The organism is Cellvibrio sp. ATLC23, assembly GCF_057196725.1.
Map to the genome: position 1 here is coordinate 1 of NZ_JBXUOS010000006.1, position 57671 is coordinate 57671.

Sequence of the window (57671 nt, forward strand, 5' to 3'; positions counted from 1 at the left end):
CCGTTACGCTTCGCTCCACTGGACAGAATTTAAGTTGCGGCTTTGTGGTTTTGCTACGCAAAAGTATTCCACAAAGCCGCAACTTAAATTCTGCCGTTTACCACGGCGTTATACAAGGAATAAATAATGGCCAATGAAGAAATGATTGAGTTCGTTGAAAAAGAACGGAAAAAGCGAAATGAATATACTTTAATGTTCACGGAGTTGGCCGAAAGAGAGAAGGATCTGCAGGAGCAACTGGCCAAACAGCAAGCAATAATAAGCCAGCAAGAGTCACAACTTAATGAAAATAGAAACCGCCTAAAAAAGGAATACCTTAATCGTGAAAAGGAATTTCAAGCGGTTCTAGAAGAAAGAGAAAAGCTTTTCGAAAAAAGACAGGAAAGCATGTTTCAACGTCAAAAGCAGATGGAAGAACATTTCCAGGAAAGGCTTTTAGAGACTGAAGAATTAAGAAATAGACTTGAGCGAGAGCTTTCTGAAAGGGAGTCAGCATTAAAAAAAGCTCAAGACGAACTGGAAAAAGAAAAGCTAAAATATACCGAGGAAAGTCGCAAACAAATTGAAACAAAATCAGAAACATATGTGAATACTGCGCTTCTCGGGCTGGAAGAAAAAGAAAAACAATTTCATACAATTTCAAAATATTGGTCAGTATTCGGAGCACTGTCAATTGTAATAGGAATAGGTTTTATAATTTTCGCTAGCCTTAATGGAGCTGCGTCATTTCATAATGGAAAAGGTTTCAGCTGGACGTACTTCCTGTTTATTACATTCAGGGGTCTAATTGTTATAGGTTTGTTTGCTGCATTGGCAAGGTATTCATTTATTTTTGCAAATTCATATATGCATGAATCCTTGAAAAATGGAGAAAGAAGGCATGCAATAAATTTCGGGAAATTTTACCTTGAGGCTTTCGGAGCTAACGCAAGCTGGCTTCAAATTAAAGAGGCGTTTCAGCATTGGAATATTGGTAATGTTAGCGCTTTTTCAAAGCAGGAGGAAAAGTCTCGCGAGGCTGAAAAGCCAATTGAAGAAGTCGAACAGCCAATCACTAAAAGGTAAATGTATAACAAAGCAATCAAACGGATGGTTTTTAAGTAGCACTTTTGCCATTCCGCTTCGCTCCATTTTATGGCAAAAGTGCTACTTAAAAACCACCGTTTATCGCGGCGTTATGAACTAATAAGCGAGGCACCATCATGGAATTGAAAGAATTTGTAAAAGCTACGATAGAGCAAATAGTTGAAGGTGCCGCCGCTGCTCAAGAAGCTGTATCGGCAAGAGGAGCAATAATTAATCCTGCGGGAGTTCAGTTTCAAAAAGACGGCACATGGAATACATACAAAGATTCAATGCCTCAAAACATAGAATTTGATGTTGCTCTAACGTCCACAGACAAAAAGGGTTCATCCGAAGGGGTTGGAGTCTTTCTTGGAAGCATTAGCTTAGGAAAGAAAAATGAAAGTGGTATTGAACAAATAGCAATTACAAAAGTTAAATTTTCAATACCGGTAATTCTTCCTACAGGTGGAACCATTAATGAATTTTAAAAAAATCATAACAAATCGTTCCAGCACCGTGCGCTTCGCGCACTCGACAGTTTGTAAGTTGTTTTTTTATGGTTTTGCTACGCAAAAGTACCCCACAAAAAAACAACTTACAAACTGCGGCTGAACTCAGCGTTAAATATTCGGGTTTTGTTTTTTGCTTTGTGCAGTCGGGAACGCTTTCGTACTTTTTGAGCCGTGCTTACTCTAAGCAAGAGTCGCACTTGGCAAGTTTGCAATTAAAGCCTTTTGCTCTTCGAAGTTTGTGTTTCAAACGAAATCGCTATTCGTTCGCAGAAAGTTCAGCGTACTGCCCAACACAGCACAGAACAACTCTGTTAGGTTTATCACGTGCCGCAGCTTGCGCACATTAAATTGGCAGGTAGTTTTTAAAAGTCTGCTGCGGTCAAAAGTTCGCGTTCTTTTTGAACTCTTGCCAATAAGCTAAAATGCGGTAATCTTCATCACATTACTTTTTATCGGGCGCATGTAGTTACTGCTTCAAAAACTCATGCTTTCGTTTTTTAAACCACCAAATACTTAACAAGGCGTTGCACCAGACGAATTGTAAGTAGCGCTTTTGCAATATCGCTACGCAAAGTTTATCGCAACGCGCTACTTACAATTCGCAGGTGAACGCAACGTTATGCAAAGAAATATATGAGCAATATCTCAACTTATGAAGAGTTATTTTCCCACTTAGTTCCAGAGTTCAAATCTTATTGGAACTCTGGAGGTTGCCTTTTTAACAACGGAGCAGAATCTACAATTCATGGTATTTTTACTGCATTTGCTCACGTTGCATGTAAGAAACTGGAGAGTAACTCTTTGGAAAACGCTTCTGCCATATTTGAGTTTATGGAAAGCACCATAGAGAATGGTGAAAAGCCTGCAAATGCAGCATGCACCTGCTTTTTTGAAAACGTGCTAAATAGAACTCCATCTACTATAAAGCCGGAACATTTTGTTTCTTTACTTGGTGAAAGATCAAAGGAGTTTTGTAGGTCGTGGAACAAGTTCACGGGCGTCAACATCGCAGGCATTTAAGTCCTGCATAACAAGGCATTGCACCTGACGAATTGTAAGTAGCGCTTATGCAATATCGCTACGCTAAGTTTATCGCAACGCGCTACTTACAATCCACAGGTGAACGCAACGTTACGTGGTCTTAGAGTTTTGGTTTGTGCAATTCTGAAAGTACGCAAAAGCAAAACCGTTTTTTTTGAAGAACGAATGTTTTTGGTTATTCTTCTTCGGCACAGTTTGTTCGTTGTAGCGGTTTGAAGAATGCTAAGGTTTTATCTGGTTTGTGTTCTTGCAGGTTTTGCTTTATAAACCGAAATGCCAGTTCGGCTTTGGTTAAATTCAGCTTTTGTTATTTCCCATTTTTGGGTAAAGTTCCATCAATTTTTAGGCGTGTTGGTTTGCATTGGAAGGCAAAGCAAAAGCTTCCTTTCTGCTTCAGCAACATCATCATAAAAGAATTATCACGTAACAAGGCAATGAACCGGATGGCTTTTAAGTAGCATTTTTGCCATTCCGCTTCGCTGCATTTTACGGCAAAAGTGCTACTTAAAAACCACCGGTTATCGCAACGTTACAAAGGGCAAGAATTTTAAAGCTACAGCTTCGGAAACACCGCAAACGTAAAAGCTGTATTATTTGAAGTATGAATGCTTTGGGTTTTCCGCTTCGGCTAGTTTTGTTTTCTTAGCAAGTTGAAGAATGAGTGTTTTTTGTTTCCTGCTTCGGAAAGTGCGAGCTTCGTAGCTTTTGAAATAACGAAGGTTTTATTCGCACCTTGCTAAGCAGGTTTTGTATTTTAACCGTTGTGGTATTGTCTTTTTTTCTTTACCGCTTCGGAAAGTTGGTTTTGGGCTTTGCTAGAAAAAGCTTTTTGGTTTTTCGTTGAGCAAGGCTAAAACCGTAGTTTGTAACAAAGCGTTGCACCCGACGAATTGTAAGTAGCGCTTATGCAATATCGCTGCGCTAAGTTTATCGCAACGCGCTACTTACAATCCGCAGGTGAACGCAACGTTACGTGGTCAAAGCGTTTTAGCTTGTGCAAACCTGAAAGTACGTAAAAGCAAAACCGGTATTTTCGAGAATGAACGTTTTTTTGGTTTTATGCTTCGGCTAGTTTTTACGCTGTAGCGGTTTGAATAATGTGAAGGTTTTGTCTGGTTTGTACTCTTGCAGGTTTTGCTTTAAAAGCTGAAATGCAAGTTTGGCTTTGGTTAATTTTTGCTTTTGTTATTTCCCAATTTTGGGTAAAGTTCCATCAAGTTTTAGGCTTGTTGGTTTGCACGGAAAGGCAAAGCAAAAGCTTCCCTCCCGTTTCGGAAAATTCTTCACAAAAGCAATATCACGTAACAAGGCAATGAACCGGATGGTTTTTAAGTAGCATTTTTGCCATTCCGCTTCGCTGCATTTTACGGCAAAAATGCTACTTAAAATCCACCGGTTATCGCAACGTTACAAAGGGCAAGAATTTTAAAGCTACAGCTTCGGAAACACCGCAAAAGCAAAAGCTGTATTATTTGAAGTATGAATGTTTTGGGTTTTCCGCTTCGGCTAGTTTTGTTTTCTTAGCAAGTTGAAGAATGAGTGTTTTTTGTCTTATGCTTCGGAAGTGTGAATTCCATAGCAATGGAAAGAACGAAGGTTTTATTCGCACCTTGCTAAGCAGGTTTTGTATTTTAACCGTTGTGGTATTGTCGTTTTTTCTCTACCGCTTCGGAAAGTTGGTTTTTGGCTTTGCTAGAAAAATCTTTTTGGCTTTTCGTTAAGCAAAGCTAAAACCGTAGTTTGTAACAAGGCGTTGCACCCGACGAATTGTAAGTAGCGCTTTTGCAATATCGCTGCGCTAAGTTTATCGCAACGCGCTACTTACAATTCGCAGGTGAACGCAACGTTAGGCTTAAATATGAAAGTTATCTTCACCCTAATTTCCTTAATAATCCTGCAAGGTTGTGTTAGTGCAAATCTAGATGGCGCGTTCCCGAGTACCGAATTTATTTACAGCTTCGTAGATGGTAACGGCTTGCCGGTGAGCGGAGTTTCATTAGAGGTCGTGAATAGCGATGGAGCGTTAGCTTATAATTATCCTATTGGAGAATTTACTGGACCAAATAGTGTTATATCCACCTCAGAAGGGGTTTTGAAGTTTAGTCATTTAAATAAAGGTTTTGAGTTTGCCGGTGAGTGTTTTGGCTTTGGCATATTTAAATATGGTGCTTGTTCGGCCCCAGAGTACACCCTGGATACCAAAGGCAAGGAATAGGTAGAAAAATGATGGCAGCCTTAAATTCCATTTATGGTCACTTCCATCAGCAAATGTTGACTGCTGACGGTGAGGCTGTTGAGTTTTATAAATCTGTAGGTTTTGTTCGTGCAAGCAAAACGAAACCTATGTGGATTTATTCAGGCACCGAACATTAGTTTGCAACAGGTACTAACTGCACACGAGGCGGGCTGCCTAATTTGATGTCGCCACGCACTCTATAACCCGGCACTGCATCGCGCATTTTTTGGTAGATCCAGCGCCCTTCCACATCGGTGCGCGCAATGATAATCGCCAGACTATTAGTTGCTTTTAGTTTTTGTGCGATTCCGGTTAGCTTGGCGATAATTTGCGGATCATCTTTGCCAAGCAAACTTGCATCGAGTAAAAATTCATTTGCGCCGCCACGATAAGGCTCTACTGGAGGGGCTGATTTAATTTGTTCCGCCAATCCGGTTGCTACTTCTTTAATTAGCAAGTTAGTCGGATCAACAATGCGTGCATTATTGAGCATTGTGGTTGCCTGCGAGTAATTGCCGCGAGCCGCCGCCTGACGAGCGAGATCTACATAGCGCATAACAATACCCTGCAGGCCACCTTTGGCGCGGGTGTTATTGGGGTCCAACTTGAGTGCTGCACGAAAGTAATCGTATGCGTTGTCATTGTGGGGGGTGAGTAGCTGGTCGTGCGCCAGGGTATATTCACCATTGAGAATCAACAGTTTTACTGCTTGCTGCTCTTTGGTAATGACGGGTTTAGGCTGCACTTGGGGCACAGGAGCAGGAGCAGGTTGTTTTTTCTGATTGGCATAAAAGGGGATCTGGCAAGCACTGAGCGAACACACCAAAACAGCCAATAAACCACTGCGACCAATAGAATTACGCATAACACCCTTCTCGATAATCTCGTTAGACAATCCATACATTGATTTACCAGACCACCCGAACATCTAATCGCAAAAGAAAAACCAAACAGCGATAGAATGATCTTTATTACCGGTTGTCTATAGGCCGCGTATGTTACTGTAAGTCGCGTCGCCGGGCACTATTGCCCGCTCACCAACATTTACTTTTAAACCGGGAAACGCCTCATACCATGTTTAATGTGTACCGACCAAGACTTGGCCTTTTGTCTCAACTCAGCATGAACGCTTTATTGCTACTCAGTATGCTATTTACCCAACTGAGTACTGCCGAAGATTTTTTGACGCAAAAACCTGGATCTTTCACCAGTAGCAATACACTAAATTCCAGCTTACTTAGCAGTCAGGACGAGTTTTTACCCGTTGCCGACGCATTCAAACCCAGCTACATCATCACCCAAGGCAAACTGGTTCTGCATTGGCAAATAGCGGAAGGCTACTATTTGTATGAGGAGCGTTTTATTTTTCGCCCCGATAACAATAGCCAAATATCTCCGTCTTACACGCCAGGCAAGATGAAGTATGACGAGCTATTTGAACGTGAGACCATGGTTCACTACCATGAAGTGTCGGCCAGTTTTGATTTGGCAGGTATCGACAAGGCATTTAATCTAAAACTGGAATACCAAGGCTGCGCCGATGCAGGCCTCTGCTATCCACCACAAAAACTGACACTGGCGATTGACCCCGCAAACGCATCGGTGACAGAGCAAAATCCAAACTTATCAGCATCTGCCGTTGAATCAACAACTGCGCCAACAAAAGCATCATCTACCGTCACCACAACCGATTCTAGCTGGATATTTCAGGCCATTATTTTTGCATTGCTAGGCGGCATGATTCTCAACCTGATGCCCTGTGTGTTTCCGGTGCTCTCTATTAAGGTAATGAGCTTGGCGGCCGCAGATCGTTCGCGACTGGTTACCCACGGCTGGGCCTATACCCTTGGTATAGTGGTGTGTTTTGTGGGTTTCGCGATAGCTTTGCTCATTGCACGCAAAGGTGGTGAAGCAATTGGCTGGGGCTTTCAGCTGCAGTCGCCGGGCCTCATCGCCGCCCTCGCCTATTTATTTTTTGTGATGGGTTTGAGCATGTCAGGCCTGATCAATGTTGGCAGCAGCCTGATGGGAACCGGCCAAAACCTGACCCAAAAATCCGGCCTGAGCGGCTCTTTCTTTACCGGCGTATTGGCAGCCGTGGTCGCCAGCCCCTGCACCGCACCTTTTATGGGGGCCGCACTCGGTTTTGCCTTAACCCAACCAGCCATTGCCTGCCTTGCCGTATTTGCCGCCTTGGGTTTTGGCATGGCATTACCCTTATTAGTACTTTGTTACTTGCCCGCGTTGGCCGAGCGCTTGCCCAAACCCGGGGCCTGGATGGATAACCTCAAGCAATTCCTCGCCTTTCCTCTTTACCTTAGTGCAATCTGGCTGCTGTGGGTTTTCGGCCGTCAAACCAGCGTTAGCGGTATGGCAGCACTATGCGTTGGTGCTGTCGCCATCGCCTTTGGCTGCTGGCTGTTGGGACGCGACGCGCGGGGATTTTGGCAGCTAGTGCGCCGGATTAGCATCGCCGCCAGTTGGATAATTGCAGTTGTCCTGGTTTGGCAAAGCTCCGCAAACCAAAACCAAACACCGACTGGCCGCTGGCAAGCTTACAGCCCTGAACTTGTCACCTCACTACGCGCCGAAGGTCGGCCAGTATTTATCAACTTGACCGCTGATTGGTGCCTGACCTGCCTCGCCAATGAGCGAATTGCACTTCACACTCAGGCCGTTGAGCAAACCTTTGATGAGCTAAATGTGGCGACAATTAAAGGCGATTGGACGAATACTGACCCGAAAATCACTGAACTTCTGCAAGAATATGGTCGCAGTGGTGTGCCTTTGTACCTCTGGTTCCCCGCCGGCAGCACCGATAAAGCAATCGTTTTACCGCAACTGCTAACACAAGACCTGATTATCGACACACTAAAAGCGAAAATAACCGCAAAGTAATTGCTTTTTGATTGTTTTCGCCACACTTGCCTGCAACATTTTGCAACTTCTCACATCTTGCCGCTAACATGGGGGCAAGATGCGGGGATAATCGAGCAAAACGGCTATTTCCACCCTCCTGCTTAACACTATCGCGAATAACTTCTTCAATCATGCAGGCATTTTCTGCCATCTAAACAAAATTTCGCGGGCATCGTGGACATATCCTGCTTTTTGCGGCAAACTCCTCCCACTTTGAAATCCCCGGCAAGCTGAACTTGCGCTTTCGTTGCGAGTCTCAGCATAAAACCAGAATATCACCGCAGGATCACTGTTAATGGCAACCATTTTGGTACTTCACGGCCCCAATCTGAATTTGTTAGGCCTGCGCGAACCAGACATCTATGGTGCAACTACGCTTGATGATATCAACCGCACCCTGACCCAGATCGCCATAGCGGCTGGCCATCATCTGCAAACCCTGCAAAGCAACGCTGAATACGAACTGATTGACCGCATTCACGATGCGCGCAAAGAAGGTGTCGATTTCATCATCATCAATCCCGCTGCGTTTACCCACACCAGTGTCGCCCTGCGCGATGCATTGTTAGGGGTCGGCATTCCATTTATCGAAGTACACCTATCCAACGTGCACAAACGCGAAGCCTTTCGTCACCACTCTTATTTTTCTGATGTCGCCCACGGCGTCATCTGCGGTTTTGGTGCCACCAGTTATGAACTGGCACTACAAGCTGCATTCAAACTCGTTAAACAGTAACGCTTTTATTAATTTGGCCCTGCCAATAACAATCACAACACACCTTGTTACAGAGAGGATTTTATGGATATTCGCAAAATTAAAAAATTGATCGAGCTGCTGGAAGAATCCAACATCGGCGAACTGGAAATCAAAGAAGGCGAAGAGTCTGTGCGCATCGCCCGTAACAGTGGCACCACCCAATACTTCAGCGCACCAGCGCCTGCTGGTTACGCTATGCCTGCAGCACCTGCCGCTGCAGCGCCAGCAGCAGCTCCGGTTGCCGCCGCACCTGCAGCAGCCCCAGCGGCACCGGCAACTGCTGGCCATGTAGTGAAATCGCCAATGGTTGGCACCTTCTACCGCTCACCAAGCCCAGGCTCACCTATGTTTATTGAAGTGGGCAAACACGTAAAAGCGGGCGACGTAATCTGCATTATCGAAGCGATGAAAATGATGAACCAAATCGAAGCCGACAAAACTGGCATCATCGAAGCGATTTTGGTGGAAGACGGCAACCCAGTTGAATTCGATCAGCCTTTAGTGACCATTGTTTAATCAACCATTGCGGTTGCCTACAGGGCACCCCAATCGCTAATCGCTGAGGAACTGGTTTATGTTCGATAAAATTTTGATCGCCAATCGCGGCGAAATCGCATTGCGTGTATTGCGCGCCTGCAAGGAAATGGGCATCAAGACAGTTGCTGTCCATTCACAAATTGACCGCGATTTAAAACACGTACGCCTGGCAGATGAATCCGTCTGTATTGGCCCAAACCCATCACCCAAAAGCTACTTAAATGTACCGGCAATTATCGCCGCGATGGAAATCACCGATTCCGAAGCCGTTCACCCCGGCTACGGCTTTCTCGCTGAAAACGCTGACTTTGCCGAGCGCGTGCAAAAAAGCGGCTTCACCTTTATCGGCCCGGATCCAGCGGTAATCCGCATGATGGGCGACAAGGTTGAAGCGATTAAAGCAATGAAAAAAGCGGGCGTTCCTACCGTGCCAGGTTCAGATGGCCCACTGCCCGAAGATCCCGAAGAGTGCATGAAGATCGCCAAGCGCATCGGCTACCCGATTATCATCAAAGCCGCCGCTGGTGGCGGTGGTCGCGGCATGCGCGTGGTACATACCGAGGCAGCACTGATCAACTCCATCCATGTAACCCAAGGCGAAGCTAAAGCTGCCTTTGGCGATGACACTGTGTACATGGAGAAATTTTTACAGAACCCACGTCACGTGGAAGTGCAAATTCTGTCTGACGGCCAAGGCCACGCGATCCACTTGGGTGACCGCGATTGTTCGCTGCAACGCCGCCACCAAAAAGTACTGGAAGAAGCACCCGCTCCCGGCATTCCGCAAGATGTGCGCGAAGCGACCTATGCCGCTTGCACCAAAGCCTGTATTGATATTGGCTACAAAGGCGCCGGTACTTTTGAATTCTTGTACGAAGATGGCCGTTTCTACTTTATCGAGATGAACACCCGTATTCAGGTTGAGCATCCGGTATCCGAAATGGTGACCGGCATCGATTTGATCAAGGAGCAAATCCGCGTTTGTTCGGGCTTGCCACTGTCAATCAAACAATCCGATGTGATCATTCGCGGTCACTCGTTTGAATGCCGTATCAACGCAGAAGACCCGAAAACCTTTATGCCCTGCCCCGGCCTGGTAAAAGGTTTCCATGCGCCGGGCGGTTTAGGCGTGCGAGTGGATTCACACTTGTACAATGGCTATACCGTGCCGCCGAATTACGACTCAATGATCGCGAAAATTATCACCTATGGTGATACCCGCGAGATCGCCCTGAGCCGTATGCGCAACGCACTGGATGAAACCATTGTCGACGGCATTCGCACCAATATCCCGCTGCAGCAAATGCTGGTGCGGGACCCGGAATTCCGCAAAGGTGGCGTAAACATCCACTACCTGGAAAAGAAATTGGCCGAGTAATACCAGCCGATTAACCCGAAGGGGCGCGATTTATCGCGCCCTTTTACATTGCGTCACTGCTTATTTGCGACCATCATTTCAACTGCAAGATTTCAGCGGGACAAAAACTCGTCCCACGACAAATTCATCAGCAAGAATTTATTTTATGCCTTGGTTACAACTCAAAATTATCAGCTCGCGCCGCTATGCGGAATCGCTCGAAGATTCACTGCTCGCCTGCGGAGCAGCGTCCGTTACCCTGCAAGATAATGCCGACCAACCTATTCTCGAACCCGGCTTAGGCGAGACCCCACTCTGGGATAGCGTTAAGATCACCGGTTTGTTCGATGCAGAAATCGATACCGCCAAAACAGTTGCCATCGCCGAGCGGCGCTTTGGCAACCCACTGCCCGAACACTACTGGGAGCAGCTGGAAGATAAGGATTGGGAGCGGGAGTGGATGTCCAACTATCATGCCATCCGCTGCGGCGAACGCCTGTGGATTTGCCCCAGCTGGCAGCATCCGCCGGAACCAGACAAAGTTAACCTGATGCTCGACCCAGGTCTCGCCTTTGGCACCGGCACTCATCCGACCACATTTCTGTGCATGCAATGGATTGATCAGCAAGACTTTAGCGGTAAAGAGGTGATCGATTACGGCTGCGGCTCAGGAATTCTCGGCATAGCCACCCTCTTGTTGGGAGCCAAAAAAGTGATCGGCGTGGATATAGATCCGCAAGCCTTGCTTGCTACCACCGAAAACGCCAAGCGCAATCAGCTGCCGGAAGATGCAATGCCGGTCTACTTGCCACCCCAATGTCCGGCAGTACAGGTAGACGTAATGCTCGCCAACATACTCGCTGGCCCACTGGCAGAACTTGCACCCGCACTGAGCGCCATGACCAAAATTGGGGGGAAACTCTGCCTTTCAGGGATTTTATCGGTGCAGGCTGAATCAGTCATGGCGGCCTATAAACCCTGGTTTGTGTTTGACCCTATCGCCGAGCAAGAAGAGTGGGTGCGTTTAACCGCCACAAAGGTGAGCTAGTTGGCATTGCCGATGGAGAATACAACGACCGGCTGTCGCTGGAATTTACCCTGCGGCTCCCGCTAGTTACACTGTTAAACTGCACCAAGAAACTGACCGGGGTTCTCCTGCCCCCTCTGTGTTAAGAGCCAATAAACCATGACCTCTGCTAGCAACCAAATGATCACTCGCTGCCCCAAATGCGGGACAGCTTTTCGTGTGACCCCCAGCCAGCTGCAATCCGCCAAGGGTGCGGTTCGCTGTGGCTCCTGCTTGCATGTCTTCAAGGCTCAGGAATATGTGGCTGCAACGCCGGCAAAAAATAACACTGCATCATCCCCATCTAGCATTGCAACAGCAAAGCCCAGCGTCACCGCTGCAGCAACAAAAACCGTACCCGCAAAAACACCACCAACGACAAGGGTGACAACACAAACTCAAGCTCCTGCCAGCAAATCGGCCACTACCACCGCGCAACCCGCGATATTAAGTGCAATCAAACCGCCACCAGTTGAGCCCCCCAAGGCATCTGTTACCGCCGCGCCCGCAACAAAACCCGCAGCAGCTAAACCGGTCATGCGTACCATCAAAAAATCACCCCTTGATGAAACGGATGACCTGCTGATTAGCGACGACATGGATGATAGTAAAACCGACGACACAGACTACGAGTTTGATGGCTTTATCGATATAGACTCGACCCCCAAAGCAGAGGTGTCGCTGTTCGAGCGCAAAATTAGCAACAAAGACACAAGTGAAGATCCTGCCAGCGCAGCCGATGAATCTTGGGCGGAAATGCTGATTGAGGATGAGAATGAAACACCTCAATTAGGACTACTTAAACCCAAGACCGAAGAACAACTTGCAGATGACGAGCTATCTTCTAGCAATGCAGTCAACACTGAATACAACCATGACGCGGCAGTAGAACCATCCGATACAACCACCAAAACCTCTGCACCAGGATTGATATTTAGTTTGGTAGGAGAAAAAGAAGAACACATCGAGCCACACCACAAGCCACCGACCGGCGACGACTTTGTACTCAGCGAAGAGTTGGCGCGCATCCCTAGCAATCAGGGCTTCAACCAACCTAGCGCATCCGACACATTGGATCCCAGTATTTTTGAAACTCCGGACGACAACAACGCGGATAGTGATACCCCCAAGCGCCAGGTCAAAACCCAGCCCAAAATCCGCGCTTACGATGGCTCTCGCACCGCACTGCTGATGAACATTATCCCGGCACCGATAGAATTTAATGCCAAACGCATGCGCCGCTGGTATCAGCGCAAACTCTGGCCAAGCCTTAGTGCGTTGGCGCTAGTTGCGTTACTAATACAAGTAGGCTGGTTTAAGTTCGATTACTTCAGCAGAGTCGAGCCCTATCGCACCGGCTATTTATTTCTCTGCCCCTATCTAGGCTGCGAAGTGCCAACACTGGTTGATACTAGCCGCATCATTGCATCCAATTTAGTAGTACGCGAACACCCAGAAGCCGAGAGCGCATTGGCGGTAGATGTAATGCTGATTAATGGCGCGCCCTTTGACCAACCCTTTCCCGACCTGCTTCTGGTTTTTACCGACATAGACAACAATCAGGTAGCGGCACGTCGCTTTATACCCAAAGATTATCTGGGGGGCGAACTGGTTGGACGAGAACTTATGCCACAGAATCAAAAAATTCATATCACGTTGGACTTGGTCGATCCAGGCGCAGAGGCAGTGAACTACCACATATCCATTCCGCGCAAATAATAGCGATACCCGCTCCATTTGATGCAGGCCTTCCACGACCTGCATCAATTCATTCTTTTTTGCAACCAAAAACAGCTAAAAAACCCACTTTTATCGCTCAAAAAAACGCCATTTTTTATGCTTTTTGCGTTCCAAACCCCAGCCCAAACGGGTATTATGGCGACCCTTTTACGCAGGACCCTGTACAAATTTAATACAGGGGGAAGCTCAGGTGAATCCGGCACTGTCGGCACAACCCCAACTACAACGATTCACTCACTACAAGCCAACCACGTGTTTACTATCGGCTCCTTTTGTATCGACAGTCAGGTCATTCTCGCGCCTATGGCAGGTGTGACTGATCGCCCCTTTCGTCAATTGTGCCGCTCACTGGGTGCTGGGTTGGTGATATCGGAGATGCTGACCGCTGACTCCACTTTATGGAGCAGCCGCAAGAGCAGCCTGCGAATGGATCACACGGGTGAAGCCGAGCCCATCGCCGTGCAAATTGCCGGAGGTGATCCGGAAATGATGGCCGAGGCCGCGCGCCTCAATGCGGCCAATGGCGCCCAGATTATTGATATCAATATGGGCTGCCCCGCTAAAAAAGTATGTAAAAAAGCCGCCGGTTCTGCGCTCTTAAAAGACGAGCAACTGGTCGCTAATATTTTGCAAGCCGTAGTCAGTGCAGTGGATATACCCGTCACGCTGAAATTTCGCACTGGCTGGAGCAACGAAGAACGCAATGCGGTGCGTATTGCACGCATCGCCGAAGATGCTGGCATACAAGCGCTGGCACTTCACGGTCGCACCCGCGCCGATGCTTTTTTGGGTGCAGCCGAGTATGACACTATCGCCAGTGTCGTGAGTGCGGTGAAAATTCCCGTGTTTGCCAATGGCGATATAGATTCACCGCACAAAGCCAAAGCCGTGTTAGATCACACAGGTGCCGCAGCGGTGATGATAGGACGGGCGGCTCAAGGTCGTCCCTGGATTTTCCGGGAAATTGCGCATTACCTGCGTACCGGTGAGCAATTACCCGAACCGTCGCTGACCGAAGTCAGAGACATTTTATGTACCCATCTGCGTGAGCTATACCGTTTTTATGGTGAGTTTATGGGCCCGCGTATCGCTCGCAAACATGCGAGTTGGTATTTGCAAACGGTTCCTGGCAGCGAAGCATTTCGCAAAACCTTTAACGCTATAGATAATGCAGAAGAACAACAAACCAGCATTCAAAATTTCTTTGAACAGCTGCTTACGAAAGAGGAAAAAGCCGCATGAATACCGCAACTTTCTTTGCTGAATCAACTCCAGCACAAGCTGCAAACCCAAACCAACCAGTACAAGCTCAATCGCTGCGCGGCTGTGTAGAGCAGGCAATGGAAAACTATTTCAAACACCTCGATGGTCAAGAGGTTAGCAACGTTTACGAAATGGTACAGGCTGAAGTAGAAGCGCCTATGCTTGAAATTGTATTGAAATATACCCGCCACAACCAAACCCGCGCTGCGCAAGTATTGGGTTTGAACCGTGGTACTCTGCGTAAAAAATTAAAGCAATACGGCCTGCTGTAATTTTCCCAGCGCCGCATGGCAATCAAAAAAGGGGTGGCAATTTATTTCCACCCCTTTTGCTTTTCAACAGTTTAATTTTTCACTTACATGGGAACTGAGTATGTCTAACACTTCCGATCTTGTTGCAGTAAAACGCGCGTTAATCAGCGTGTCTGATAAAACCGGCATTGTCGAATTTGCCCAAGCCCTGCACGCCCAAGGCGTAGAAATTTTATCAACCGGTGGCACGTTTAAATTACTCACCGACAACAAGATCCCTGCGATTGAAGTCTCTGACTACACCGGCTTCCCGGAAATGATGGATGGCCGCGTTAAAACTCTGCACCCAAAAGTACACGGCGGTATTTTAGGTCGCCGCGGTATAGATGAAGGCGTAATGACACAACACGGTATTAACGCGATTGATATGGTTGTGGTGAATTTGTATCCGTTTGAAAAAACCGTTGCTAACAAAGACTGCTCTTTGGAAGACGCCGTAGAAAATATCGATATCGGCGGCCCAACCATGGTGCGCGCTGCTGCAAAAAATCATGCTCACGTTAATATCGTGGTTAACGCTGCTGACTACGCCACTATTCTTACTGAGATGCAAGCCAACAACGGCTGCACCTCACTGAAAACCCGTTTCGATTTGGCGATTAAAGCCTACGAGCACACCGCCGCTTACGACGGCGCTATCGCCAATTATTTTGGCCGCATGGTAGAGGGTGGCAGTGCCGATTTCCCGCGCACCTTCAACAGCCAATTTATCAAAGCGCAAGAAATGCGTTACGGTGAAAACCCGCATCAAAAAGCTGCTTTTTATGTGGAAAAAAATCCACAGGAAGCCAGCATCGCCACCGCCAAACAATTGCAAGGTAAAGAGCTGTCGTACAACAACGTGGCTGACACTGACGCAGCGCTAGAAACCGTTAAATGCTTCACCGAGCCAGCCTGTGTGATTGTGAAACACGCCAATCCTTGCGGTGTTGCTGTATCGTCTAACATTAAAGATGCTTACGACCTCGCCTACGCAACTGATACCGAATCTGCCTTCGGCGGTATTATTGCCTTCAACCGCGAGTTGGATGCAGCGACTGCGCAAGCTATCGTTGAACGTCAATTTGTGGAAGTGATTATCGCCCCCAGTGTTTCTGCCGAAGCTGTTGAAGTCGTGAAAGCGAAACAAAATGTTCGCCTGCTTGCCTGCGGCGAGTGGGGTACTGAGCGCTTCGCTGGATTGGATTATAAACGCGTCAATGGCGGCTTGTTGGTACAAGATCGCGACAACGGCATGATCACCGCTAGCGACTTAAAAATTGTGAGCAAACGCATCCCTACCGAAGACGAACTGCGCGATATGTTGTTCGCCTGGAAAGTGGCGAAGTTCGTTAAATCCAATGCAATTGTCTACGCTAAGAACTCACAGACTATCGGTGTTGGCGCAGGCCAAATGAGCCGCGTAAATTCCGCTCGTATAGCGGCAATCAAAGCAGAACACGCTGGTTTGCAAGTCGCTGGCTCAGTAATGGCCTCCGATGCCTTCTTTCCGTTCCGCGATGGTATCGACAATGCTGCCAAAGTGGGTATTGCTGCAGTAATCCAACCCGGCGGCTCAATGCGCGACGAAGAAGTGATCGCCGCCGCCAACGAACACGGCATGGCGATGGTATTTACTGGTATGCGTCACTTTAGACATTAATAAATCGCGTCATTAATGAATGTGAGTTATTTGTACCACTGTAGGTTGGGTGGAGCCAAAGGCGATACCCAACACTTTTGTTAACCACACCGATGGGTATCGCTTGCGCTCCACCCATCCTACGGATTGAACAAGATGAATGTATTAATTATTGGCGGCGGCGGACGCGAACACGCGCTCGCGTGGAAAGCGGCGCAAAGCACGCAAGTTGAAATTGTATTTGTTGCACCGGGCAACGCCGGTACTGCACTGGAACCAAAATTAGAAAACGTCGCTATCGATGTATTGAATTTTGAAGCGCTGGCGAATTTTGCGGAAAAGAATAATGTTGGTTTAACCATTGTTGGGCCAGAAGTGCCATTGGTTGCCGGTGTGGTTGATTATTTTCAAGCACGTAATTTATTGTGCTTTGGCCCAAGTAAAGGCGCGGCGCAATTGGAAGGATCAAAAGCCTTCACCAAAGATTTTCTCGCGCGCCACAAAATCCCGACAGCGGATTACCAAAATTTTATCGAAGTAGAACCCGCTCTCGCTTACTTGCGTGAAAAAGGCGCACCGATTGTCATTAAAGCTGACGGCCTCGCTGCGGGCAAAGGTGTAATCGTCGCCGAAACCTTGCAACAAGCTGAAGACGCCGTGCGCGATATGTTATCGGGCAATGCGTTTGGCGATGCAGGCTGTCGTGTTGTGATTGAAGAATTTTTAGCAGGCGAAGAAGCCAGCTTTATTGTGATGGTCGATGGTAAAAATGTATTACCAATGGCAACCAGCCAAGATCACAAACGTGTTGGCGATGGCGATACCGGCCCTAACACTGGTGGCATGGGTGCCTATTCACCTGCACCTGTAGTCACACAAGCTATACACGACCGTGTAATGCAAGAAATTATTTACCCAACCGTGAACGGCATGGCGGCGGAAGGCAATACTTACGTTGGTTTTTTATATGCTGGCCTGATGATCGATGCAGCGGGCACGCCTAAAGTTATCGAATATAACTGCCGCTTTGGCGACCCCGAAACCCAACCGATTATGTTGCGTTTGCAATCCGATTTGGTTGAACTATGTTTAGCTGCACTCAACGGTGATTTGGATAAAACCACTGCCGATTGGGATGCGCGCGCATCGGTAGGCGTTGTGTTGGCCGCTGGCGGCTATCCAGATGCTTATGACAAAGGCGATATTATTTCCGGTTTACCCACCACAGAAATCGCGGGCGAAAAAGTTTTCCACGCGGGTACTGCGCAGAAAGATGGCAATGCCGTTACCAACGGTGGGCGTGTACTCTGCGCAACTGCATTGGGAAATACAGTTTTGGAAGCACAGCAACGCGCTTACAAACTCGCTGAGCAAATTAGCTGGAAAGGTATGTTCTACCGCAAGGATATAGCCTACCGCGCTATTGCGCGTGAGCAGAACCAATAGCATTACAATTGCTGTAAGTAAAAAAGGAACCTTCTGGTTCCTTTTTTATCACTCCAGATTTACCGCAAGGAGCCATTATGATTGCAACCCTGATTAGTCATCCCAGCTGCCACCAACACCATATGCCCGCCGGTCACCCAGAGTGTCCTGAGCGAATCGATGCAATCACCAATCAACTCATGGCAAATGGTATCGATGGTTTACTGTATCAACGCGAAGCCCCTGCCGTAACCGACGAGCAACTGTTGCGCGTTCATTCGCTTGATTACCTGCATACAATTACTCGCGCAATTCCCAGCGAAGGCATTGATGCCTTTGCTGATGATGTTTATTTGTCACCGCACACATTGCGCGCCGCGCGCCATGCCGCAGGAGCAGCGGTAATGGGAGTCGATATGATCATGCGCAACGAAACCGACGCAGTGTTTTGCAATGTACGCCCACCCGGCCATCACGCCGAACGCGCGCGCGCAATGGGCTTTTGTATTTTTAACAATGTTGCGATTGCTGCTGCACATGCATTGGAGGCCTATGGCTTGAAGCGAGTCGCTATAGTCGATTTTGATGTACACCACGGCAACGGCACACAAGATATTTTTTTTAATGACCCGCGGGTTTTATTTTGCTCAAGTTTTCAATACCCGTTTTACCCCAACACCAATATTGATGATGTACCCGCACATATCATTAATACCCCCCTGCCCGCTACCTGCCGCAGCGAAGGCTTTCGCAGTGCAATCAGTGCGAGCTGGTTTCCCGCACTGGAGCAATTCAAACCACAATTGATATTAATTTCCGCCGGTTTTGATGCGTATATTGATGACGATATGTCGGCGATCAGTTTGGTCGAGCAGGATTATTCTTGGATCACACAAAAACTGCGCGCATTGATGGATGAAAGCAAACAACGTCCACCGGAGCAGCAATGCAAAGGTATAGTTTCCACATTGGAAGGCGGTTACGATTTATTAGGGTTGGGGCGCTGCGCGGTTGCGCATATCAAAGCCTTGGCAAAACTATAATTTTTTACAGCGTAAGCGTCATATCAATTAATCCGTCATCACGATTAAATTTCACGGTAAAACCCAGTTTTCGCGCAAGATTCGCCATACCGGAATTTTCGAGCATGGTACAACCCGTCAGTTGCTGCGCGCCCTGATTACGGCAGTAATCAATCATTTTTTGCAGTAGTTTTCCACCCAAGCCTATGCCTTTTAATTCACTGCGCACAGCCATCGCAAATTCAGCTTGAGTATTGTCCGGGTCTATTTGCACCCGCACTACGCCTAGAATTTCTTCCTTGTGTTCACCGTTATTCGCCACAGCGATAAATGCCATTTCGCGCGCATAATCAATTTGCGCTAAACGCGCCATTTGTTCGTGGGAAAATTGTGGCAGTTCGGCGAAATAGCGCTTGTATCTATCTTCCTTGCTTTGCGAATTATCAAACGCCAATAAATTCAATTCATCTTCCGGACGAATCGGACGCAAGACTATTGAGCGCTGATTGCGCAATACAAACGACTCCTCAAGTTCCTTGGGATAAGGTCTGATCGCCAACGGATGAACATTTTTTTCCGCGCTGATATTCACACTCGCTTCCAATACGCGAATATCATCACCTGCAACCAATACTGGGTTGATTAACAAACTGCGCAACGAAGGATGGTCAATTACGATTTGGCTAATTTGTGTGAGCAACAAACACAGAGCCGACATATCGAGCGGTACATATAATTCACGCTCGCGAATTTTGCCTTCGGCAAGCGCTTGTATCACCATGTAGCGCGCTAGCGCCATATTTAGCGGAGGCAAAGCAACTACCGCATTGCGCCGCACACTCCAGTGACTGGCAGCTTCGCCCAATAAAATTACCGGACCAAAAACAGGATCGACTTGCACCTCTATCCTTAATGGATAGGCTCCTTTACGTTGTGATGTGCTCAGATCTACTGATGCATTTTCTATCGGAGCAACTGTAGTGATTCCATAATCCGTCAACAGCGCGGTTGTTTCCACGCGAGTCAATTGGCTGCGCTCGTCTGCAAGTGCCTGCGCAATAATTGCCTGTGCATGAGGTGGCTGATAGGGAACCTTATCGCTGATTGAATCAGGCGTTTCCGACAATAATTTTTGGTTGCGGCGATATTGCACCATATGCATAAACGCACCGACAGCACCTTCCGGCGTACGAAAAGAAGCAATGCTCGCGTCGGCAAAACGCAAGCGCGCATTGTGTGCTGCATCTTCTCCCATCCAGTTGGCAAATAAATTCGGCTTGCGCCCAATATAATTTTTATAAGTGTTGATTACCGCATCCGCATATACTTCACCGTGGGTGAGCGCAGAAGGCGCCTGCATAATCAGAATATTATCGACACTGTTACTCTTTAATAATACGTGCAAGACTTGCTGATAGGTTTCTGGCGCAGCATCGCCCAACAAATTAATCGGGTTAGTCGCACGACCACCAGAGTGAATAAGCGGCTGTAATTGTTGAACCGTTTTTTCATCTAATGTAGCGAGCCGACCACCGCGCTGCAGCAGCGCATCTACCGCCATCGCACTGGGGCCATTGCCATTTGCAATAATGACCAACTGCTCAGAGTAAATTGGTTTGCCATTAGCGAGAGTTTCTACAGCAGCAAGTAACTCACGCAAATCTCCTACGCGCAGCATACCCGCACGCCGAAAGGCTGCATCGTAAACCGCATCATTACCGATTTTTTCGACGGGCAGACGCGATGTTAATGCGCTGCTCTCAGAATAAATGCCAGCTTTGATAACAAGAATGGGTTTATTAAACGATGCGGCGCGCGCTGCAGACATAAACGCACGGCCATCGTGAATTGCATCGATATACAAGAGGATCGCCGAGGTTTGCGGGTCGCGTCCGAGATAATCGAGAATTTCATCGAAATCGATATCGACTCCCTCACCTAGCGAAATAAATTGTGAGAAACCAATACGCCGACGACGCGCCCAATCCAGCAGGGTTACACATACAGCTGACGATTGGGAAACTACCGCAATTTTTCCCGGCAATGCGTTGATGTGTGCGTAGCTCGCGTTTAAACCTAATTCGGGAATGATAATACCGAGTGAATCAGGACCAAGAATTCTTACGCCCCATTCCTTGGCAATTGCAAGCATTTGTTGTTGTAAGTTCGTGCCTTGTGCGGTGAATAAATTATCCAGCCCCGCCGCAATCACAATCGCATTGCGTGTGCCTTTACGCCCCAATTGCAAAATAATTGCAGGCACACGGGTTGCACGAGTACAAATAATGGCGAGATCGGGAACAATCGGCAATTCATCAATCGAGCGATAAGCCAACACACCATTCACAGATTTATAGTGTGGTGTGACCGGCATAATCGGCCCGTCAAATTGCCCCTGCAGTAAATTGCGCATCACCGCATTGCCGGGGCGATTGGGCTGGTTGGATGCACCTATGACTGCAATCGAATGAGGCTTGAGTAATTGCTCAACACTTTTTACTGTCATTTATTTACCGCCAACCATTTTTATCTATCCATTTTTACAGTTATAAATTTTCGTCGTCATCATCAATTTTTTGCAAACTCAATTCACCAAAACTGGTCGGCGCCTTGGACTGCGTTTGCGGTTCAGTCGCAACGGCTGTTTCTGCTTTGGGCACTGCAACACCATCGGTTGCCAGCTTTATTCGCAGGCGTAAATTATTCGGCGAATCCGCATTGGCAATTGCATCGTCAAAACTTACCTTGCCCGCCATGAACAATTTAAAAATTGCACCGTCAAATGTCTGCATACCGAGATTTTCAGATTTCTCCATAATCTCTTTAATTTCAGTAAGCCGACTTTTTAAAATCAACTCCTGAATTGTTTTAGTGCCTAATAGCACTTCAACAGCGGCGCAACGTTTTCCATCCACCGTGGGCAATAAACGCTGCGATACAAACGCGCGCAAATTTTGCGACAGTCCCATTAATAATTGCGGGCGGCGCTCCTCGGGAAATAAATTAATAATCCGTTCCAACGCCTGATTGGAATTGTTGGCGTGCAGCGTGGAAATCGCCAAGTGCCCGGTCTCGGCAAACTCCAGCGCGTGCTCCATAGTTTCGCGGTCGCGAATCTCGCCAATTAAAATCACATCAGGCGCTTGGCGCAGAGTATTTTTTAACGCGGCTTTGTAACTGCGGGTATCCACACCCACTTCGCGCTGGTTGATCACACTGCGTTTGTGTTTGTGCACAAATTCAACCGGATCTTCAATGGTTATAATATGGCCGCCGCTGGATGAGTTTCGATGATCAATCAGCGCCGCCAAGGATGTGGATTTACCGGAACCTGTGCCACCGACAAATAACACCAGCCCGCGCTTAGTCATAATCACATCTTTTAATACTTCCGGCAGACCCAGTGCATCAAATTGCGGAATATCCGTTTTGATGTTGCGCGCGACTATCGCCACCTCATTGCGCTGCTTGAAAATATTGATACGAAAACGGCCAACCCCATGAATAGAAATGGCCAGATTCATTTCTAATTCGTGCGCAAAAATACCCCGCTGCTCTTCATCCATAATCGCATTGGCGATAGCTTCTATCTCACCCGGCTTAAACGGCTCGGTGGCCAACGGCTTCAATACACCTTGGAATTTGGCACAGGGTGGCGCGCCAGTACTCAGATATAAATCCGATCCGTCTTTTTTGGCGAGAATATTAAGATACTGGTCGATTGGGGTTGCCATAAATTACTCCGCTAAGAACAAAACAATAGGAGGAGTATAGACATGATCGCCCCATAAGCAGGTTAAGTGGTACTAATCAACCGCAGCAACAAATGCAATCTCCACCAACATGGCAGGATCGAGCAATTCCACTTTGACGCAAGCGCGAGAAGGCGCGCAATCTACAGGCAACCAAGCCGCCCAAGCGCTATTCAGTGCGGGTACATTATCTTGGTGAGTGATGTAGATTGTCGCTGACAGCAAGCGGGACTTGTCGCTGCCAATTGCCGCTAAGGTTGCATCTGCTTGCCCTAAAATTTGCGCGATCTGCTCATCCATCGCGCAATCCGTATTATTAGGAACTTCGACAAAATGGGCGATACCCTTATATACAGTGGCATCGGACCAGCGCGGTGCAGGATTTAAGCGTTGAATATTCATGTAGGTTTTCCAACAGGGTGTTTGAAATCAATTCTGGCGCCTATAATAGCCGCCTTTTGCGCTCTACCCAATTTTAATAACCCACTATAAAGCGACCTCAGTCATGGCCTTAACTTCCATCATTGCACACCGTATTTATCGCCATTCACCCGGCAGCGCTTTTGAACTGCAATTGCGCGGGGAGGAATTTGCCAATGCGGGTAAATTGGAGGAACTGGCTTATGAATTGAAAACCCAATTTATTCGCAAGGGCGGCAAAAGTTACGGGCGATTTTCGGATGAACTGGGCGAATTCCCCCTGCCCGCTTGGTTGCGCGATTATCGCGAGGAGCGCTTGAGTGCCCCCAGTTTCACTCACAAAGCCATGCAACAATTCCAACAGGCACTGGAAAAAGCGGAATCGCTACTGGATGCCTATGTGTTTTTTGTGGAAGAAAAATTGGAAGTGGGCGATACATTGAGCGTGTATTTAGTAGAACACCAAAGCGGACTCTATCTTGATGGCGAGTTAACGGTCGACGACTCCCTGTTTCTCGACACCAGTGGTTTTACCCTTGCCGCCAAAATTCAACTCAATGATTGGACCTCAGGTGACTCATCCACTTATCTCACCTTAATGCGGTCCCGTGGCGATAAAGATATCGCCGATGCTTTTACACAATTTATCGCCTTTACCGATAAACAGGATATCAAACAGGAAACTGCTGAGTTCTTACAAATCGTCGATAACTTTAGCCAAACCCTCGACGAAACCACCGCTAAAATCACCCGCACCAAAGTCGTCGATTACTGCCTTGAACAAAACAAAGCCGGCAAACCCGTTACTATCGCCGCACTCTCCAGCAATCTCGCTGAAGAAGTAAAAAGCTATGAGCCAGAGCGTTTTGTACGCTATGTGGAAAGTAGCAAACCAGATCTCAAACCTGAGTTTATTCCTCATGCAGGACAAATTCGCAGTTACGTTCGTATCAGCGGCCGCAATGACTCTTTAAGCATGAGCTTTGCCTCTGAATGCCTTGGGCGAGAAATTGAATATGATGCGACAAACGACGTGTTGACGATCAAAAATCTGCCGTCATCATTGAAAGCACGCTTAATCAAGCACCTGAAAGAAACACACTGAAGTATTACCAAGAACTCACAGCCAAAAATAACCGCGTAAAAAAGCATCACTTAAGCCATCGACCGGGAAAGTATAAAATATACTTTCCCGGTCGATGGCTAACAAATGACAAGGTTGTTATTACTTTAATAAGGCGGAATTCAACGCATCGACTGTAGGGCCAATTAATTTTTCGACGCTTTTTTGCAAATCATCTAATGTGACTTTTCTAGTTTTCATTAAATCTTGTACCGCATGATCGATGTTATATTTATTTTTGCTCCGCTTGCGAATTTCCTTATCCAATTCATCCAACAGCACAACTGCACGTGCGGTTACCGGCCCGGTAGATTTACTCTTCCGCAAATGCTTTACCTCTGCACCCCACTTATCCAAACTTTTAATAATTGCATTACGCCGCGATTTAGTCATGCCATGGGCACGATACAACAATTCAAAAGAATAAAACTCAGCAATCCCTTCCGCAATCCAATCATCATTAGTATTGGCAGTTGTGGCACCGCTGACACGAGTAATCATATGAGTCAACTCGTGCAGCAATGGGCTAGTCCCATTTTCACTCACCAAAGGACGATCTGCATGCAAAAATAGAGAATTAGCTGCCGATAGACCGCCGCGCCACATTGGATCACCCGCACCAACCACCAGTAATTTTTGGGGTGTTTCAATAAATGCTTTGTGAACTTCAGGCCAAACAAAATTAAAAAATGTCAGCGAGTCCATGCGTTTAAAATGCTCGCCTTTAGGTGCGCTAATAGCGATTGATGTCCCAGAAACTGTTGCGCGGCGTGTACCCAACTTACCTGCGATTATCCAACCCGTTGGACGATCAAAAAGGCGATCAGGATTTTCAATCGAGAAAACATTACCTTTCTTTCGCGGCCAACCAGTCTCAATACTGCTCCAAGTTTCCGGCAGCGTCACATCCAATACTGCAACTGAATAAGCACCTTGCTCCTCAAAGGTTCGCACAGCGGGAATAAGATCATCGCCACGGAATATTGCCCAGTCTTTGGTAACCATTGCATCAAATTTCCCTGGGTCACGCTCGTGGGTAAGTGCTACAAAATAGGACAATTGCGCAATGCCTTGCGGCAATTCCCACGTCACTCGCTTATCCTTGATTATCAATTTTCCATTTGCACGAATATTGGAATAAATGCCTCGGCTATTGTCGAAGCTGACATGTTTTAGCAACTCGCCTTTATCAACACTAATCGTTACTAATGCTCCCTGCTTTGATGGTTCAAGAGTAACTTTATATGTCAGCTCATAGCTGAGATCAGACGAAGTTGCAGTCGTGGCCTGAGCTGCACTCGTCATCAAGACAAGCAACCAAAAAATTTTAAAAACAAATAAGCGCATTTTCAAAACAAACGACATAAGACTACAACCTCGATAGTAATAATTTGTTTTCAACACAGTGTACTGCAATTGGCGGCGCATAGGTTATCAACAGGGGGATCCTACCTGCTCGAACCAAACCAAAACACAACCTGACCTTCTTTGTAGTCAATTTCCTACACAGAATTCAGCTTTTGACGGCTACCCAATAGAGCATGTGTGTTCAATAATAGTCACAACAAGGACGTAAAAAGGAACTACACAAATTCATAGCTGCCGGACGCAAGGAAAAAGGAGATTCATGGACAAAACGAAGGAATGACGACTAATGGAAAACCAAATGCAGGGACGGAGGAGCGAATAAGGGAGTATGAAGGTTTTACTTAAGGAGGATGCAATGGATTGAGCGGTAAACTTGGATTTTCAGCAGGACGCTGAGGTGATCGAGATTACTTTATCCAATACAGGACGCGCTATGGGGCTTCTCTACTGAGAAACCCCCTCTTTTTATCCAAAAAATTACTTTACTCCAGCTGGCAATCAACCGCTGCACCTTAAAAATAATAATTAGAAATTATCAGCAATAAACTTCTGCGCTAAACGTGCGGCATCACTGTTACCTGCTGCAACGTCAGACAATAAAGCTTTGGCCTTGACCCTATCACCCATCAAAAAATAAACCTTACCTAAATCGAGCTGGGCATCAGGCACTTTTGCGGCACTTGGAAAGTTGGCGATAAGCTCAGTAAACCAACTTTTTGCTTGCGGGTAATCTTTTTTGAGCATTGCGATTTTGCCCAACCAATAATGGCTATTACTGGCAAAACTTCCATTTGGGAAACTGTTCAGATGAGCCTTGAAAGCTCTCACAGCACCATCAAAATCTTTTTGATTTAGTAAATCGTAAGCGGCTTTATAAACATCACTTTCGCTAGCAGCGCCAGACAACACCGAAGCTGTAACAGGAGCAGCAACTGCTGCCATAGAGTCTTCGGTACGGGCTTTTACTGCAGCAGATGTATTACCAGACAAACGTCGATCAAGATCTATGTAGTTGTCTAGTTGTAGTTGTTTGAGCTGTTTTAGCTCGTAGGATTGCTCTTCAAGAAGACCACGCAAAGCAGCGACCTCTTCTTGCAAGGCGCGAATTTGGGAGTAAACATCAGATTCAGCTGAGACAGGCAGATTAGATTGAGCCACCCCAGAGCGAATGCTCTGGGGTGAAGACTCAATAACCCGTACTTGTGCCTGAGAGACTGAAGCTGAAGTCACTAAAACAACAGCAAGCAGATTTTTAAGCATACGGGCTTAGACTCTTAGTACTTAACTTCTACGCGACGATTTTGAGACCAAGAAGCTTCATCGCTACCGGTAGCAGCTGGTTGCTCTTCGCCAAAGCTAACAACTTCCAGAGAAGAACCGTTAACGCCTTGAGTCACGAGGAAATCGCGAACAGCATTAGCACGTTTTTCGCCCAGAGCCATGTTGTATTCGCGTGAACCGCGCTCATCCGCATGACCTTCCAAACGTACTGCAACTGAAGCACCTTTCAGTTTGTCAGCGTGAGCCAACAGAACAGCGCGGCTTTCAGCGGTCAATGAGTATTGGTCAAAGTCAAAGTAAACAACGTTTGACAAAGTAGCTTCAGATACAGTGCTTTCTACAGGCGCTGCACCGGTTGTTGGAGCCTCGGTACCTTTGTTGTCGCTGCTTGAACAGCCAACAAGGAAAGACATAACAACAGCCAAAGTAAGACCTTGCTTGATTGCCTTAGTAATCATGTGTGTGTAACTCCAATGAGGTAAAGATCTGTTTTACGGGACTTAGTTAAAGAATGGCGACCATGCGGGTTCCCGCACATCACCTTGTTTTGGAGGCTGGAGGATTTTGACACGCGCATCGAGAGACACCGCCGCCAACACTCCTTTACCACCAGAACGAGTCGCATACATCAGCATAGCGCCATTGGGCGCTATAGTAGGCGATTCATCCAAATTTGTCTCGGATAAAATACGCAAATTACCAGATTTTATATCTTGTGCTGCAATATGGTGAGTAGTGCCCGGGCGCTTATTCAACATTACCAAACTTTTGCCATCTGGAGAGACGCGCGCGCGCGCATTGTAATCACCATCAAAGGTAACTCTCTCTTGCTGCATAGTGGCAAGATTGACCTGATAAATCTGTGGTTTGCCGCCACGATCAGAAGTAAAAAATAATGAAGCGCCATCTGCGGCCCAAGAAGGTTCGTGGTCAATAGCAAAGTGATTCGTTACGCGGGTTAACTGGCGCGTCAACACATTCATCACATAGATTTCAGGGTTGCCATCCTTTGACAAAGCCATAGCCAACTTCTGCCCGTCAGGTGACCAAGCGGGTGCGCCATTCAAGCCACGAAAATTTGTCATCTGTTGACGCCGACTCGTCGCTATATCTTGAATATAAATAGCAGGCTTGTTATCAACCTCAAAGGACACATAAGCAACACGCTGGCCATTGGGCGACCACACAGGAGATAACAGTGGATAGCGCGACTCCAACAACATACGCGGGCGAAAGCCATCAATATCGGAAAGCATTAATCGATATTTTTGTGGCTGCTTAAAAGCCTCTACATAAATCAACTTGGTTGAAAAAATACCACGAATACCGGTGATGGTTTCATACACCTTGTCGCTAATATGATGTGCCATATCACGCAATTGCGCCTCTGTTCCATCCACCGTCAGCTTGGCAAAAACACGCTTTTGCTGCACTACATCGAACAATTCATAACTCGCGTAATAGCGACCCGCCTGTTGCGTAATGGAGCCAATTAACAAGTACTCAGCACCAAGTGCCTTCCAATCCCGATAATGCACTTCAGCCTCAGAACGAGGGAATGAGAGCATACGCTCTGGTTTTGTGGCTTCAAATTGACCGGAAAACTCCAAGTCATTGCCCACTATTTTGCCAATATCTTCAGGCAAACGAGCACCCGCCCAACCAAAAGGAACTACGGCAATCTTGGTGGGATTATCAACACCCTTGGTAACAAAAACTATGTTCTGGGCATTTGCAGAAGTCGCAAACACCAACAGAAGTGCGCTAATTATGTATCTCACTGACGTAAATCCTCTGGATTAAAGGCAAATTGAAAATGACGGAAATTTCGCTCAAAGACATCGATAGGAACATCTTTGATTTCAACAAATCGCTCTACTTTTTTGATCGCCTGCTCAGCCGCATTATCAAATGCGGAGTTTCCACTACTTTTGGCAAGCTGGACATTAATAACCTGCCCGTTGGGAAGCATATCTATATTAAAGATTGCCACCATTCCTGCGCGCGCAGATGGAGGCCTGCTCCAATTTTGGGCAACACGCTCCGATAACAATTCGTTGTAGCTCTTCACGTTAGCTTCATCGTTAGATTCGGCTATGTGTTTTGCTTCCAATTGACGAGCAGCCTGTATACGGCGTTGCTCAGCTTGAGCTTCTTGCTCGCGCAGAGTCTTTTTCAATGCCTCTGCTTTGCGCTGCGCGTCCGCCTCTGCTTGTTTCTTTTTTTCTGCTTCCGCTTGGGCGGCTTTGGCTTTAGCGGCTCTTGCCTGCTCTTCCTTAATTTTTTGCTGCTTTTGCTTCTCCGCTTCAGCGGCTTTAGCTTGCTGCTCGCGCTGACTTTGAACCAACGCTTCCGCCTCTTTGCGACGCTGTTCCTCTTGCTTTTTGTTGTTTTTCAAATCTTCGTAAGCCTTTGAATCCAATATTTGCTCTTTAACCTGCTGCGGTGCAGCTTTGGCTTTGGGCTTAAGATCAACCAAGGTGGCAGTCACATAATGAGGTTTATAAGGCTCTTCATCCGACTTAAAAAAATCCCAATTACCCAGAAAAAGAACCAACAAAGTGCCGTGCAAAAAAACACTCAGAAATGTTGGCAGTGAAAACGATTTTTCCAACTTCATAAATAACCTAGCGCGGAGGCTCCGTAATCAAGCCAACCGACGGTGCACCAGCCAGTTTTAACTCACCCATTAAATTGACGATAACACCGTATTCAACTTTTTTGTCCCCTTGAACAAAAACCAAGGTATTCGGCTTTTCTGCCAAAACCTTGCTGACTATTGATTTGATTTCTGCCAATGGGCGCGGTTTTTCCGGGTCGCCAGCTAGATCTATATAGAAGCCGCCATCCGCCTTTACCGATACAGTAATGGGATCATCTTCTTTACTTTCAACCGGCTCTGATGCAGCTTGCGGCAACTCTACTTTAATGCCCTGCGTCATCATGGGTGCTGCAATCATAAATACAATTAACAACACCAACATAACGTCGATCAGCGGAACCACATTGATTTCCGCTTTGAGTTTCTTTTTGATGGGTGGACCAAATCCTGACATGGCTTTAACCTGTTTCCAATAAACGTAAAAACAGCGTTACTTGCTGTGAACTTGGCGATGCAAAATTGCGGAGAATTCTTCTGCAAAGGTGCGATAGTTACTTAGAAGATTTTCAGCGCGCGCGGAAAACTTGTTGTAGGCCAATACCGCAGGGATAGCAGCAAACAAGCCCATGGCTGTCGCAATCAAGGCTTCAGCAATCCCTGGTGCAACGGTGGCGAGACTCGGCTGACCGGCATTGGCGATATTAAGGAAAGACACCATGATGCCCCACACGGTACCAAACAACCCGACGTAAGGGCTTACCGACGCAACACTGGCGAGGAATGGCAAATTTTCTTCCAGCTTTTCTTCTTCGCGCGCCAGTGCTACTCGCATCGCGCGCATAGACCCCTCCATCACCGCATCAGAGTCAGCGCCCGCTTGTTGGCGCAGGCGGGTGAATTCTTTAAATCCGGCACGAAAAATATTTTCGATACCCTCAACAATTTCATTGCGACCATTACCCTGACGATAAAGCTGGTTCAGATCAATCCCCGACCAAAACTGCTTTTCGAAAAAATCAAATGCCGCCGACGCCTTGCGCTGATAAATCTCGCGCTGAAAAATCATCACCCAGGATATGACCGATGCCAAAAATAAAATTAGCATGACCATTTGTACTAGAAAGCTGGCCTCAAGAATGAGATGCAAAATGGACAGGCTTTGCTTGGTTTCTGGCATAGTATTAATTAACTCTTGCTATTTGACTGTGAAAAAAATGATTCAACTGTTGGTGCATGGTGGCTGGCAGTGCACTGGGTTTCATGGAATTAGCATCCACACAGGCAATGCGAATTATCCCCTCACACAACAACTCATCACCACGCAATACTTGCTGTTTAAATTCGGTATAGGTGCGCGCCAATTTCTCAATTTCTGCCGTTACATGCAGTTGATCATCGAGTCGCGCCGGACGGCGGTAGTTAACTTGTGCAGCATGCACAACCAACAACAGACCACCATCCAAAATTGCGGGCTTATCATAGCCCAAACTGCGCAAAAATTCTGTACGGGAACGCTCCATGTACTTCAGATAATTTACGTAATAAACGATACCGCCCGCATCGGTGTCCTCTATATAAACTCGCAGCGGGATACTAAATGGTTGCATAATTGATTTATTCCGCTGATTCCTGCAAACGCTTTGGTATAGGCACACCAAAATACATATAGGCATTGTTGGTCAAGATTCGACCGCGTGGTGTGCGCGCCATAAAACCTTGTTGAATTAGGTATGGCTCTATTACATCTTCAATAGTTCCGCGATCTTCACTAATCGCAGCGGCCAAACTTTCCACACCGACCGGGCCGCCATCAAAATTATTCATCATTGCCGTTAATAACCGCCGATCCATATGATCAAAACCACGCTCATCCACGTTCAGCATATTTAATGCACTATCGGCCATATTGGCGGTGACCACTCCATCACCTTTCATTTCTGCGTAGTCCCGGACACGACGCAGTAAACGGTTGGCGATGCGTGGTGTTCCGCGGGAACGCTTGGCCACTTCCGCAGCACCTTCTATATCCATTTTCACCCCCAATAGCGCCGCAGAGCGCGCCACTATATGAGTGAGATCGGCGACATTATAAAACTCCAGACGCTGAACAATACCAAAACGATCGCGCAATGGTGAGGTCAGCAACCCCGCGCGGGTTGTGGCACCAACCAAAGTAAATTGCGGCAAATCCAATTTGATTGAGCGCGCAGCTGGGCCTTCGCCGATCATGATATCCAGCTGAAAATCCTCCATCGCTGGGTAGAGAATTTCTTCCACCACTGGGCTCAGGCGATGTATTTCATCGATAAACAACACATCGCCCGGCTCAAGATTGGTAAGCAATGCGGCCAAATCTCCCGCTTTTTCCAACACCGGGCCGGAAGTGCTTTTAAGCGAGACATTCATTTCGTTGGCGATAATATTAGCAAGTGTGGTTTTGCCCAAACCGGGGGGGCCAAACACCAGCGTGTGATCCAGCGCTTCGCCGCGCTTTTTAGCAGCGCCGATAAAAATTTCCATCTGTTCGCACACCGCAGGTTGCCCCACGTAATCAGCCAGGGATTTGGGGCGCACAGTGCGATCAAGATGATCTTCGCGCTCTTTGGCAGCGGGGGCAATCAGGCGATCCGTTTCAATCATCGATAGTTAATCCTGAAAATTATTCGGCGCTGCTTTTATTCAGTAGCTTATTTATCCAGCGATAGAACGCAGCGCCATGCGAATTAATTCTTCACTGCTGGCTTCCGGTTTCTGTTTGGCCGCAAGTGAGATCATTTTGGCTGCATCTACCGGTTTATAACCCAGCGCGATCAGCGCACTCTCTGCCTCGGCAAAGGCATCATTATCGGTGGCGATACTTTGAATTTCACTGTGTGCAAGCAAATCGCTCTGCGGCATATCCCAATTTTTTAAGCGGTCGCGCAATTCAATTACCAATCGCTCAGCCGTTTTTTTGCCCACACCCGGCACTTTAGTCAGCGCGGTGATATTGTCATCGCGTACACAGCGGGCGATATCATCCGCCTCCATGCCCGACAAAATCGCAATCGCCAACTTGGGGCCGACGCCATTGACTTTAATTAAGGTGCGGAACAATGAGCGATCGCGCTGCTCAACAAAACCAAATAACTGATGTAAATTTTCAGTAATCGACAAGTGTGTATGCAATACCACTTCACAACCAAGGGCAGGCAAACGATAAAAAGTCGTCATAGGCGCCTGCACCTCATAGCCCACACCGCTGACATCCAGCAATAAAAATGGCGGTTGTTTTTCGATTAACAGTCCGCGCAAACGTCCGATCATAATGGGTCTCTTATGCTATCAGGATAAAACAATCACACAATTCGCCCGCGGCGAAAGCTCGATGAACCCGCCATGCGGATTAAATGGTCACGGGTATTGGCGTGGCAGAGCGCCACGGCCAAGGCATCCGCCGCATCTTCTTGTGGTGCTGCGGGAAGGCGCAACAGGGTTTTCACCATATGCTGTACCTGTAATTTATCTGCCGCGCCATTGCCCACGACCGACTGTTTCACTTTGCGCGCTTCGTATTCGGAGACCGGCACATTCTGCGCAGTCGCCGCCACAATTGCCGCCCCCCGCGCCTGCCCGAGCTTCAGCGCTGATGAAGCATTTTTGGCCATAAACACCTGCTCAATCGCCATCTCTTGCGGGCAATATTGTTCGATAATTTGGGTCAGGGAATCAAAAATAACTTTGAGACGCGCGGGCAATTCATCGGCATCACTCATGCGAATGACACCACTGGTGATGTATTCGTATTTGCTGCCGATGACATTGATAATGCCAAAACCGGTTTTGCGAGAGCCGGGATCTATACCGAGGATAAGCGCCATGGTTGTATCTATATACAGTATTTATAGCGCAGTGTTGCATGCTGAAACGCCACAGGCAAGAGCCCGCTTAAAATCTTCCTTTCGCGTATCGGGTGTTAGCCGATTTGCTCCATAATTTCTTCCGATATATCCGCATTGGTATAAACATTTTGTACATCGTCCAAATCTTCCAGCGCATCGATCAACGCGAGAATTTTTTCGGCATGCTCTTTATCGAGATTGACAGTCAGGGACGGAATAAGCGCTATATCGGCAGCGTCGGCAGTGAATCCGGCACCGGCCAAGGCATCCTTAACACGAAAGAAATCTTCAAACGCGGTCATCACATCGGCAGAACCGTCATCGTTGATTACTACATCATCGGCGCCCGCTTCCAAAGCGGCTTCCATCAATGCATCTTCATTTACACCTGCCGCAAAACTGATTTGCCCTTTACGCGCAAACAGATAAGACACTGAACCATTAGTCCCCAGGTTGCCGCCTTTTTTGTCGAACGCATGGCGCACATCACCTGCGGTTCGGTTGCGATTGTCGGTCATGCATTCAACGATAAAGGCCACACCGTTTACGCCGTAACCTTCGTAGGTCAACTCTTCATAGGCCTCGGATTCACCAGTGCCTGCGCCGCGAGCGATAGCGCGCTCGACCACATCTTTTTTCAGGTTATTGAGATAGGCCTTATCCACCGCCGCGCGCAGACGCGGGTTATCAGCGGGATTAGCACCGCCTTTCGCCGCGACAGTCAGCTCGCGAATAATTTTGGTAAAGATCTTGGTGCGCTTGGCGTCCTGACGTGCCTTGCGGTGTTTCATGTTTGCCCATTTGGAATGTCCGGCCATTGGAAGCTCCCATGTAGATATTCAATAATCAGAAACAAAAAAGGCGGGCAAAAGCCCACCTTTTTAACCCCCTCCCAACCTCCCCCTTATTAGGGGGGGAGGAGCTTTACTCCCTCCTTTTGAAGGGGAGGGTCGGGGTGGGGTTTTACATGCCGTATTCAGGCGCGTCTTCAGCAACAACCGCTTTTTCTTTTTTACGCAGACGGATATGCAGATCGCGCAATTGCAGATCGTCTACTGTACCTGGTGCATCAGTCATGACGCAGGCAGCACTTTGGGTTTTGGGGAAAGCGATCACGTCGCGGATTGAGCTTGCGCCCACCATCAACATAATCAAACGATCCAAACCAAACGCCAAACCGCCGTGTGGCGGTGCGCCATAAGCCAAGGCATCCAACAGGAAGCCGAACTTCTCGCGCTGCTCTTCCGGTGAAATACCCAGAATTTGGAAGACCGCTTGCTGCATGGTCGATGAGTGGATACGCACCGAACCACCACCCAACTCAGTACCGTTTAATACCAAGTCGTAAGCGCGCGACAAAGCGGCACCCGGGTTTGCAATTAATTCTTCTGGAGTGCAGCTAGGCGATGTGAATGGGTGATGGATCGAAGTCCAGCCGCCTTTGTCATCATCTTCAAACATTGGGAAGTCAACCACCCAGAGCGGCGCCCACTGGCAAGTGTACAACTCAAGGTCTGCACCCAGTTTGCAGCGCAGTGCACCCAAGGCTTCGGTTACGACTTTGTGTTTGTCGGCGCCGAAGAAAATCAGGTCGCCGTTTTCTGCACCCACGCGCTCCAAAATTGCTTTGCGCACAGGAATTGGCAGGTTTTTCACAATCGGTGATTGCAAGCCTTCTTCCAAGTCGTTTTTGTCGTTGACCTTGATGTAGGCCAAACCTTTAGCACCGTAGATGCCGACAAACTTGGTGTAGTCGTCGATTTGTTTACGGGTCAACTTCTCGTTGCCGCCGGGTACTTTTAATGCGGTCACGCGGGATTTGGGATCGTTCGCTGGGCCGGCGAAGACTTTGAAATCTACTTCGGTCACCAGGTCTTTAACATCAACCAATTCCAGCGGGATACGCATATCCGGCTTGTCTGAACCGTATTTGGCAATGGCTTCAGAGAACGGCATGTGTTTGATTTCGGCGAAATCTACACCCATCAAATCTTTGAACAACTCACGGAACATGCCTTCGGTGATTTGCATGATCTGATCTTGTGACATGAACGAGGTTTCTATGTCGATCTGGGTAAATTCTGGCTGACGGTCAGCGCGCAAGTCTTCATCGCGGAAGCACTTGGCGATTTGATAGTAGCGATCGTAACCGGCCACCATCAACAGTTGCTTAAACAACTGAGGTGATTGCGGCAACGCAAAAAATTTGCCGTCATGAGTGCGCGAAGGCACCAAGTAGTCACGCGCGCCCTCTGGGGTCGCACGAGTCAGAATTGGGGTTTCAACGTCAAGGAAGCCGTTGCGATCCAGATAGTTGCGGATCACGCTGGTCACTTTGCTGCGGAAACGCAGGTTTTTCTGCATTTCGGTGCGGCGCAAGTCGAGAAAGCGATACTTCAAACGCGTCTCTTCGCCCACATTGGAGTATGAATCCAAGGGGAACGGCATGGTTTCAGCTTCGTTCAAAATGGTCAGCGCAGTGCCGTACACTTCAACTTCACCGGTCGCCATGTTCGGGTTCACGGTAGAAGGTGCACGAGCACGCACTTTACCGGTCAACTGCAGTACATATTCGCCACGCACTTTATCGGCCAGGGCAAAATTCTCTTTCGCATCCGGATCGAACACCACTTGCACAATACCTTCGCGGTCGCGCAGGTCGATAAAGATCACTCCACCGTGATCGCGACGACGATCCACCCATCCGCAGAGAGTGACTTCTTGATCGATAAACGAGGCATTTAAAGCGCCACAGTATTGGCTGCGCATAGCAAGTTCCTGATGTTTGTATAAGAGTATTTTGAAAAGGCGTTTGTTGGTGCGATGGCCAGCTTAGCTGGCCGCAGTGCTGCTCGCAGTCGAGGATGAACCAGCACTGCCGGAGTCACCCGCGATATTCTTTTTCTTGCCCGATTTAAAATCGGTCTCGTACCAACCGCCGCCCGCTAAACGGAAACCGGCCGCTGATATTTGTTTTTTCAATGCTGCCTTGCCGCAGGCTGGGCAATCCACCAAAGGGGCATCGCTCAATTTTTGCAGCGCTTCAAGGTTATGATTACAAGCTTCACATTGGTATTCATAAATAGGCATGTTTATACCCCGGTCACAACAACGATTTAGTTACAACAATTTGCTAAGAAGGATACCAAGACCCTGAAAGGGTCGCGATTGTATCGCAAAACCAGTGCGGCGAGAACCGCGCCAGGGAATATGGATGCGGCGGTGCAGATTTAAAGGGGCATGCGCAAACAAAAAGGCAGCAGCAAAGTGCAAGCTGGATTAGGGAATTTGGGAGCGATGCATGCGCGCTTGCACTCCCGCCGCATGTTTAACCACCCAGGCTGGCATAGCTTTTTCATATTGGCGCGGATTGGGCAACATAACTGCCATGCGCGCTGCCGCCGAAGGGCCTATCTGCGCAGCGGGAACCTTGTAATAGTGACGCGCAGCGGCTTCGGCACCAAACACGCCATTGCCCCACTCCACCACATTTAAATACACCTCCAAAATCCGGCGTTTATCCCACACCAGTTCGATCATCAGCGCAACTACTGCCTCCTCTGCTTTACGCACATAGGAGCGCGAGGGCGATAAAAACAGGTTTTTCGCTAGCTGTTGGGTGATGGAGGAACCGCCCGCAACGGATTTACCTTTGCGCTGATTCTTTTTCAGCGCCTGTTCGATACCGCGCAAATCAAACCCTTGATGCTGCATAAACCGGTCATCTTCAGCGGCAACTACCGCGCGTTTAAGATGTGTAGAAATATGCGCATAATCCACCCATTGCTGTTTCAGTTCCGCCTTGGGATTTTTTTCGCGCAGCTCATCCAGCCGGATCGACATAAAACTCGTTTCACTTGGATTCACCCACTTCCACACCAGAACATGAGCAAACAACCACAGCTGATAGATCAGCAATGCAAGCAAGAGCCATTTCAAAATTCGCCACAGACTGCGCCAGACAATTTTCATCTATTAATAATCACTGCAGCTGCTCTTGTTGCTGCACTCGCAATTCCATTGCGGCAGCGGCGGCGCGAGCTTTATCAAGCGCCGATTCCTGTACTGGAGCTTTAGGCTCAGCAGGGCGTTTTTCACGAATAGGAGCGGAGACTTCCGGCGCCGAGATAGCATTGCGCGTATCTATCGCTATTTGCTCCGCATTACTAGCGACAGGCTTATCACCAAAATGCACCTGACCATTAGCATCCGTCCACTTATACACTGTGGTGGGCGGCGCTGGCTCAGGCTCGGAAACCTTATCTGCAACTGTTTTCATCGCCTGTTTGGCATCCGCAGCCAATTGATTGGATGACCACAATTCCTGTAAATCCACCCACCAATCATCGCCCATACGCTCGCGCATATCGCGCAGCGGCATCTGCCCAGTATTGAGATAGATCAGGTAGTTACCAATAAAAAAGACCAACAACACCACCGTAAGCGACTTAAACAGCAAGCGTTTCATAAAACTCTCTAATAAGACAGATCCAATGGTTTAAGAGAGCTCAACACCAATATTGCCACCCTCATAAATCAGCGGCAAAAATTGCAGTGAGCTAGTACAGGCCGGGGTAGTTGGATTACCGGTAGTCAAATCAAATTCAATACCATGCATAGGACAACGCAAGGCGTTACCAGTGCAGGTTGCATAGGTCAGCACCGCACCTGCGTGCGGACACTCATTTTTAATCAGCATGGTTTTGCCATTTTCCTGCAGCAAGAGCAGATTATGGCCAGCCAGACTGACCGGCTTACGATAGCCATCGTGCAATAGATGCAGTTTTTCCAAAGCAACAAACGACATGATAAATCCTCATTAGAACCCTGATTGGGCAGCCCCCATTCTGGCGACTTATCCAACAAGACGCCAGCGGCGCTTACTTATCCGACAAATTCTAGCCACAATTGCCAAGCAACCAGATAGAATGGCGCCCTCTCCCAGCATGAATATCTGGCACTGTTTAAACATGGTTTTGTACGTAAAAGCAGTATCGAGCCATTCGGTAAGTTCTTGCACTTTTAATGCGGCAGCCTTGTTATGACCGACTCTCTTTACCTGGAGCGCTTAAAGCAGCTATCAACGCGCCTGGTATCCTTGCAAAAACCCATCCGCATTCTTGATGCCATTAAATGGCCACAAGGAGTGGAGCAGCGTTTCCGCGAGCAGCAAGGCAAAGAGTTACCCGCACTGGGGGCTAATTATTATCAACAACAAAAGCTGGGCTTTGATCCAGATACCGTTAGCCAACTATTAAAAGAATTGAAAAACGATGTGCGCCGCCAATTAGGGCGCGATGATGCACTGGGCAAAATCCTGCAGGCAACAATTGATCAATACCAAATTGTGATTGAGTTGCTGCGCTTTCGCGGTACCGATCAGTTCGGTCATTTCAGCCGCCAACTGTACGGCTCCGCCAGTGACAACCTGCGTGGCGATCGCAAAACCCTGCGCCAAATGGGCGAGCGCTTGTGCCATATTTTTTCGTTGCCTGCGGTGGAGCATTTAAATCGCCCCTACACTAATCACATCAGTTCAGAAGAGGCAGTCACCACGCTACAAGCGCGCATGACCGATTATTTCGGCGCCGGTGAAGTGCGTGTACAAATCAGCGATGACATAGTGTCGGACGCCTCTGCCGGTGGCGACTGCATTAAAGTAAATCGCCGCTCCTCTTTTTCTGAATTGGATTTGCAAGTGTTGGAAGTGCACGAAGGCTGGGTGCATATAGGCACTACGCTTAATGGCCGCGAGCAACCTTGGGCAACCTGGTTGAGTGTCGGGTCGCCGCGTATTACCGCAATTCAAGAAGGCATGGCGGTATTACTGGAGACGCTGACCTTCAGCTCATTTCCACAGCGCGCACGGCGCATTAGCGACCGGGTTGTCGCGGTGGATTTGGCGGAACAAGGCGCGGATTTTTGTCAGGTCTATCGCCACTTTTTAGAGCGCGGTGTGAGCGAGCACGACAGTTATCGTGTAACCCAGCGGGTATTTCGCGGCGGCACATTAACTGGCGGATCAGCGTTCACCAAAGACATTTCATACGTAAAAGGTTTTGTCGAAAATGTGAATTTTATTCGTAGCGCGATTCAATCCGGCGTGCCGGAAATTATTCCCATGCTGTTTGTCGGCAAGGTGACACTGGATGATTTACCGCTGCTGTACGAGCGTCATTTGGAGGGGGTAATTGCCGCGCCTAAATATTTGCCGCCGATGTTTAAAAATTTAAATGGTTTGTATGTGTGGTTTGGTTTTTCGAGTGGCATGTCGGTAATGAATATCGCACGTGTGCAGCAACATTTCAGCAAGCTGTTCGATAAAATGCCAACTCCACCACCACAAGCTGATGGCATTGATGCCGAAATAGATTGAGTTTGATTGTAAATTATGACGTATTACAAAGTTGTACTCTCAGGTGAGAATATTTTTTTTGAAAACGCGAGCCACATAGACAGTGACGCGCCGGAACCGGTTATTGGTTTTATTGCTTGCAAATTAATACAAACTGACACTGAAGAATTGGCCATTGCAACTGCCAAGCGAGATTTGCTTGTACAGTGGAACCAGAGTTTTAATTTGGATCGGAAGTTGGGCATGCCCAAATTAAAGCTTGAGCATATTGCAGAAGTGCGCGGCTGGTTTAAACCCAAAAGCACCCATGATTATTATTGGTTTACCGATAACAATCACAAACAGGAACAACTGGAAAAATTCACTCAGCAGCCGCGCCACTGGTTCTGGCGCAGCTCAAAAAAAACAGTAACTAATGAGGGGACGGAAAATAGCGGAGAATAAATCAGGCCGTTGCTGCGACAGCCTGAGTTGGATCAAGTAGCTGTAATAGGGTCGCACGTAGGCCGGGTGAATTAATTTCTTCGCTGCGAGCCGAAAGCGGTGAATTACCCACCCACTCAAAGCGCCAGCGATACAAATGCGTTGCATCACTGGCATCACGCACTTCAATTAATTCAAAACGACGCGCATCCAACGCAAACTTTTCCCGCAATTGGAAAGCAAAGGGCTCAGCATTTTTACCGACAAAACTGGAAGCTTGCTGAGTGGGCGCCATCACAAACACGTAATCGCGACCTTGATATTGACAGTGACAGACGCCGAGATGGACTTCCTGCCCAAGACGATTGTGTAATGAGGTATCGACAAATAAAGGATTCATCAACATATAAAAGGTTCCGCTGCGCTTTTTATTGTTGAGTTGATGTTAAATTGCCACATCACTCACTTGGTTGATTATTCGCCACCCGGTTCCGAAAAAGTCCCTCTGCTGCGACGAGGCGGCAGTCTACGCACAATTTATGACAGTTCAAGCAAAAGCGACGAACAATTCTCTAGCAGTAGATTCAGGAATAATTTTGTTACTTTATTGCCAAGCGCAGGGAACACCAGTGACAAATCCGCCCGCTGTCCTGTATCTGCATCATGACAATCTGGTAAAGTCATCTCTTAAGGCTGCAGCGAATCTGAATAGTTCCTTAATTTATTCAGATTACAGCACATTATTTTTGTTTATTATTTGATCGCCATTTTGCGACACCAATATTTGCCCAAACAACTGGGCTTGCATCGCCGCCACACCAGTAGAAAGGAATAATCATGCCACCAACATACCTGCGCATCGCATTGCGCACCGCCTCTTTTTTATTATCTCTTATAATAATTTCCACAATTTCTGCATGTACTTATGTTTCTCAGGGCGTGTTAGTTGATAGCGATCGTCATGCAAAAATTGCCCAACAAGATAGCTTTGGCGATAGCGCTAACCGGGTCGTTTATCCAGAACAAAATTGGAGCGGCGCAGATAGCCTCTGGTTTTATAATGTTACGCAGGGTTCTAATCTGCTCCCTTACGATATTTTTTTACACCTCGAAACAGCCGATAGTGAAGCGCTGTTTCGCAGCGATGAAAACATAAATCGGCTTCGCTATTTGCCGCAAAAAGCCAGCTTTGCCAACCCGGATGGACTACCAGTCGGTTGGGTGAAAGATGAACACGGAGGCAAGGAGTTTATTGGCTTCACCTGCGCTGCATGTCATACCAGCCAGATTAATTATCAAGGGGCCGCCATTCGTATCGACGGCGGCGCAACTCTGGCCGATATGGAGCAGATGCTAAAAAGCTTGTCGCTGGCATTACAAGCAAGCCTGGAGCAGCCCGACAAATTTGAGCGCCTCGCCCAAAAAGTACTGCAAGGGAAATACCCTGAGAACAAAGAAGCCTTCCGCGCGCAGCTAGTGGATACCGCACAACAGATTGCCAGTTACAACCAGATCAACGACCCGCGCCATGGCGAACAATCCGTCGCCTATGGTTATGGCCGGCTGGATGCGTTTGGGCGCATCTACAATCGGGTACTTGCGCACCTCACCCCCAACGAGCCCAATTTCAACCCAGCCAGCGCACCGGTAAGTTATCCCTATTTGTGGGATACCCCGCAACACGATTTTGTGCAGTGGAACGGTGTGGGTGATAACGAGCTTGCAGGCCCGCTGGGGCGCAACACGGGTGAGGCACTAGGTGTATTCGCGCAATTCGATTTGCATCGCAAAAAAGGTGACATTGGCTATCGCTCATCAGTGGTCGTGCGCAACCTGACACGTATGGAGCGCCATCTGGAGAGTTTGTGGTCGCCAAGCTGGGAAGATCTGGCGCAGCAAAATGTGCTGCCCGCTATTAACCCAGCCCTGGCCGAACAAGGCAAACAGGTGTTTATTGAATACCAGTGCCACACCTGCCATGAGGCCATCGACCGCACCGACCCCAAGCGCCGCATCATTTCGCAATTCGCCAGTTTGCAAACGATTGGCACCGACCCTTATATGGCGATGAACGCACTCAATTATGCTGGCAAAACCGGCTACTTTGAGGGTAAACGTATTAACCCACTCAAACCCAATTCACCGCGTTTTCAAGCGACCAGCCCGGTATTACCAGCTTTAAGTGCGGCAGTTGAAGGGGTATTGGTGGAGCCGGATCACGATAAATGGCTGGTTCGCCGCTGGGCAGAAAAACTCTACGACCTGATTAGTTCAATGTCCGACAACCCGATCAAAAAAACCGAGCGCCATTTGGACTTTGAGGTCGTCGATAAAGATAACCCCGCTACTCTCGCCGCTTACAAAGCACGCCCGCTCAATGGTATATGGGCTACTGCACCTTATTTACACAACGGATCTGTTCCAAGCCTATATGAATTGTTTATGCCCAGCTGCAGCGACGCCGAAATCGCCAGCGGTAAAACCTGTCGCCCCAATCGCTTCACCCTGGGCACCCGCGAACTGGATGTTATCAATGTGGGGGTTGTACAGCGCGATCCACAAGAGTTCCCCGGCCTGTTTGTGTTTGACACCAGCCTGCCCAGCAACTCCAATAAAGGCCATGAATATGCTGCCGGTATCACCCCCGTATTTGTACTGGATGACAGAGGCCGCCCGGTAAAAGATGCACAGGGCAAACCGAAAATGCAGATGCTGCAGCCAATCAACAGCCACCAGCGCTTGGCGTTAGTTGAATACTTAAAAACGCTGTGACACAGCCACAAGCTCATCGCCCGATTTTACCGCCGGGCGATGAGCTCTTGAGCAAACCGCACAGGTTTCACAATTGCTCACAACTTGCCGTACTTATTTCCACTAAATTACCCGCACCATACAAAATCACTGAACCAATCCTCCGCTTTGAGGGTCTTTAGCCCAGCTCGATGCAAGCGAGAGTCAAACCCCCAAGCTTCACCAGTGCCCGAATAATGCTGGCGATTTGATTGACACCAAGCGCCGCGACACACAGAATCACCGACCAGTTTTAAACCTCAGGAACATGCTGAATGAATATTGACCGTTTTTCACCGCTACTAAAGCGTACCACCCTGCTTCTCTCGTTGATGGCAGGCTCATTTTTACTGGCTGGCTGCGGCGGTGGCAGCGATAAAAAATCCTCGGCAAGCTCTTCATCTATTAGCAGCTCATCCTTACGCAGCAGCTTCAGTGCAGCCTCTGTACCGCCAAATGGTTCAGGTATTTGGCCCAGCGTAAAGGTAGAAGCGCAAACTCCCAAAGTGCTGACCTTCCAGTGGAGCGCAGTTGACGGAGCCACTTTTTATAAGCTTTATAAACACGATGCAGCGACCGGCGGTGTAGAGCAAGTGGGCGACGATTTGACCAACACCGAGACGACCGATGAAATCGGCGTACACGTGCACGATTGGGTCAACAATTACTATTACGTAGACGCCTGTAATGCCAGCGGCTGCCAAAGATCCAACCTGACCTTTACCGCGACCGAAATGATCAAAGCCATTGGCTATTTCAAAGCATCTAACGCTGAAGCCAATGATTTTTTTGGTTGGAGCATTGCCCTGTCCGCCGATGGCACTACCCTCGCAGTAGGCGCACCAACCGAAGACAGTAAAGCCATAGGTGCAAACGGCGACCAAGCCAACAATGACAGCACCAACTCTGGCGCGGTCTATGTATTCATTAAAGAAAACGGTGTATGGATTCAACAGGCCTACCTGAAGGCATCCAATACCGAGCAACCAGATTTAAACCCCGCCCGCATGCTGCCAAATGATCGCTTCGGTTACAAAGTTGCACTGTCCGATGACGGAAATACCCTGGCGGTATCGGCGCTACTGGAAGACAGCCCATCCTATGGTGTGAACTGTAATCAGAATAACTATGAAATAGTCATTAGCTCTGCCTCCTCATCAAACCCTTCTAGTGACTTGCTCGGAGCTGTGGATTTAAATGTAGGGGCTGTTTATATTTTTACTCGCTCTGAGAGTAACTGGTTGCAAGATGCGTATGTAAAACCCATTTTTTCCTTAGAACACGCGTTCAGTCGCCCCAAAGTTGAACTGCGCTTCGGTGAAACTATTGCACTGTCAGGCGACGGGAAGACTCTTGCGGTCGGCACTACGAGCGATTTTATTGCTAGAAGTGGTGTATTCAATTTCGGTAATAGCGCTAGCTCGTTCGACAGCACATCTTCAGTTAGCACATGCTTAGAGTTCTACCCATCCAGCAGCTCGTCCATCAGCAGCTCAAGCTCGAGCAGTTCATCGTCAAGCTCAAGTAAATCCAGCACTAGCTCATCATCCAGCACCAGCAGCTATTCCGGTGGAAGTGGCTCAGGCGCTGTCTATATGTTCCGTCTTAGAGAAAATGGCTGGGTCGAAGAAGCGCACGTAAAAGCATCTAACGCGCAACAAGGCGATGCGTTTGGTGCAAGCATTGCTCTCTCCACTGACGGCAACACCCTGGCAGTAGGCGCCATAGGGGAAGACAGTAATGCAACAGGTGTGAATGGCGATCAGGCGAACAATACCTGTTACTACCTCAACGAGTCAGGTTACGTGATTGAGCCGGAATGCAAAGAAGCTTCAAAAAATCGCATCCGCGATGTAATCAATAACGGCGCAGCCTATGTTTTCAAGCGCAGTGATCAAATGTGGATCCAAGAGACATACCTCAAACCAAGCAGTACCTTTATCGATACATTTTTTGGTTCCAGCGTCGATTTATCCGGTGATGGCAATATGTTGGTGGTGGGTGCGCCTGGAGACGCAAGTAAGTCGACAAGTATTAACGGAGAGACAACTCAAGAGATCGACTACGCAAATACTGGAGCTACCTATGTATTTATTCGATCCGGGACTGAATGGTCGCAAGAAGCCACGCTAAAACCATCAACATTAACTCATCATGATGGCATCAGTTTATTGAGCCGTAATGACGGAACTCAATACATTAAAGTGCAAGGTGGAGGCCAATTCGGCGGCAATGTGAGCCTCTCCCAAGACGGCAAGACCTTGGCGGTTGGTTCATTCCGTGAGTCAAGTAATGCCAAAGGCATTAACGGCGATCAAGGTGATACCAGCGCCGCGCGCTCTGGCGCCGTATTTGTGTTCAAACGCAATAACACAGTGTGGACACAACAAAGCTATGTTAAAGCTAGCAATACCGACAGCGACGACCGCTTTGGCGTGAACGTAGATTTGTCAGCGGATGGCAAAACTATGGCAGTTAGCGCGCACCGCGAAGCCGGCCGCGGTTATGCTGCCGCATCCAGTGGTGCCAGCACCAGCTCGGCAACGAGCAGCAACAGCTTAGATCAAAGCGACAACTCAGCTGATGCAGCCGGTGCCGTGTACGTCTACTAAATATCAGTAGCGGTAAAACAAAAACGGGATGCCATCGCATCCCGTTTTTTTTGGTTTTTATCGCCAATACAGCGCAAAACCCGCTTCATCTTTTGCCGCAACAAACCCCGCGCAGACCCACAAATCCCCCACGGCGACTAACTCATCGCCGCTAAATACCAGTGGCACCTTGTCGCGCAGCCAAGGCTCCAAGGCGTAGTCCTGCAGCAGTTTTTTTAATGTTTGCGAGTGCGCACGGCCTGCGGGTTTACAGCGTTCACCACCAGTGCGATAACGAATCTGCAATGCAGGTAAATCAGCCTTCAAACGCAGTGATGAATCATCGTTTGTTAATTCAAACTGCAGTTCCATTTCCGGCAATTGTACGGGTAGCAGATACAAACGCTGGCGATAGGTTTGCAGCGCGACATTACCCCAGCTGACGCGGGTTTGTGCATCATCGCGGCCATGAATAATTTGCCGCTCGATTTGCAGCCAATGCAATTGTTCAGGTGTGGTGTAATGCAGCGAACGCAACCAAAAGCGCAGCAGGTTTTGTTGGCGTGTTGGCGACAATAACCGCAATGTATCAAGCTCAATACTCTGCCCTACTCGCGCGGCCTGCGGCGCGGCGCGCCATAAATCCTCGCGCGCAAGCTCTTCCACAATTGCCTCTTGTTGTGCGCACAATTCTGCGGTCTGCTGCCATTTGCGTTTAAATTCCGGCCAGCGATCTTGCAACAGTGGCATCACCTGATTGCGCAAAAAATTGCGATCATAATCATCATCCAGATTGCTTTCATCATCCACCCACTGCAGTTGATGCACACGTGCATAGACCTCCAAATCCGCACGGGAAAAATGCAGCAGCGGCCGCACCAACAAACCCGCACCCAGCGCACGCACAGAGGCCATCGCCGCTAAACCACGGGGGCCGGTGCCACGCAGTAAACGCAGCAGCAGTGTCTCGGCTTGATCATTAGCGTGATGCGCCGTGAATAAAACATCATTAGGGGCAAGATTTTTTTCGAACACCGCATAGCGAATTTCGCGCGCCGCGTCTTCAATGCCTTTACCGGAATTTTCAACCCGCACTTTTTCAGCGTGAAACGGCACCGCATGCTGCGCGCAAAAATCGGCGCACTGAGCTTGCCATGCATTGGCATTGGGTGAAATTTGGTGATTGATATGCAGAGCGCGCAGCTGTACCGGCAAAGCCAATTGCGTTAACGCATGGAGCAGCACAGTAGAATCCAAGCCTCCGCTAAAACCGATCCACCAGATAGCGGATGGCGAAGTAATGGGAGGCAGATAAGTGCGTAATTGTTCAGCGGTAAAATCCATAAGAAAATCCAGTTAGAGCCGGCATTAAAGCCCAAAGCCACTCAAATAAAAACCCTGCCTTGCTCCTGCTTCGCATTGAGAGGCAAAATACCGCCCTTCTTTGTTATTGCGTCAGGCGACACTCCTTATGACCAGCATTCCCTACGGCCACTGGCCATCGCCCATTAGCGCCGAATTGCTCACCGCCCAAGGTGTGCGCATCAGCGAGCCACAAGCCGTTGGTGATTATGTTTACTGGCTGGAATCGCGCCCACAGGAAAAAGGCCGCAGTGCACTGGTGCGCGAATCAGGTGGCATACGTGAAGACTTGCTGCCTGCACCGCACAGTATTCGCACCCGCGCCCACGAATATGGCGGCGCGCCCTATCTCGCTACCGCCAGCGCCATTTTTTATGTGCTGGATAGCGACCAGCGAATTTATCGCTACGATCTGGCCAGTAATAAAACCCAAGGGCTTACGCCCGAGGGCGCTTATCGTTACGCGGATTTTTGTTACGACGCAGCACGCAGGCGATTAATAGCGGTGCGTGAAGATTGCACACAAGATGCACATCAACCCAGCAGCAGTATTATTGCGCTGGATCTCACCAGTGGCGAGATACATACCCTCGCACAGGGCGATGATTTTTATTCCAACCCACGCCTGTCGCCGGACGGAAATCAGTTCAGTTACCTGTATTGGAATCACCCCAATATGCCTTGGGATGGCACCGAGTGTGTGCTCGCGCAACTCAATCAACGCGGCGACATTATTAACCGCGCGGTGATTGCCGGTGGAATCACTGAATCTGTTTTTCAGCCGCAGTGGTCGCCAGCGGGCGAATTATTTTTTGTATCGGATCGCAGCAACTGGTGGAATATTTATCGCTGGACTGGCACAGAAGCTGAAGCCGTTTGTGTAATGGAGGCAGAGTTCGCCACACCACAATGGGTGTTTGGCATGAGTAGCTACGGATTTTTATCGGCGTACGAAATATTCTGCTGTTTTAGCCAAGAGGGATATTGGCAATTGGGCAGCATCGATTTAACCAGAGGCAAGCTGAAGATCATCCCCAGCGAGTTGCGCGATATTGCCAACATTCATTGCCACAATGGCAAAGGTTATTTCATCGCCGCCAGCGCAAAACAGAGCACGCAGCTTTGGTTTTATGGTGCCGATGGCAGCCACGAAAAAATTGCGCCACTCACCGCAACAGCGCAATTAATTGCAGCAGATTTTTTTGCCACACCGCAACCAATCGAATTCCCCACTCGCGATGGCGAAAGCGCACGCGGATTTTTTTATGCACCCACCAACCCCAATGTAAAAAGAACCACCGACCAATTACCACCGCTATTAATCATGTGCCACGGCGGGCCAACCGGTGCAACCGAAAGTTCGCTCAATTTAAAAATCCAATTCTGGACCAGCCGTGGTTTTGCTGTACTGGATGTCAACTATCGCGGCAGCACCGGCTACGGCAGACGCTATCGCGACAGGTTAAAAAATAATTGGGGCATTACCGATGTGATCGACGCGTGCAGCGGTGTGGATTATTTAGCAGCGCAACACCTCATCGACAAAAATAAAGTCGCCATTCGCGGCTCCAGCGCGGGCGGTTACACGGTGCTTGCCGCGCTTACCTTTAGCGACGTATTTAAAGCCGGTGCCAGTTTGTATGGCATTGGTGACTTGGAAGCCCTCGCGCGCGACACCCATAAATTTGAAGCGCATTATTTAGATTCACTAGTGGGAGCCTATCCTGCGCAGCAAGAAACCTATCGCGCGCGCTCACCGATTCATCACATAGATCAGCTCAACTGCCCGGTGATTTTTTTGCAGGGTTTACAGGATAAAGTGGTACCGCCGGCGCAGGCAGAAGCCATGGTCGCTGCACTGCAACAAAAAGGCATAATGACCCAATACGTGACCTTTGGCGATGAAGCTCACGGCTTTCGCCAAGCGCAGAATATCCAGCGTGCGCTCACTGAAGAATTGAATTTTTACCTCACTGTTTTTGGAGATAAGTAATGGGACGTTGGCGCCCGCCGAGTGAAAAAGGTTCTGCGTATATTACCGCTGCCGGGTTTAAACGCATGAAAGATGAAGTCACCCAACTGTGGAAAATTGAACGCCCACAAGTGACGCAAGTGGTGCACGAAGCCGCCAAAAACGGCGACCGCAGCGAGAACGGCGATTATATTTACGGTAAACGCCGTCTGCGTGAAATTGATTCACGCGTGCGCTTTTTATCCAAACGAATGGAAGCGGTTACCGTGGTTGATCGCCTGCCCGAAGACCAAAGCAAAGTTTTTTTTGGCGCCTGGGTAACATTAGAAGATGAAGATGGCAATGAAAAAACCTACCAAATTGTCGGCCCGGATGAGTTTGAAGTTGCAAGACAAAAACTCAGTATGGATGCACCCTTAGCGCGGGCAATGATGGGCAAACGCGTGGATGACGAACTGGTGCTAAAAAAACCGGAGGGCGAGGAGTTTTTTTACATCACTCGCATTGAATACAAACCCTATGATCAGGAATAAATTATGAAAACTTTATCGTTCTTAGCGCTCGTAATTTTCGCTCTAACAGCCTGTAGTGCTGATGAAAAAACTGCAAAACCAGAAGGAATATTAACCGAAACACAAACCAAAGCGCTTGAACAAAGCAAAACGCTAGAAGAAACCCTAAAGAAAACAGAAGAAGAGCGCCGCAAAACGCTAGAAGCTGCAGAGCAATAGCAGCCAAATAGTCGCAACAGCTCCAGCCTGATTGCGCCAGCGAAAAATGCTATAGTGCGCCCCATTTTTTCGGCTGGCCGATTCACCGCGTATCGCCCCGCCATAGACTTCAGCTTTGACAGGTTTATTCCATGACCCAATTGCCTCGCAAAATTCTCGTCACCAGCGCCCTGCCTTATGCCAATGGCTCAATTCACCTTGGCCATTTGGTGGAATACATCCAGACCGATATTTGGGTGCGTTTCCAGAAGATGCGCGGCGTGGATTGTACTTATGTGTGCGCCGACGATGCCCACGGCACCGCGATAATGCTCAAAGCCGAGCAATTGGGTCATTCGCCTGAACAACAAATCGCCAATGTAAAAGCCGAGCATGAAGCCGATTTTGCCGCGTTTAATATCGCCTTTGATAACTATCACTCGACTCACTCGGAGGAAAACCGCGAGCTGTCGAGCATGATTTATGGCCGGTTGAAAGCCAATGGCCATATCGCCAGCAAAAGCATTACCCAGGCTTACGACCCGGAAAAACAACTGTTTTTGGCCGACCGCTACATCAAGGGCACCTGCCCGAAATGTAAGACTGAAGATCAATACGGCGATAATTGTGAAAAATGCGGTGCAACCTATTCGCCGATGGATTTGATCAACCCCAAATCGGCGATTTCCGGTGCAACTCCGGTGGCGAAAGATTCTGAACATTTCTTTTTTACCCTGCCCGAGTTCGGCGACTTCCTCAAAAACTGGACTCGCGCCGGTCACTTGCAGGATGAAGTGGCCAACAAAATGGCCGAATGGCTGGATGCGGGTTTGCAGTCCTGGGATATCTCCCGCGATGCGCCCTACTTCGGTTTTGAGATTCCCGGCGAGCCGGGCAAGTATTTTTACGTCTGGCTGGATGCGCCCATCGGTTATATCGCCAGCTTGAAGAATTTATTGGATAAAACTGGCGGCGACTGGGAAGAGTATTGGAAGCCGGATTCGACTGCCGAGGTGTATCACTTTATCGGTAAAGACATAGTCAACTTCCACGCCCTGTTTTGGCCTGCGATGCTGCACTCGGCCAATTTGCGCACCCCCACCAAAATCTGTGTGCACGGCTTTTTGACCGTGAACGGCACCAAGATGAGTAAATCGCGCGGCACTTTTATTAATGCCCGCACCTATCTCGACCATTTGAATCCGGAATACCTGCGCTACTACTTTGCCGCCAAGCTGACCAGCGCGGTGGACGATATCGACCTGAATCTGGAGGATTTTATCCAGCGGGTGAATTCAGATTTGGTCGGCAAGGTGGTCAATATCGCCAGCCGTACCGCCAAGTTCATCAATAACGCCGGTGGTGTGCTGGCGACTGAAGTTGCCGATGCGGCGCTCTGGCAAAAGTTTGTCGATGCTGGCGAGACTATCGCCGATCACTATGAAAACCGCGATTACAGTAAAGCCATGCGCGAGATTATGGCCCTAGCGGATGCCGCCAACGAATATATCGCCACCCAAGCGCCGTGGAAGCTGGCGAAAGAGGCCGGCGCCGAAGCGCAAACCCAAGCGGTTTGCACCCTGGGCATCAATATGTTCCGCGCCTTGCTGACTTACTTGAAGCCAGTATTACCTGCGCTAACTGCCGACGCCGAAGCCTTTTTGGGTGAAACCCTGAATTGGAATGCGCCGGTGAGTTTCCGCGCCGGTGAGAAAATCAACGAGTTCAAACCACTGTTAACCCGTATCGAAAAAGACAAGGTAGATGCCATGATCGACGCCAGTAAAGAAGCCTTGGCAACTGCGGCTACCCAAGCTAGCGCAGCGAATGAACAAGCCACAGGCCCACTGGCCGATGAACCCATCGCCGCCGAAATCGATTTTAATGATTTCGCTAAAGTGGATTTGCGTATCGCCCTGATCGCCAACGCCGAACATGTGGAGGGCTCAGATAAATTGCTGCGTCTGACCCTGGATTTGGGCGGCGAAACCCGCAATGTGTTCTCCGGCATTAAAAGCGCTTACGACCCGAAAGACCTGGTCGGCAAACTGACCGTGGTGGTCGCCAACCTCAAGCCGCGCAAAATGAAATTCGGCATGAGTGAAGGCATGGTGTTAGCAGCAGGGCCAGGCGACAAAGAAATCTACTTATTGGAACCGCACAATGGCGCACAGCCCGGTCAACGAGTGATGTAACTCCCCTTGCCATCGCCCTTCTCCCCCTTGTTTTAAGGGGGAAAGGCAGATGGGCAAATCAGAAGAATCGATTACAGATATTCATAAACCCCATAAGGCTTTATGTCATTTTGATTGAGAATCCTTCTCTGCTTGCCGATAATACGCAAGCCAAATCCACCCCCAGCGACTTTCCTTTATTGGACAACCACCATGAGTTTCAGCGAATTAGCGATCATTCTGCTCAGTACTGTTCTGGTGAATAACTTTGTGCTGGCACAATTTCTTGGCCTCTGCCCGTTTATGGGCGTGTCCAACAAGCTTGAAAGCGCCATCGGTATGGCCGGTGCAACCACCTTTGTGATGACATTGGCATCGATCTGTACCTACTTAGTAGATAAGTGGGTACTAACTCCGCTGGATCTGCAATATTTACGCACCATCGCCTTTATTCTGGTCATCGCGGCCGTGGTGCAATTTGTAAAAATGTTTATGGAGAAAACCAGCCCCCTGCTGTATCGCGTACTCGGGGTGTTTTTACCGCTGATTACGGTGAACTGCGCAGTGCTGGGTGTCGCGCTGCTCAACACCCAAAAAGCCCACAGCTTTTTTGAATCGACCATGTTCGGTTTTGGCGGCGCCTTGGGTTTTGCGATGGTACTAGTGCTGTTTTCCGCGATGCGCGAACGCTTGGCCGTGGCCGATGTGCCCGCACCTTTTAAAGGCGCGGCGATTGGCATGATCACCGCCGGTTTAATGGCACTTGCCTTTATGGGCTTTGGCGGGCTGGTTAGCCTGCAATAACAAACAAGCCTTACTAACAAAGCACAAGCCTTGCTAACAAAGAGAGACACATGATCGATTTTATTTTCCAAAACCCCATCCTCAGCGCCCTGCTTGCGCTCGGCGGACTCTCGGCTGCGTTTGGCGCCGTGCTGGGTTTTGCGGCAGTGAAATTCAAAGTGGAAGGCGACCCGATTGTTGAACAAATTGACGCCCTGCTCCCGCAAACCCAATGCGGTCAATGCGGACACCCCGGCTGCCGCCCCTATGCCCAAGCCATCGCGGCGGGTGAAGCTATCAACAAATGTCCTCCCGGCGGCCAAGCGACCATCAACGCCTTGGCTGACCTGCTCGATGTCGAAGCGCCATCACTCGACTCAGAACACGGCGAGCATCTGGATATCAAACGCGTTGCCTATATCCGTGAGGACGAATGTATCGGCTGCACCAAGTGCATTCAGGCCTGCCCGATGGACGCAATCCTCGGTGCCGCCAAACATATGCACACAGTGATTGTCGATGAATGCACCGGCTGCGACCTGTGTGTCGAACCCTGCCCGGTGGACTGTATCGATATGATCCCGGTGGAAACCGACCTCAAAACCTGGAAATGGGATTTACCGGCGACCAACCAAAAACCCGTATTTCATGTTGTCGCCCAAGAGGTGAATTTGATCGCCTCTGATTTAGGGCGCGGCCAAGCCTTTGGCGGCACACATGACGGCGACAAAGCCGCCTAAATGACGAGAAAGTTGCCTAGATGACAAGCCTGATCAAAGTGTGGGAACTGCCCGGCGGTATCCATCCACCCGAACACAAAAGCCAATCCCTGCAATTACCGCTGGGGTCATTGCCCCTGCCGCCGCTATTGGTAATTCCGCTCAACCAACATATTGGCACCCCCGCGCAACCGGTGGTGCAAGTGGGCGAGCGCGTGCTGGCCGGGCAACTGATCGGCGCGGCCGACGGTACGTTTAGTGCCAATACTCATGCATCCACCTCTGGCACCGTCATCGCAATTGAAGAGCGGGCAATTCCCCACCCATCGGGCATGAACAGTGAATCGGTAGTGATTGAGCCGGACGGCAAAGATGAATGGGTCGAGTTAACGCCCTGCGACAATTACCTCAGCCTGGATCGCTTGGCGCTGCTGGATAAAATCCGCGCCGCTGGTGTTGCTGGTCTGGGCGGTGCGGGCTTTCCCACCGCAATCAAACTTGCGCCCAAATCCACTCAGGTGATCGACACCCTGATCCTCAACGGCGCCGAATGTGAGCCCTACATCACCGCCGATGACATGTTGATGCAGGTGCGCGCCGACGAACTGGTCGCCGGCACCTTGCTGCTGAGCCACATATTGCATCACCCCAAAAACCTGCTGATCGGCATTGAAGACAATAAACCCAAAGCCATAGCAGCGGTCAGAGCCGCCGTGGCCGGTGCGGCGGTCAATAACCCCGAAGCAGCCAAGATTCAAGTCGCGGTGTTCCCGACCAAATACCCCTCGGGCGGAGCCAAACAGCTCACCCAAATTTTGACCGGGCGGGAGATTCCCAGCGGCCATCACTCGGCCGATGTCGGGGTGATCTGCGTCAATGTGGGCACCGCAGTAGCCGCGTGGCGCGCGGTGCGCTACGGCGAGCCATTGGTCTCCCGTATTACCACGGTGGTAGGCGATGCGCTCGGCACCCAGCGCAACATAGAAGTGCTGTTCGGCACCCCAATCAGCTACGTGTTAGAACAACACTGTTTTGCTGACAACCGCGCCTCGCGCGTGGTGATGGGTGGGCCGATGATGGGTTTTACCCTGCTCGATTTGCAGTCGCCCATCATTAAAACGACTAACTGCATCCTCGCCCCCAGCAAACAGGAATTGCCCGAACCGCAACCGGCGCAAGCCTGTATTCGCTGTGGCATATGCGCGGAGGTCTGCCCTGCCAGCCTGCTGCCGCAGCAGCTGTTTTGGTATGCCCAAGCAGAAGATTTTGAGCGACTGGAATCGCACAATCTGTTCGATTGTATCGAGTGCGGCGCCTGCTCTTATGTCTGCCCCAGCACCATTCCGCTGGTGCAGTACTATCGCGCCGCCAAAGGCACGATTCGCCTGCATGAGATCGAAAAAGAAAAGTCTGACCGCTCGCGCCAGCGTTTTGAATTCCGCCAGCAGCGCATCGCCAAAGAAGAGGCAGAAAAAGAAGCCAAGCGTTTAGCCCGCCAAAAAGCCGCAGAAGAGGCCAAGAAAAAACTGGCCGAAAAAGCCGCGAACACCAGTGCCGCGCCCGCTGCACCAACGGATGTACTGAGCGCCGCCGTCGCTAACGCAAATGCGGTACAAGCCGCGCCAGACGAACAAAAAGCCAAACTGGAGCGTTTGGTCACCACCGCCAAAACCGCGCTGGAATTCCAGCAAAAACCGCTGGTGTCCAATAAAACCAACCCGGTGATTAGCGATGAGCAGCTGGTAAAACAGCAAGTGCGCATCAAACAGGCCGAGTTAAAACTCGCCGAAGCCGAGAAAAAACTCGCTGACTTCTTGGCGCAGACAAGTGCCACCCAGATCAATACCGCGCCGGCAAGCACAGCGCCATCTGTCGCAGCCGCAGTGGATATGAACGACCCAGTCGCCGCTGCCATCGCCCGCGCGCAGGCCAAGTTGACTATGTCGCCGGAAGATAAGGCCAAAGCTAACCTCGAATCCCTGCGCACCCGCTTGGCCAAAGCGGAAGAAAAAGTTGCCGCCGCTAAAACCGAAGGCAGCGCTAACTTGGATGCCTTACAGCAAGGCGCCGACAAACTGCAGCAAAAAATTAGCGAAGCACTGGCCGAGTTAGCCGCCTTGGGCATTAAAGACGAACCGGCACCCAGCCCAGCATCAGAAACAATACCAGAAGCAGCACCGGCAACCACCGAACAAAGCGCGGCGCAGGCTGCCATCGAAAAGGCCAAAGCCAAAGCAGCGGCTATGGCGAGCATGAGCGATGAAGAAAAACGCGCGGAACAGATTCAATCCCTGCAAACCCGCTTGAACAAAGCGCGCGAGCGTTTAGCCAAAGCTGAAGCAGAAAACGATGCCAATGTGGACGCCTTCCGCGCAGGTGTCAGCAAGCTGGAAGAGAAGCTGCAAGAGCTGGCGTAAACAATCATCATCCGCCGCAACGATTTTCAATGAGATAAACGAATGGCGTTATTAAATATCACCTCCCCCCACACCCACGGGGCCAATCGCACCGGGCGCCTTATGCGTCTGGTGGTCTATGCCACCTTTCCCGGCATAGTGGCGCTGACCCATTTTTTCGGGATCGGAGTATTAATCAATGTGCTGCTGGCGAGTTTAAGCTGCATCGCCTTTGAAGCCTTAGTGCTGAAACTGCGCAACCGCCCGATCCAGTTTTATCTGCGCGACTGCAGCGCTCTGGTGACCGGCGTATTGATTGGCGTATCGCTACCGCCCTACTGCCCTTGGTGGCTGGTGATCAGCGCTGCGTTTATCGCCATAGTGCTGGCCAAACAACTCTACGGCGGCATGGGTTTTAACCCGTTTAATCCGGCGATGGTCGCCTATGTCCTGCTGCTGATTTCCTTTCCGGTACAGATGACCGCTTGGGCTACGCCCCTGCCCTCACTTGCCGATGGCCAAAGCCTGCCCAGTTTGGTCGCCGCACTCGATAAGATCTTTTTTAGCGCACCAATCGATGGCTACAGCTCTGCCACCGTGCTGGATGTGATGAAACAAAATGCCGGTTTAACGCTGGATGATCTTTATAAACAAGAAGCAGTATTTACCGATGGCCGCTGGGCAGGTGCCGGTTGGGAGTGGGTGAATATTGCGTTTTTACTGGGCGGGATTTACCTGCTCTACAAAAAAGTATTTACCTGGCACGCACCGGTTTGCATGCTGCTCGCGCTCGCGCTGATGGCGGGTGTATTTTACGACTCCGGCAGTTCCAACTCAGGCGGTTCACCCATTTTCCACCTGCTCTCTGGCGCGACTATGCTCGGCGCATTTTTTATTGTGACTGACCCAGTCAGCTCAGCCGTGAGTGTGCGCGGCCGCATGGTGTACGGCGCGCTGATCGGCGTGCTGGTTTATGTGATCCGCACCTGGGGCACCAGCTACCCAGACGGTGTGGGTTTTGCGGTATTGTTATTAAACTTCGCTGCACCCTTTATCGATTACTACACCACTCCGCGCACCTATGGCCACAAAAAGCCACGCCGCGCGACCGATAGCAGCAAACAGGATGGAGGTCACTAATGCTCGGCCAATCCATAAGTAAAAACAGTTTACTGCTCGCCGCCTTTGCACTGGCCACCGCCGGTACACTTGCGCTGACCAATCTCGGCACCAAAGACCGCATCGCCGCCGCCGAGCGTGCCGCACAACAGCGTGCACTGTTTGAAATAATTCCGCTGCAAACTCACGACAATGATTTGCTTACCGATATCACCCCGGTACCGCTCGCAGCGCAGGAAACCTTGCACGTAGGTAGCGCTGCCACTATTCATCGGGCGCGCTTAAACGGCGAGATCACTGCCTTGATCGTTCCGACTGTGGCGCGTGATGGTTACTCCGGTGATATCGAACTGATTGTCGGCGTCAATCGCGATGGCAGTGTTGCCGGTGTGCGCGTGATCAAACACAAAGAAACACCCGGCTTGGGCGATAAAATTGATTTGAAAAAAAATCCGTGGATTTTGAGTTTCAATGGCAAAAGTTTACAACTGCCATTTAGCACTGCATGGAAAGTAAAAAAAGACGGCGGCGAGTTTGATCAATTTGCCGGTGCGACAATTACACCGCGCGCAGTGGTCGGGCAAGTAAAACGTGTACTGGAATTTGTCGCCGCCAATCAAGCGCAATTATTTAGCGATACAGTTGCCAACAACACCCAGCCACACACAGGTGAACACCATGAGTAATGGCGTAGATTACCAAGAGATTACCCGCAAAGGTCTATGGAGCAATAACGCTGCGCTAGTGCAACTGCTCGGCCTCTGCCCGCTGCTTGCGGTCAGCTCGACCGTTGTAAATGCACTGGGCTTAGGGCTGGCAACCCTGCTGGTATTGATTATTTCCAACGTGGTGGTATCGCTGATTCGCCATCAGGTGAGCGATGCAGTGCGCCTGCCCGCGTTTGTGATGATTATCGCCTCTGCGGTGACCTGCACCGAATTATTAATGAAAGCCTTTACCTACGAGTTGTATTTAATT

55 protein-coding genes (1 of these 55 running past the window's edge) are annotated in these 57671 nt (G+C 49.1%); 31 read left to right on the plus strand and 24 right to left on the minus strand.

Features of this window, described 5'->3' with window-relative positions; genetic code table 11:
- Positions 1 to 126: 126 nt before the first annotated feature.
- The 5 genes from AC2CG4_RS10915 (at position 127) to AC2CG4_RS10935 (ending at position 4991) form a co-directional block, all read left to right on the plus strand.
- Positions 127 to 1065, plus strand: coding sequence for a hypothetical protein (locus tag AC2CG4_RS10915; RefSeq protein WP_484486286.1), 939 nt, complete (start codon positions 127 to 129; stop codon positions 1063 to 1065).
- A gap of 137 nt (positions 1066 to 1202) precedes the next feature.
- A complete protein-coding gene (locus AC2CG4_RS10920) occupies positions 1203 to 1553 on the plus strand; it encodes a hypothetical protein (protein WP_484486287.1) in 351 nt (116 codons plus the stop codon).
- A gap of 657 nt (positions 1554 to 2210) precedes the next feature.
- Entirely contained in the window at positions 2211 to 2597 is a 387-nt protein-coding gene (locus AC2CG4_RS10925; RefSeq protein ID WP_484486288.1) for a DUF7674 family protein, read from the plus strand.
- 1879 nt (positions 2598 to 4476) lie between these two features.
- On the plus strand, positions 4477 to 4833 hold the full coding sequence (locus tag AC2CG4_RS10930; RefSeq protein WP_484486289.1) for a hypothetical protein: 357 nt from the start codon (positions 4477 to 4479) through the stop codon (positions 4831 to 4833).
- An 8-nt stretch (positions 4834 to 4841) separates the two neighbouring features.
- Positions 4842 to 4991, plus strand: a complete 150-nt coding sequence (locus tag AC2CG4_RS10935) for a hypothetical protein (protein ID WP_484486290.1) — start codon at positions 4842 to 4844, stop codon at positions 4989 to 4991.
- On the opposite strand, the gene AC2CG4_RS10940 is transcribed toward AC2CG4_RS10935, so the two are convergent.
- The gene (locus AC2CG4_RS10940; protein ID WP_484486291.1) at positions 4988 to 5719 is read right to left on the minus strand and encodes a hypothetical protein; all 732 of its coding nucleotides are present in this window, start codon (positions 5717 to 5719) and stop codon (positions 4988 to 4990) included. The two genes, AC2CG4_RS10935 and AC2CG4_RS10940, sit on opposite strands and share 4 nt — an antisense overlap.
- 242 nt (positions 5720 to 5961) lie before the next feature.
- On the opposite strand from AC2CG4_RS10940, the gene AC2CG4_RS10945 reads away from it, so the two are divergent.
- The 11 genes from AC2CG4_RS10945 (at position 5962) to AC2CG4_RS10995 (ending at position 18893) form a co-directional block, all read left to right on the plus strand.
- The gene (locus AC2CG4_RS10945) at positions 5962 to 7752 is read left to right on the plus strand and encodes a protein-disulfide reductase DsbD family protein (RefSeq protein WP_484486292.1); all 1791 of its coding nucleotides are present in this window, start codon (positions 5962 to 5964) and stop codon (positions 7750 to 7752) included.
- A gap of 316 nt (positions 7753 to 8068) precedes the next feature.
- Positions 8069 to 8509: a type II 3-dehydroquinate dehydratase gene (aroQ, locus tag AC2CG4_RS10950; RefSeq protein ID WP_484486293.1), complete on the plus strand. Its 441-nt coding sequence runs from the start codon at positions 8069 to 8071 to the stop codon at positions 8507 to 8509.
- Positions 8510 to 8572: 63 nt separating this feature from the next.
- Positions 8573 to 9046, plus strand: coding sequence for an acetyl-CoA carboxylase biotin carboxyl carrier protein (accB, locus tag AC2CG4_RS10955; protein ID WP_484486294.1), 474 nt, complete (start codon positions 8573 to 8575; stop codon positions 9044 to 9046).
- 58 nt (positions 9047 to 9104) lie between these two features.
- Entirely contained in the window at positions 9105 to 10445 is a 1341-nt protein-coding gene (gene accC, locus AC2CG4_RS10960; protein WP_062066274.1) for an acetyl-CoA carboxylase biotin carboxylase subunit, read from the plus strand.
- A 145-nt stretch (positions 10446 to 10590) separates the two neighbouring features.
- The gene (gene prmA / locus AC2CG4_RS10965; RefSeq protein WP_484486295.1) at positions 10591 to 11472 is read left to right on the plus strand and encodes a 50S ribosomal protein L11 methyltransferase; all 882 of its coding nucleotides are present in this window, start codon (positions 10591 to 10593) and stop codon (positions 11470 to 11472) included.
- A gap of 138 nt (positions 11473 to 11610) precedes the next feature.
- Entirely contained in the window at positions 11611 to 13209 is a 1599-nt protein-coding gene (locus AC2CG4_RS10970; RefSeq protein ID WP_484486296.1) for a DUF3426 domain-containing protein, read from the plus strand.
- A 273-nt stretch (positions 13210 to 13482) separates the two neighbouring features.
- Positions 13483 to 14472, plus strand: a complete 990-nt coding sequence (gene dusB / locus AC2CG4_RS10975; protein ID WP_484486518.1) for a tRNA dihydrouridine synthase DusB — start codon at positions 13483 to 13485, stop codon at positions 14470 to 14472.
- Positions 14469 to 14765 carry a DNA-binding transcriptional regulator Fis gene (gene fis / locus AC2CG4_RS10980; protein WP_062066283.1) on the plus strand — a complete coding sequence of 99 codons (297 nt, stop codon included), beginning with the start codon at positions 14469 to 14471 and terminating at the stop codon, positions 14763 to 14765. The genes dusB and fis overlap by 4 nt, the downstream gene beginning before the upstream one ends.
- 100 nt (positions 14766 to 14865) lie before the next feature.
- Positions 14866 to 16446 (plus strand): bifunctional phosphoribosylaminoimidazolecarboxamide formyltransferase/IMP cyclohydrolase, encoded by a 1581-nt coding sequence (gene purH, locus AC2CG4_RS10985; RefSeq protein WP_484486297.1) that lies wholly within the window; start codon positions 14866 to 14868, stop codon positions 16444 to 16446.
- Positions 16447 to 16581: 135 nt separating this feature from the next.
- Complete coding sequence (gene purD / locus AC2CG4_RS10990) at positions 16582 to 17871, plus strand: phosphoribosylamine--glycine ligase (RefSeq protein ID WP_484486298.1); 1290 nt, start codon at positions 16582 to 16584, stop codon at positions 17869 to 17871.
- A 77-nt stretch (positions 17872 to 17948) separates the two neighbouring features.
- A complete protein-coding gene (locus AC2CG4_RS10995) occupies positions 17949 to 18893 on the plus strand; it encodes a histone deacetylase family protein (RefSeq protein ID WP_484486299.1) in 945 nt (314 codons plus the stop codon).
- Between the two features lie 4 nt (positions 18894 to 18897).
- On the opposite strand, the gene AC2CG4_RS11000 is transcribed toward AC2CG4_RS10995, so the two are convergent.
- The 3 genes from AC2CG4_RS11000 to AC2CG4_RS11010 all read right to left on the minus strand — a co-directional run bounded on the left by AC2CG4_RS11000 (position 18898) and on the right by AC2CG4_RS11010 (position 23026).
- Positions 18898 to 21378 carry a bifunctional acetate--CoA ligase family protein/GNAT family N-acetyltransferase gene (locus AC2CG4_RS11000; RefSeq protein WP_484486300.1) on the minus strand — a complete coding sequence of 827 codons (2481 nt, stop codon included), beginning with the start codon at positions 21376 to 21378 and terminating at the stop codon, positions 18898 to 18900.
- 40 nt (positions 21379 to 21418) lie between these two features.
- On the minus strand, positions 21419 to 22606 hold the full coding sequence (locus tag AC2CG4_RS11005; protein ID WP_484486301.1) for a PilT/PilU family type 4a pilus ATPase: 1188 nt from the start codon (positions 22604 to 22606) through the stop codon (positions 21419 to 21421).
- A gap of 72 nt (positions 22607 to 22678) precedes the next feature.
- Complete coding sequence (locus AC2CG4_RS11010) at positions 22679 to 23026, minus strand: RidA family protein (RefSeq protein WP_484486302.1); 348 nt, start codon at positions 23024 to 23026, stop codon at positions 22679 to 22681.
- A gap of 103 nt (positions 23027 to 23129) precedes the next feature.
- Between AC2CG4_RS11010 and AC2CG4_RS11015 the strand changes: the two genes are divergently transcribed.
- On the plus strand, positions 23130 to 24149 hold the full coding sequence (locus tag AC2CG4_RS11015; protein WP_484486303.1) for a nucleoid-associated protein: 1020 nt from the start codon (positions 23130 to 23132) through the stop codon (positions 24147 to 24149).
- 120 nt (positions 24150 to 24269) lie between these two features.
- Here AC2CG4_RS11015 and AC2CG4_RS11020 read toward each other — a convergent pair whose 3' ends face one another.
- The 17 genes from AC2CG4_RS11020 to AC2CG4_RS11100 form a co-directional block, all read right to left on the minus strand.
- Complete coding sequence (locus tag AC2CG4_RS11020) at positions 24270 to 25532, minus strand: hypothetical protein (protein ID WP_484486304.1); 1263 nt, start codon at positions 25530 to 25532, stop codon at positions 24270 to 24272.
- Positions 25533 to 26060: 528 nt separating this feature from the next.
- On the minus strand, positions 26061 to 26795 hold the full coding sequence (locus AC2CG4_RS11025; protein ID WP_484486305.1) for a YbgF trimerization domain-containing protein: 735 nt from the start codon (positions 26793 to 26795) through the stop codon (positions 26061 to 26063).
- 14 nt (positions 26796 to 26809) lie between these two features.
- Complete coding sequence (gene pal / locus AC2CG4_RS11030; protein ID WP_484486306.1) at positions 26810 to 27274, minus strand: peptidoglycan-associated lipoprotein Pal; 465 nt, start codon at positions 27272 to 27274, stop codon at positions 26810 to 26812.
- 42 nt (positions 27275 to 27316) lie between these two features.
- Positions 27317 to 28597: a Tol-Pal system beta propeller repeat protein TolB gene (gene tolB / locus AC2CG4_RS11035; protein WP_484486307.1), complete on the minus strand. Its 1281-nt coding sequence runs from the start codon at positions 28595 to 28597 to the stop codon at positions 27317 to 27319.
- Positions 28594 to 29436 carry a cell envelope integrity protein TolA gene (tolA, locus tag AC2CG4_RS11040; protein WP_484486308.1) on the minus strand — a complete coding sequence of 281 codons (843 nt, stop codon included), beginning with the start codon at positions 29434 to 29436 and terminating at the stop codon, positions 28594 to 28596. The genes tolB and tolA overlap by 4 nt, the downstream gene beginning before the upstream one ends.
- A 7-nt stretch (positions 29437 to 29443) precedes the next feature.
- Complete coding sequence (gene tolR, locus AC2CG4_RS11045) at positions 29444 to 29872, minus strand: protein TolR (protein ID WP_062066311.1); 429 nt, start codon at positions 29870 to 29872, stop codon at positions 29444 to 29446.
- 36 nt (positions 29873 to 29908) lie between these two features.
- A complete protein-coding gene (tolQ, locus tag AC2CG4_RS11050) occupies positions 29909 to 30595 on the minus strand; it encodes a protein TolQ (RefSeq protein ID WP_484486309.1) in 687 nt (228 codons plus the stop codon).
- Positions 30596 to 30599: 4 nt separating this feature from the next.
- Positions 30600 to 31025: a tol-pal system-associated acyl-CoA thioesterase gene (gene ybgC / locus AC2CG4_RS11055; RefSeq protein WP_484486310.1), complete on the minus strand. Its 426-nt coding sequence runs from the start codon at positions 31023 to 31025 to the stop codon at positions 30600 to 30602.
- A gap of 7 nt (positions 31026 to 31032) precedes the next feature.
- Positions 31033 to 32058 (minus strand): Holliday junction branch migration DNA helicase RuvB, encoded by a 1026-nt coding sequence (gene ruvB, locus AC2CG4_RS11060; RefSeq protein WP_484486311.1) that lies wholly within the window; start codon positions 32056 to 32058, stop codon positions 31033 to 31035.
- A 51-nt stretch (positions 32059 to 32109) separates the two neighbouring features.
- Positions 32110 to 32724, minus strand: coding sequence for a Holliday junction branch migration protein RuvA (gene ruvA, locus AC2CG4_RS11065; RefSeq protein ID WP_062066322.1), 615 nt, complete (start codon positions 32722 to 32724; stop codon positions 32110 to 32112).
- 32 nt (positions 32725 to 32756) lie between these two features.
- Positions 32757 to 33278 (minus strand): crossover junction endodeoxyribonuclease RuvC, encoded by a 522-nt coding sequence (gene ruvC / locus AC2CG4_RS11070; RefSeq protein ID WP_062066325.1) that lies wholly within the window; start codon positions 33276 to 33278, stop codon positions 32757 to 32759.
- 95 nt (positions 33279 to 33373) lie between these two features.
- Entirely contained in the window at positions 33374 to 34117 is a 744-nt protein-coding gene (locus AC2CG4_RS11075; protein ID WP_484486312.1) for a YebC/PmpR family DNA-binding transcriptional regulator, read from the minus strand.
- Between the two features lie 145 nt (positions 34118 to 34262).
- The gene (gene aspS / locus AC2CG4_RS11080) at positions 34263 to 36068 is read right to left on the minus strand and encodes an aspartate--tRNA ligase (RefSeq protein WP_484486313.1); all 1806 of its coding nucleotides are present in this window, start codon (positions 36066 to 36068) and stop codon (positions 34263 to 34265) included.
- A gap of 63 nt (positions 36069 to 36131) precedes the next feature.
- Entirely contained in the window at positions 36132 to 36389 is a 258-nt protein-coding gene (locus AC2CG4_RS11085; protein ID WP_484486314.1) for an FmdB family zinc ribbon protein, read from the minus strand.
- A gap of 189 nt (positions 36390 to 36578) precedes the next feature.
- A complete protein-coding gene (gene mtgA, locus AC2CG4_RS11090; protein ID WP_484486315.1) occupies positions 36579 to 37271 on the minus strand; it encodes a monofunctional biosynthetic peptidoglycan transglycosylase in 693 nt (230 codons plus the stop codon).
- Positions 37272 to 37281: 10 nt separating this feature from the next.
- Positions 37282 to 37767: a DUF4124 domain-containing protein gene (locus AC2CG4_RS11095; protein ID WP_484486316.1), complete on the minus strand. Its 486-nt coding sequence runs from the start codon at positions 37765 to 37767 to the stop codon at positions 37282 to 37284.
- A 30-nt stretch (positions 37768 to 37797) separates the two neighbouring features.
- Positions 37798 to 38106, minus strand: coding sequence for a Rieske (2Fe-2S) protein (locus tag AC2CG4_RS11100; protein ID WP_484486317.1), 309 nt, complete (start codon positions 38104 to 38106; stop codon positions 37798 to 37800).
- Between the two features lie 234 nt (positions 38107 to 38340).
- On the opposite strand from AC2CG4_RS11100, the gene AC2CG4_RS11105 reads away from it, so the two are divergent.
- Together AC2CG4_RS11105 and AC2CG4_RS11110 are read left to right on the plus strand one after the other, a co-directional pair.
- On the plus strand, positions 38341 to 39675 hold the full coding sequence (locus tag AC2CG4_RS11105; protein ID WP_484486318.1) for a flavohemoglobin expression-modulating QEGLA motif protein: 1335 nt from the start codon (positions 38341 to 38343) through the stop codon (positions 39673 to 39675).
- Positions 39676 to 39690: 15 nt separating this feature from the next.
- Entirely contained in the window at positions 39691 to 40098 is a 408-nt protein-coding gene (locus AC2CG4_RS11110) for a hypothetical protein (RefSeq protein WP_484486319.1), read from the plus strand.
- Between the two features lies 1 nt (position 40099).
- Here AC2CG4_RS11110 and AC2CG4_RS11115 read toward each other — a convergent pair whose 3' ends face one another.
- Together AC2CG4_RS11115 and AC2CG4_RS11120 are read right to left on the minus strand one after the other, a co-directional pair.
- The gene (locus tag AC2CG4_RS11115; RefSeq protein WP_484486320.1) at positions 40100 to 40483 is read right to left on the minus strand and encodes a hypothetical protein; all 384 of its coding nucleotides are present in this window, start codon (positions 40481 to 40483) and stop codon (positions 40100 to 40102) included.
- 334 nt (positions 40484 to 40817) lie between these two features.
- Positions 40818 to 40985, minus strand: coding sequence for a hypothetical protein (locus AC2CG4_RS11120; protein WP_484486321.1), 168 nt, complete (start codon positions 40983 to 40985; stop codon positions 40818 to 40820).
- 31 nt (positions 40986 to 41016) lie between these two features.
- Here AC2CG4_RS11120 and AC2CG4_RS11125 point away from each other — a divergent pair, with 31 nt between their 5' ends.
- Both AC2CG4_RS11125 and AC2CG4_RS11130 read left to right on the plus strand, forming a co-directional pair.
- Positions 41017 to 42849, plus strand: a complete 1833-nt coding sequence (locus tag AC2CG4_RS11125; protein WP_484486322.1) for a di-heme-cytochrome C peroxidase — start codon at positions 41017 to 41019, stop codon at positions 42847 to 42849.
- Between the two features lie 293 nt (positions 42850 to 43142).
- Positions 43143 to 45479: an FG-GAP repeat protein gene (locus AC2CG4_RS11130; protein ID WP_484486323.1), complete on the plus strand. Its 2337-nt coding sequence runs from the start codon at positions 43143 to 43145 to the stop codon at positions 45477 to 45479.
- A 57-nt stretch (positions 45480 to 45536) separates the two neighbouring features.
- Here the strand turns inward: AC2CG4_RS11130 and tilS are convergent, their stop codons facing one another.
- Entirely contained in the window at positions 45537 to 46802 is a 1266-nt protein-coding gene (tilS, locus tag AC2CG4_RS11135) for a tRNA lysidine(34) synthetase TilS (protein WP_484486324.1), read from the minus strand.
- Positions 46803 to 46929: 127 nt separating this feature from the next.
- Between tilS and AC2CG4_RS11140 the strand changes: the two genes are divergently transcribed.
- From AC2CG4_RS11140 to AC2CG4_RS11185, 10 genes are all read left to right on the plus strand, one after another.
- Positions 46930 to 48813 carry a S9 family peptidase gene (locus AC2CG4_RS11140; RefSeq protein ID WP_484486325.1) on the plus strand — a complete coding sequence of 628 codons (1884 nt, stop codon included), beginning with the start codon at positions 46930 to 46932 and terminating at the stop codon, positions 48811 to 48813.
- Positions 48813 to 49325 (plus strand): transcription elongation factor GreB, encoded by a 513-nt coding sequence (gene greB / locus AC2CG4_RS11145; protein WP_484486326.1) that lies wholly within the window; start codon positions 48813 to 48815, stop codon positions 49323 to 49325. The genes AC2CG4_RS11140 and greB overlap by 1 nt, the downstream gene beginning before the upstream one ends.
- 3 nt (positions 49326 to 49328) lie before the next feature.
- The gene (locus tag AC2CG4_RS11150; protein ID WP_484486327.1) at positions 49329 to 49523 is read left to right on the plus strand and encodes a hypothetical protein; all 195 of its coding nucleotides are present in this window, start codon (positions 49329 to 49331) and stop codon (positions 49521 to 49523) included.
- 131 nt (positions 49524 to 49654) lie between these two features.
- Positions 49655 to 51697, plus strand: coding sequence for a methionine--tRNA ligase (gene metG, locus AC2CG4_RS11155; RefSeq protein WP_484486328.1), 2043 nt, complete (start codon positions 49655 to 49657; stop codon positions 51695 to 51697).
- Between the two features lie 192 nt (positions 51698 to 51889).
- Entirely contained in the window at positions 51890 to 52480 is a 591-nt protein-coding gene (gene rsxA / locus AC2CG4_RS11160) for an electron transport complex subunit RsxA (protein WP_484486329.1), read from the plus strand.
- A 50-nt stretch (positions 52481 to 52530) separates the two neighbouring features.
- Complete coding sequence (rsxB, locus tag AC2CG4_RS11165; RefSeq protein ID WP_062066385.1) at positions 52531 to 53199, plus strand: electron transport complex subunit RsxB; 669 nt, start codon at positions 52531 to 52533, stop codon at positions 53197 to 53199.
- Positions 53200 to 53219: 20 nt separating this feature from the next.
- On the plus strand, positions 53220 to 55595 hold the full coding sequence (rsxC, locus tag AC2CG4_RS11170; protein WP_484486330.1) for an electron transport complex subunit RsxC: 2376 nt from the start codon (positions 53220 to 53222) through the stop codon (positions 55593 to 55595).
- A 42-nt stretch (positions 55596 to 55637) separates the two neighbouring features.
- Positions 55638 to 56714 (plus strand): electron transport complex subunit RsxD, encoded by a 1077-nt coding sequence (gene rsxD / locus AC2CG4_RS11175; protein WP_484486331.1) that lies wholly within the window; start codon positions 55638 to 55640, stop codon positions 56712 to 56714.
- The gene (gene rsxG, locus AC2CG4_RS11180) at positions 56714 to 57379 is read left to right on the plus strand and encodes an electron transport complex subunit RsxG (protein WP_484486332.1); all 666 of its coding nucleotides are present in this window, start codon (positions 56714 to 56716) and stop codon (positions 57377 to 57379) included. Before rsxD ends, rsxG begins: the two co-directional genes overlap by 1 nt.
- A protein-coding gene (locus AC2CG4_RS11185) for an electron transport complex subunit E (protein ID WP_484486333.1) crosses the window boundary here: on the plus strand, positions 57372 to 57671 show its 5' portion. The gene runs 420 nt beyond the window's last position; the window shows 300 of its 720 coding nt (coding positions 1-300); its start codon is at positions 57372 to 57374; its stop codon lies off the right edge, out of view. The genes rsxG and AC2CG4_RS11185 overlap by 8 nt, the downstream gene beginning before the upstream one ends.

Bases quoted from the DNA above. Each gene is read 5' to 3' on its own strand.
- AC2CG4_RS10930 (WP_484486289.1), top strand. From the start codon at position 4,477: ATGAAAGTTATCTTCACCCTAATTTCCTTAATAATCCTGCAAGGTTGT.
- AC2CG4_RS11095 (WP_484486316.1), bottom strand. From the start codon at position 37,767: ATGAAACGCTTGCTGTTTAAGTCGCTTACGGTGGTGTTGTTGGTCTTT.
- AC2CG4_RS11085 (WP_484486314.1), bottom strand. From the start codon at position 36,389: ATGCCTATTTATGAATACCAATGTGAAGCTTGTAATCATAACCTTGAA.
- tilS (WP_484486324.1), bottom strand. From the start codon at position 46,802: ATGGATTTTACCGCTGAACAATTACGCACTTATCTGCCTCCCATTACT.
- AC2CG4_RS10995 (WP_484486299.1), top strand. From the start codon at position 17,949: ATGATTGCAACCCTGATTAGTCATCCCAGCTGCCACCAACACCATATG.
- aroQ (WP_484486293.1), top strand. From the start codon at position 8,069: ATGGCAACCATTTTGGTACTTCACGGCCCCAATCTGAATTTGTTAGGC.
- tolQ (WP_484486309.1), bottom strand. From the start codon at position 30,595: ATGCCAGAAACCAAGCAAAGCCTGTCCATTTTGCATCTCATTCTTGAG.
- prmA (WP_484486295.1), top strand. From the start codon at position 10,591: ATGCCTTGGTTACAACTCAAAATTATCAGCTCGCGCCGCTATGCGGAA.
- aspS (WP_484486313.1), bottom strand. From the start codon at position 36,068: ATGCGCAGCCAATACTGTGGCGCTTTAAATGCCTCGTTTATCGATCAA.
- rsxG (WP_484486332.1), top strand. From the start codon at position 56,714: ATGCTCGGCCAATCCATAAGTAAAAACAGTTTACTGCTCGCCGCCTTT.
- rsxB (WP_062066385.1), top strand. From the start codon at position 52,531: ATGATCGATTTTATTTTCCAAAACCCCATCCTCAGCGCCCTGCTTGCG.
- fis (WP_062066283.1), top strand. From the start codon at position 14,469: ATGAATACCGCAACTTTCTTTGCTGAATCAACTCCAGCACAAGCTGCA.
- ruvB (WP_484486311.1), bottom strand. From the start codon at position 32,058: ATGATTGAAACGGATCGCCTGATTGCCCCCGCTGCCAAAGAGCGCGAA.
- AC2CG4_RS10920 (WP_484486287.1), top strand. From the start codon at position 1,203: ATGGAATTGAAAGAATTTGTAAAAGCTACGATAGAGCAAATAGTTGAA.
- rsxA (WP_484486329.1), top strand. From the start codon at position 51,890: ATGAGTTTCAGCGAATTAGCGATCATTCTGCTCAGTACTGTTCTGGTG.
- AC2CG4_RS10915 (WP_484486286.1), top strand. From the start codon at position 127: ATGGCCAATGAAGAAATGATTGAGTTCGTTGAAAAAGAACGGAAAAAG.
- AC2CG4_RS11130 (WP_484486323.1), top strand. From the start codon at position 43,143: ATGAATATTGACCGTTTTTCACCGCTACTAAAGCGTACCACCCTGCTT.
- accB (WP_484486294.1), top strand. From the start codon at position 8,573: ATGGATATTCGCAAAATTAAAAAATTGATCGAGCTGCTGGAAGAATCC.
- AC2CG4_RS11020 (WP_484486304.1), bottom strand. From the start codon at position 25,532: ATGTCGTTTGTTTTGAAAATGCGCTTATTTGTTTTTAAAATTTTTTGG.
- AC2CG4_RS11010 (WP_484486302.1), bottom strand. From the start codon at position 23,026: ATGAATATTCAACGCTTAAATCCTGCACCGCGCTGGTCCGATGCCACT.
- rsxD (WP_484486331.1), top strand. From the start codon at position 55,638: ATGGCGTTATTAAATATCACCTCCCCCCACACCCACGGGGCCAATCGC.
- AC2CG4_RS11100 (WP_484486317.1), bottom strand. From the start codon at position 38,106: ATGTCGTTTGTTGCTTTGGAAAAACTGCATCTATTGCACGATGGCTAT.
- AC2CG4_RS11150 (WP_484486327.1), top strand. From the start codon at position 49,329: ATGAAAACTTTATCGTTCTTAGCGCTCGTAATTTTCGCTCTAACAGCC.
- rsxC (WP_484486330.1), top strand. From the start codon at position 53,220: ATGACAAGCCTGATCAAAGTGTGGGAACTGCCCGGCGGTATCCATCCA.
- tolA (WP_484486308.1), bottom strand. From the start codon at position 29,436: ATGAAGTTGGAAAAATCGTTTTCACTGCCAACATTTCTGAGTGTTTTT.
- metG (WP_484486328.1), top strand. From the start codon at position 49,655: ATGACCCAATTGCCTCGCAAAATTCTCGTCACCAGCGCCCTGCCTTAT.
- AC2CG4_RS10940 (WP_484486291.1), bottom strand. From the start codon at position 5,719: ATGCGTAATTCTATTGGTCGCAGTGGTTTATTGGCTGTTTTGGTGTGT.
- AC2CG4_RS11110 (WP_484486319.1), top strand. From the start codon at position 39,691: ATGACGTATTACAAAGTTGTACTCTCAGGTGAGAATATTTTTTTTGAA.
- ruvA (WP_062066322.1), bottom strand. From the start codon at position 32,724: ATGATCGGACGTTTGCGCGGACTGTTAATCGAAAAACAACCGCCATTT.
- AC2CG4_RS11105 (WP_484486318.1), top strand. From the start codon at position 38,341: ATGACCGACTCTCTTTACCTGGAGCGCTTAAAGCAGCTATCAACGCGC.
- AC2CG4_RS11005 (WP_484486301.1), bottom strand. From the start codon at position 22,606: ATGGCAACCCCAATCGACCAGTATCTTAATATTCTCGCCAAAAAAGAC.
- purD (WP_484486298.1), top strand. From the start codon at position 16,582: ATGAATGTATTAATTATTGGCGGCGGCGGACGCGAACACGCGCTCGCG.
- AC2CG4_RS11075 (WP_484486312.1), bottom strand. From the start codon at position 34,117: ATGGCCGGACATTCCAAATGGGCAAACATGAAACACCGCAAGGCACGT.
- mtgA (WP_484486315.1), bottom strand. From the start codon at position 37,271: ATGAAAATTGTCTGGCGCAGTCTGTGGCGAATTTTGAAATGGCTCTTG.
- ruvC (WP_062066325.1), bottom strand. From the start codon at position 33,278: ATGGCGCTTATCCTCGGTATAGATCCCGGCTCTCGCAAAACCGGTTTT.
- AC2CG4_RS10925 (WP_484486288.1), top strand. From the start codon at position 2,211: ATGAGCAATATCTCAACTTATGAAGAGTTATTTTCCCACTTAGTTCCA.
- pal (WP_484486306.1), bottom strand. From the start codon at position 27,274: ATGATTACTAAGGCAATCAAGCAAGGTCTTACTTTGGCTGTTGTTATG.
- accC (WP_062066274.1), top strand. From the start codon at position 9,105: ATGTTCGATAAAATTTTGATCGCCAATCGCGGCGAAATCGCATTGCGT.
- tolR (WP_062066311.1), bottom strand. From the start codon at position 29,872: ATGTCAGGATTTGGTCCACCCATCAAAAAGAAACTCAAAGCGGAAATC.
- AC2CG4_RS11015 (WP_484486303.1), top strand. From the start codon at position 23,130: ATGGCCTTAACTTCCATCATTGCACACCGTATTTATCGCCATTCACCC.
- AC2CG4_RS11115 (WP_484486320.1), bottom strand. From the start codon at position 40,483: ATGTTGATGAATCCTTTATTTGTCGATACCTCATTACACAATCGTCTT.
- AC2CG4_RS11140 (WP_484486325.1), top strand. From the start codon at position 46,930: ATGACCAGCATTCCCTACGGCCACTGGCCATCGCCCATTAGCGCCGAA.
- AC2CG4_RS10935 (WP_484486290.1), top strand. From the start codon at position 4,842: ATGATGGCAGCCTTAAATTCCATTTATGGTCACTTCCATCAGCAAATG.
- AC2CG4_RS11000 (WP_484486300.1), bottom strand. From the start codon at position 21,378: ATGACAGTAAAAAGTGTTGAGCAATTACTCAAGCCTCATTCGATTGCA.
- purH (WP_484486297.1), top strand. From the start codon at position 14,866: ATGTCTAACACTTCCGATCTTGTTGCAGTAAAACGCGCGTTAATCAGC.
- AC2CG4_RS10970 (WP_484486296.1), top strand. From the start codon at position 11,611: ATGACCTCTGCTAGCAACCAAATGATCACTCGCTGCCCCAAATGCGGG.
- AC2CG4_RS11025 (WP_484486305.1), bottom strand. From the start codon at position 26,795: ATGCTTAAAAATCTGCTTGCTGTTGTTTTAGTGACTTCAGCTTCAGTC.
- ybgC (WP_484486310.1), bottom strand. From the start codon at position 31,025: ATGCAACCATTTAGTATCCCGCTGCGAGTTTATATAGAGGACACCGAT.
- greB (WP_484486326.1), top strand. From the start codon at position 48,813: ATGGGACGTTGGCGCCCGCCGAGTGAAAAAGGTTCTGCGTATATTACC.